At 43.1% G+C, this 47,652-nt stretch carries 42 protein-coding genes; 23 read left to right on the top strand and 19 right to left on the bottom strand.

Annotation, left to right across the window (positions count from 1 at the left end; translation table 11 throughout):
* Together MLE17_RS18155 and typA are read right to left on the bottom strand one after the other, a co-directional pair.
* On the bottom strand, positions 1-94 hold a 94-nt coding region (locus MLE17_RS18155; protein WP_243348999.1), incomplete at its 3' end, for a DUF4372 domain-containing protein.
* Positions 95-416: 322 nt separating this feature from the next.
* Entirely contained in the window at positions 417-2,216 is a 1,800-nt protein-coding gene (typA, locus tag MLE17_RS18150; protein ID WP_243350194.1) for a translational GTPase TypA, read from the bottom strand.
* 549 nt (positions 2,217-2,765) lie between these two features.
* On the opposite strand from typA, the gene MLE17_RS18145 reads away from it, so the two are divergent.
* The 11 genes from MLE17_RS18145 (at position 2,766) to MLE17_RS18095 (ending at position 14,913) form a co-directional block, all read left to right on the top strand.
* The gene (locus MLE17_RS18145; RefSeq protein WP_243350193.1) at positions 2,766-3,605 is read left to right on the top strand and encodes an ATP-binding cassette domain-containing protein; all 840 of its coding nucleotides are present in this window, start codon (positions 2,766-2,768) and stop codon (positions 3,603-3,605) included.
* A gap of 2 nt (positions 3,606-3,607) precedes the next feature.
* Positions 3,608-4,384, top strand: a complete 777-nt coding sequence (locus MLE17_RS18140; RefSeq protein WP_243350192.1) for a hypothetical protein — start codon at positions 3,608-3,610, stop codon at positions 4,382-4,384.
* A 55-nt stretch (positions 4,385-4,439) separates the two neighbouring features.
* Entirely contained in the window at positions 4,440-4,889 is a 450-nt protein-coding gene (locus tag MLE17_RS18135) for a hypothetical protein (protein ID WP_243350191.1), read from the top strand.
* A gap of 4 nt (positions 4,890-4,893) precedes the next feature.
* Positions 4,894-5,703: a hypothetical protein gene (locus tag MLE17_RS18130; RefSeq protein WP_243350190.1), complete on the top strand. Its 810-nt coding sequence runs from the start codon at positions 4,894-4,896 to the stop codon at positions 5,701-5,703.
* Complete coding sequence (locus tag MLE17_RS18125; protein ID WP_243350189.1) at positions 5,700-6,092, top strand: GntR family transcriptional regulator; 393 nt, start codon at positions 5,700-5,702, stop codon at positions 6,090-6,092. The genes MLE17_RS18130 and MLE17_RS18125 overlap by 4 nt, the downstream gene beginning before the upstream one ends.
* Positions 6,076-6,486 (top strand): hypothetical protein, encoded by a 411-nt coding sequence (locus tag MLE17_RS18120; protein WP_243350188.1) that lies wholly within the window; start codon positions 6,076-6,078, stop codon positions 6,484-6,486. Before MLE17_RS18125 ends, MLE17_RS18120 begins: the two co-directional genes overlap by 17 nt.
* Before the next feature lie 51 nt (positions 6,487-6,537).
* Complete coding sequence (locus MLE17_RS18115; RefSeq protein ID WP_243350187.1) at positions 6,538-6,675, top strand: hypothetical protein; 138 nt, start codon at positions 6,538-6,540, stop codon at positions 6,673-6,675.
* A gap of 246 nt (positions 6,676-6,921) precedes the next feature.
* Entirely contained in the window at positions 6,922-9,333 is a 2,412-nt protein-coding gene (locus tag MLE17_RS18110) for a TonB-dependent receptor domain-containing protein (protein WP_243350186.1), read from the top strand.
* Positions 9,334-9,532: 199 nt separating this feature from the next.
* A complete protein-coding gene (locus MLE17_RS18105; protein WP_243350185.1) occupies positions 9,533-11,743 on the top strand; it encodes a T9SS type A sorting domain-containing protein in 2,211 nt (736 codons plus the stop codon).
* A 196-nt stretch (positions 11,744-11,939) separates the two neighbouring features.
* Positions 11,940-12,725, top strand: a complete 786-nt coding sequence (locus MLE17_RS18100) for a GIN domain-containing protein (RefSeq protein WP_243350184.1) — start codon at positions 11,940-11,942, stop codon at positions 12,723-12,725.
* Between the two features lie 400 nt (positions 12,726-13,125).
* The gene (locus MLE17_RS18095; RefSeq protein WP_243350183.1) at positions 13,126-14,913 is read left to right on the top strand and encodes a hypothetical protein; all 1,788 of its coding nucleotides are present in this window, start codon (positions 13,126-13,128) and stop codon (positions 14,911-14,913) included.
* A 78-nt stretch (positions 14,914-14,991) separates the two neighbouring features.
* On the opposite strand, the gene miaB is transcribed toward MLE17_RS18095, so the two are convergent.
* From miaB to MLE17_RS18025, 14 genes are all read right to left on the bottom strand, one after another.
* A complete protein-coding gene (gene miaB, locus MLE17_RS18090) occupies positions 14,992-16,362 on the bottom strand; it encodes a tRNA (N6-isopentenyl adenosine(37)-C2)-methylthiotransferase MiaB (RefSeq protein ID WP_243350182.1) in 1,371 nt (456 codons plus the stop codon).
* A gap of 55 nt (positions 16,363-16,417) precedes the next feature.
* Positions 16,418-17,278: a lipoyl synthase gene (lipA, locus tag MLE17_RS18085; protein WP_243350181.1), complete on the bottom strand. Its 861-nt coding sequence runs from the start codon at positions 17,276-17,278 to the stop codon at positions 16,418-16,420.
* 758 nt (positions 17,279-18,036) lie between these two features.
* Positions 18,037-18,528: a GtrA family protein gene (locus tag MLE17_RS18080; RefSeq protein WP_243350180.1), complete on the bottom strand. Its 492-nt coding sequence runs from the start codon at positions 18,526-18,528 to the stop codon at positions 18,037-18,039.
* Between the two features lie 391 nt (positions 18,529-18,919).
* Positions 18,920-19,369, bottom strand: a complete 450-nt coding sequence (locus MLE17_RS18075; protein ID WP_243350179.1) for an OB-fold putative lipoprotein — start codon at positions 19,367-19,369, stop codon at positions 18,920-18,922.
* A gap of 28 nt (positions 19,370-19,397) precedes the next feature.
* Complete coding sequence (locus tag MLE17_RS18070) at positions 19,398-19,940, bottom strand: YceI family protein (RefSeq protein WP_243350178.1); 543 nt, start codon at positions 19,938-19,940, stop codon at positions 19,398-19,400.
* Between the two features lie 7 nt (positions 19,941-19,947).
* The gene (locus MLE17_RS18065) at positions 19,948-20,850 is read right to left on the bottom strand and encodes a DUF5777 family beta-barrel protein (protein WP_243350177.1); all 903 of its coding nucleotides are present in this window, start codon (positions 20,848-20,850) and stop codon (positions 19,948-19,950) included.
* Between the two features lie 25 nt (positions 20,851-20,875).
* The gene (locus MLE17_RS18060; protein ID WP_243350176.1) at positions 20,876-21,256 is read right to left on the bottom strand and encodes a hypothetical protein; all 381 of its coding nucleotides are present in this window, start codon (positions 21,254-21,256) and stop codon (positions 20,876-20,878) included.
* Positions 21,257-21,310: 54 nt separating this feature from the next.
* Positions 21,311-21,934 carry a T9SS type A sorting domain-containing protein gene (locus tag MLE17_RS18055; protein WP_243350175.1) on the bottom strand — a complete coding sequence of 208 codons (624 nt, stop codon included), beginning with the start codon at positions 21,932-21,934 and terminating at the stop codon, positions 21,311-21,313.
* 37 nt (positions 21,935-21,971) lie between these two features.
* Positions 21,972-22,292, bottom strand: a complete 321-nt coding sequence (locus MLE17_RS18050) for a cupredoxin family copper-binding protein (protein WP_243350174.1) — start codon at positions 22,290-22,292, stop codon at positions 21,972-21,974.
* A 743-nt stretch (positions 22,293-23,035) separates the two neighbouring features.
* Positions 23,036-26,425: an efflux RND transporter permease subunit gene (locus MLE17_RS18045; protein WP_243350173.1), complete on the bottom strand. Its 3,390-nt coding sequence runs from the start codon at positions 26,423-26,425 to the stop codon at positions 23,036-23,038.
* Positions 26,426-26,468: 43 nt separating this feature from the next.
* Positions 26,469-27,593, bottom strand: coding sequence for an efflux RND transporter periplasmic adaptor subunit (locus MLE17_RS18040; protein ID WP_243350172.1), 1,125 nt, complete (start codon positions 27,591-27,593; stop codon positions 26,469-26,471).
* 30 nt (positions 27,594-27,623) lie between these two features.
* Positions 27,624-28,910: a TolC family protein gene (locus MLE17_RS18035; protein WP_243350171.1), complete on the bottom strand. Its 1,287-nt coding sequence runs from the start codon at positions 28,908-28,910 to the stop codon at positions 27,624-27,626.
* Positions 28,911-29,047: 137 nt separating this feature from the next.
* On the bottom strand, positions 29,048-29,545 hold the full coding sequence (locus MLE17_RS18030; protein ID WP_243350170.1) for a 3'-5' exonuclease: 498 nt from the start codon (positions 29,543-29,545) through the stop codon (positions 29,048-29,050).
* A gap of 203 nt (positions 29,546-29,748) precedes the next feature.
* Positions 29,749-30,348 (bottom strand): superoxide dismutase, encoded by a 600-nt coding sequence (locus tag MLE17_RS18025; protein WP_410795641.1) that lies wholly within the window; start codon positions 30,346-30,348, stop codon positions 29,749-29,751.
* A 553-nt stretch (positions 30,349-30,901) separates the two neighbouring features.
* Here MLE17_RS18025 and MLE17_RS18020 point away from each other — a divergent pair.
* From MLE17_RS18020 to MLE17_RS18000, 5 genes are all read left to right on the top strand, one after another.
* On the top strand, positions 30,902-33,211 hold the full coding sequence (locus tag MLE17_RS18020; RefSeq protein ID WP_243350168.1) for an ATP-dependent helicase: 2,310 nt from the start codon (positions 30,902-30,904) through the stop codon (positions 33,209-33,211).
* A gap of 121 nt (positions 33,212-33,332) precedes the next feature.
* The gene (gene nspC / locus MLE17_RS18015; protein ID WP_243350167.1) at positions 33,333-34,463 is read left to right on the top strand and encodes a carboxynorspermidine decarboxylase; all 1,131 of its coding nucleotides are present in this window, start codon (positions 33,333-33,335) and stop codon (positions 34,461-34,463) included.
* 281 nt (positions 34,464-34,744) lie between these two features.
* The gene (locus MLE17_RS18010; RefSeq protein WP_243350166.1) at positions 34,745-36,754 is read left to right on the top strand and encodes a KUP/HAK/KT family potassium transporter; all 2,010 of its coding nucleotides are present in this window, start codon (positions 34,745-34,747) and stop codon (positions 36,752-36,754) included.
* 172 nt (positions 36,755-36,926) lie between these two features.
* On the top strand, positions 36,927-37,346 hold the full coding sequence (locus MLE17_RS18005; protein ID WP_243350165.1) for a Fur family transcriptional regulator: 420 nt from the start codon (positions 36,927-36,929) through the stop codon (positions 37,344-37,346).
* Between the two features lie 484 nt (positions 37,347-37,830).
* On the top strand, positions 37,831-39,366 hold the full coding sequence (locus MLE17_RS18000) for a DUF4301 family protein (protein WP_243350164.1): 1,536 nt from the start codon (positions 37,831-37,833) through the stop codon (positions 39,364-39,366).
* Positions 39,367-39,512: 146 nt separating this feature from the next.
* On the opposite strand, the gene rpsO is transcribed toward MLE17_RS18000, so the two are convergent.
* Positions 39,513-39,782: a 30S ribosomal protein S15 gene (gene rpsO, locus MLE17_RS17995; RefSeq protein WP_243350163.1), complete on the bottom strand. Its 270-nt coding sequence runs from the start codon at positions 39,780-39,782 to the stop codon at positions 39,513-39,515.
* Between the two features lie 142 nt (positions 39,783-39,924).
* Entirely contained in the window at positions 39,925-40,839 is a 915-nt protein-coding gene (gene xerD, locus MLE17_RS17990; protein WP_243350162.1) for a site-specific tyrosine recombinase XerD, read from the bottom strand.
* 98 nt (positions 40,840-40,937) lie between these two features.
* Here xerD and aroQ point away from each other — a divergent pair, with 98 nt between their 5' ends.
* The 7 genes from aroQ (at position 40,938) to MLE17_RS17955 (ending at position 46,514) form a co-directional block, all read left to right on the top strand.
* Positions 40,938-41,357: a type II 3-dehydroquinate dehydratase gene (aroQ, locus tag MLE17_RS17985; protein ID WP_243350161.1), complete on the top strand. Its 420-nt coding sequence runs from the start codon at positions 40,938-40,940 to the stop codon at positions 41,355-41,357.
* A gap of 116 nt (positions 41,358-41,473) precedes the next feature.
* The gene (pyk, locus tag MLE17_RS17980; RefSeq protein ID WP_243350160.1) at positions 41,474-42,937 is read left to right on the top strand and encodes a pyruvate kinase; all 1,464 of its coding nucleotides are present in this window, start codon (positions 41,474-41,476) and stop codon (positions 42,935-42,937) included.
* A gap of 18 nt (positions 42,938-42,955) precedes the next feature.
* Positions 42,956-43,591 carry an O-methyltransferase gene (locus MLE17_RS17975; RefSeq protein ID WP_243350159.1) on the top strand — a complete coding sequence of 212 codons (636 nt, stop codon included), beginning with the start codon at positions 42,956-42,958 and terminating at the stop codon, positions 43,589-43,591.
* Positions 43,592-43,737: 146 nt separating this feature from the next.
* Positions 43,738-44,118, top strand: coding sequence for a glycine cleavage system protein GcvH (gene gcvH, locus MLE17_RS17970; protein WP_243350158.1), 381 nt, complete (start codon positions 43,738-43,740; stop codon positions 44,116-44,118).
* A gap of 75 nt (positions 44,119-44,193) precedes the next feature.
* On the top strand, positions 44,194-44,700 hold the full coding sequence (gene purE, locus MLE17_RS17965; RefSeq protein WP_243350157.1) for a 5-(carboxyamino)imidazole ribonucleotide mutase: 507 nt from the start codon (positions 44,194-44,196) through the stop codon (positions 44,698-44,700).
* A gap of 155 nt (positions 44,701-44,855) precedes the next feature.
* A complete protein-coding gene (locus MLE17_RS17960) occupies positions 44,856-45,755 on the top strand; it encodes a DUF2156 domain-containing protein (RefSeq protein ID WP_243350156.1) in 900 nt (299 codons plus the stop codon).
* Between the two features lie 15 nt (positions 45,756-45,770).
* Entirely contained in the window at positions 45,771-46,514 is a 744-nt protein-coding gene (locus tag MLE17_RS17955) for a GNAT family N-acetyltransferase (protein ID WP_243350155.1), read from the top strand.
* On the opposite strand, the gene MLE17_RS17950 is transcribed toward MLE17_RS17955, so the two are convergent.
* On the bottom strand, positions 46,495-47,142 hold the full coding sequence (locus MLE17_RS17950; RefSeq protein ID WP_243350154.1) for a hypothetical protein: 648 nt from the start codon (positions 47,140-47,142) through the stop codon (positions 46,495-46,497). The two genes, MLE17_RS17955 and MLE17_RS17950, sit on opposite strands and share 20 nt — an antisense overlap.
* Positions 47,143-47,652 lie beyond the last annotated feature (510 nt).

Below are 47,652 nucleotides of genomic sequence, written 5' to 3'. Positions count from 1 at the left end.
ATTTGTCTCCATCAAATTTGGTGACAATGCGATTGAATTTACTTCGATTCAGAAACGAAACCAGTTGAGCAAAAACGTATTTGTCTTGATACATATGCAATCAGATTAATCTGATGCAAAACTAAAAATTCAAGTCCGTTCGCTCGCGAAATGCTTATAACCAACTAAATTTCAAATACTTCAAAGACCATTTTTAGATTTTAATGGGACAGTAATGTGTCGTTAAATAAAAAAGACGAGTTTGGATATAAAGAAGGAAACTAAGTTTTGACATTTCATGGATGAGGTGCTTTGTGGGCTTGAAGAATCATTGATAATATTTAACTAAACAAAAAAAGGCGAATCTTGTTCAGATTCGCCCTTCTCGTATCATAATAAAACACTCAGTGCCTTCGCACCTTTGCGTTCAATTCAAATTACTTCTTAGACATACGTTTACGCTCGTTCTCATCGAGGATGATCTTACGCAGACGGATGCTCTTCGGAGTCAACTCCACGTACTCATCTTCGCGGATGTATTCAAGAGCCTCTTCGAGAGAGAACTTGATCGCCGGGATGATACGAACTTTATCGTCAGAACCTGACGCACGCATGTTGGTCAGTTTCTTCGATTTGGTAACGTTAACCACGAGGTCGCCCTCTTTAGCGTGCTCACCTACCACCTGACCGGCATATACATCGTCCTGTGGATCGATGAAGAATTTACCGCGGTCTTGCAGTTTGTCGATAGAGTAAGCAAACGCGTTACCGGCATCCATAGAGATGATTGCGCCGTTGAGGCGTTTCTCGATATCGCCTTTCCACGGTTGGTATTCGAGGTAACGGTGTGCCATGATCGCTTCACCGGCAGAGAGTGTCAGTACTGTGTTACGCAGACCGATGATACCGCGTGAAGGTATGTTGAATTCGATGTTTACACGTTCGTTTTTGGTCTCCATCATCAGGAGTTCACCTTTGCGGCGAGTCACCACGTCGATCACTTTACTTGCCGATTCTTCGGGCAGGTTGATGGTTAACTGTTCGATAGGCTCGCATTTTTTGCCGTTGATCTCTTTGATGATTACCTGAGGCTGGCCTACCTGAAGTTCGTAGCCTTCGCGACGCATGGTTTCGATCAAAACCGACAAGTGGAGTACACCGCGACCGAATACAGTCCAGCAGTCAGCTTCCGGTGATTTCTCTACGCGGAGAGCCAGGTTTTTGTCCAACTCCTTCATCAGACGATCGTGGATGTGGCGTGAAGTCACCATTTTACCCTCTTTACCGAAGAAAGGAGAGTCGTTGATGGTAAACACCATAGACATCGTAGGTTCGTCGATAGCGATCGGATCAAGTGGTTCCGGTTCGTTGAAGTCAGCGATAGAGTCGCCGATTTCGAAACCTTCGATACCTACCAATGCACACAAGTCACCACATTTAACTTCCGGTACTTTCATACGCCCCAGTCCTTCAAATGTATGAAGCTCCTTGATGCGTGATTTTACGAAAGAGCCGTCTTTTTTACAAAGCATTACGTCCTGATTTTCTTTCAGGTTGCCACGGTGTACACGACCGATAGCGATACGACCCACATAGCTTGAGTAGTCAAGTGAGGTAATAAGCATCTGAGGCGTTCCTTCGCGATATACGGGAGCAGGAATATGTTCGATGATAGATTCAAGCAGGAAGGTGATGTCGCTTTCCTCTTTTTTCCAGTCGGCACCCATCCAGTTGTTCTTAGCTGAACCGTAGATGGTGTGGAAATCCAACTGCTCTTCGGTTGCGTCGAGGTTAAACATCAGGTCGAATACCATTTCGTGTACTTCGTCCGGGCGGCAGTTTGGTTTGTCCACCTTGTTGATCACCACGATAGGTTTCAATCCGATTTGCAATGCTTTTTGCAATACGAAACGAGTCTGAGGCATCGGGCCTTCGAAAGCGTCCACCAAAAGCAGACAGCCGTCAGCCATATTCAATACACGCTCTACCTCGCCACCGAAGTCGGCGTGGCCCGGAGTATCAATAATATTAATCTTGTGATCTTTATATTGGATGGAAACGTTTTTCGACAGAATGGTGATTCCGCGCTCACGTTCAAGGTCGTTGTTGTCAAGAATAAGCTCTCCTGAGTTCTGGTTTTCTCTGAAAAGGTGGCCAGCTGCCAGCATTTTATCAACCAATGTTGTTTTGCCGTGGTCAACGTGGGCAATAATCGCAATGTTTCTAATCTTTTGCATACCTACTGATTATGTGGATCACTCCACTTTTTAAATTAAGGCGCAAAGGTACGACAAAAAAACGGGAAAATCGCAGTCAATCAGTTACAAAGCGGTGAAATGGCGTTAAAACTATACCTCTGTTTTGTCCCTTTTTAATGGTATTTGGAGAATTCAAATTCCAACTTCCGGAGCCTGGACGATTTTGTGATTATAGGTTTAGATAAGGTTGGATATAGGTTTGTTATAGGTTGACTTTAGGTATATAAAGTAGAAATACAATGGCTATACTATGATAATACAATGATAAAATAGTCTTTATAAAGAGTATCATATCACTATTATATCTCTATGTTACTACTGTCATATGTCTATTAAAACTTAAAGTCAACCCAGACTAAACCTATATACAACACTAAGGGAAACTCTATTCAAAATCTTACTTGTGTAAACTGTTTTATTCGATTTGGGGTAATTGTGTAAAATAATTGGTTGAATGTTTGGTTGTTTTGATAAAATGTATTTCATTTGCAGTGTACTAATAAACTAATACACTAAAAACAGATAGCCATGATTCAATTGAAAGATCTGCAGTTTGCTTATTCACGTAAGAAGCCTCTTTTTGAGACGATTAATCTGGAATTGAAAGCAGGTAATATTTATGGTCTGCTGGGTAAAAACGGGGTGGGAAAGACAACGTTGCTCAACCTGATGTGTGGATTGCTTTTTCCAAAATCGGGCGAATGTATCGTAATGGGTTTAACACCTGCTAAACGGGAAGTGGCCTTCTTGCGAAACCTATTCTACGTGCCGGACGAGATTGCATTGCCTTCGATGAAGATGAAGGACTTTGTGCGGGTTAATAAGGTGTTTTATCCCAACTTTGATGAGGACTTGTTGAAAAACTGCCTTGATGAGTTTGAGCTGGATGAGAATGAAAACCTGGCAAAACTGTCGCACGGACAGAAGAAGAAGGCGTTTATCTCTTTTGCGCTGGCCTGTCAGACTCAACTGTTGCTTATGGATGAGCCGACCAACGGGCTGGATATTCCTTCCAAAAGTACCTTTCGCAAACTGATGGCATCGGTGGCGACAGAAGAGCGTTGCATCGTGATTTCTACCCACCAGGTGCGTGACCTGGAGAACCTGATTGATGCCGTGGTGATCATGAATAACCGCCGCGTGTTGCTCAACGGCACACTGGATCAAATTACGGAGAAACTGACTTTCCGCGAACTGGTGAAAGATGAAAAGGCGCTTTACGAAGAGTCGGGCCTCAAAGGCCGCTGGGGCGTGGTGGAAAATACCACCGGCGAATACAGCAAGGTGGATATGGAGATGCTCTTCAATGCAGTGGAGGGGAATAAGAAGGAGATTGAACGGATATTTGCGGAAAAACAGGAGGTGTGATTATGAATGAAATATTTAGTCTTCAGCGTTTTGGTGCGCTGTTTGTCCGTTATTGGGTGGAACGAAAGGTGGCTTTTCTGTTGTATGTCCTTTTGGCATTTGTGTTGTTGCTATGGGCTTTTATGTCGGGGCATAAGGAATTGAGAATACACCAGTATGAAAATGTGACGCGGTTTAGTGTCATCATTGGATACATGGCTTTTATGATATTGATGTTGAGCTTGGTGTTTAAAGAGTTTGTGGATTACAAAAGAGGGGTGTGGTTCATGTTGATTCCAGCTTCGAGGAACGAGAAGTTCGCTTTTCTTTGCGTGATGGGCTTGATGGTACCGACTGTCATCTATTTCGGGATGCTGTATTTTGTGGACTCTTTCACTTTCCATCAGTTTTATCCTGAGTCGGGTTATCTTCTTTTTGTTGAATCCTGTAAAGTAGATAAGCAGGCAATACTTACTGTGATCTTTTATCTCTTTGTTATTTTCCTGAGCTATTTCATGTTTAAAAAACATCAACTGCTCTATTCTATGTTGGTGAATATACTGGTTTTTACCTATGGTTTTGTGCTTTTGGACCAGTTTGTGGCGCATCAAATACTTCATCCACAGTTTTGGGGAACAACGCCTTTTGGGGAAATTAAGGTTAATGCCTTTTCTTCATTGGTTGATGAGGGGTTGATCTTTGGTTATCCGCTCTATTCGATACCTGTGGTTGTGTTCTTTTTCGTGGGAATGGTGTATGCTGCTAACCTGAAATTCAGGGAGAAGCAGTTGACGGTTTGATGTGAAATGATGTAGATAGAGCTTATTGCAATGAATTCAAATAGAGATTCAAGTTATGAAGAAAAGTAATATCGTGTTGGCATTGTTAGCCATCGTTTTTATAGCCGCGTATTCCGGTAATTTTTATTATCAAAAGTCGGTGTATGAACCTTGGCGAATGGCTTTTGAGAAATCTATCCGATTTAAGAAGGTGAAAGATAGTATCAGGGTGGTTTGTGTCGTGAATGCGCAGGAAAATATACACCAAAAAATTGAATTTGAAAAAGGTGACTGGATTTATGATTTTATCCTAATTGATAAATTTGATAGAGGGACGCACACATACGAAACATTAACTGCTTTTGGCAAAATGCACACGATTAAAGGCGATACATTATTGATTCCCGGAGAGGTATTTAAATCTCTTTCTTCAGATAGTGCAGGAGTGTTTCATCTGCGTTTGCCAAACCTTCAGGAGGTTTATTATAATGGAAAATCTATGAGTGTTAACGATAAATCGGAGTAATTTTATGGAATCAAATACATTCAGTTGGGAACGCGTATGGGCATTGCTCGTACGGTATTGGGAAGAACAACGCGGTAAGCTTTTTGCCGTGATGATGGCGGCTGCGGCGCTGATGTTCTTTGGGTTTAGTACAGCGGGAAAGCATAGCCTGGTAGTGCCGGTGCTTTTCAATGTGTTGGCCGTAGTATCGAAGATAGGGTTTACATTCTGTCTGCTCTATCACATTCATCTGGGCTTTGCGGTGATAAAGGAAAAGAAGTACTGTTCACGCTTTTTGCTGGTGCCGGCTACTTCGCAGGAGAAGTTTGTCTTTCTGCTGTTGAGCAGCGTGTTTATTCCGGCGCTATTTTATATAACGCTGTTTATCGCATTGGCCATTGCATTCCAGATGTTGTTTCATATTGAGTTTGTATCGTTTTTGGAGTATGCATTCTTTGTCACCAATAAATTGACTTTCGATGCCGGTCAACAGTTTTTAATGATGTATTCATCGTTGGTATTGTTGATTTTCGGGCAATTCCTGTTCAAGAAAAATGCCACAATCAAAACCCTGTTGTCGTTTATTGGATTGACATTGGTGTTAAGCAATATTGAAGAATTGATACTTTACCTGATTTTTCAACCGGCTAACTGCTCCATCAAGAGTGAGTTTTTGGGCGGACTCACACTGAAAGCCAATATGATGTCGGATGATATTGACCGCGGACTCTTCAGCAGCATCCCGCACATCTACAACATTGCGTTGTTTAGCTTTGTAACTGTGCTGGGCTATGTATGTTATTTGAGATTTAAAGAAAAACAGGTAAAAGTATGAGATTCAACGATACACAACCCATATTCCTCCAGATTGCCGACTGGGTCTGTGAGCGGATTCTGGCCCGCGACTGGAGTCCGGGGGATAGAATTCCCTCTGTACGTGATCTGGCGGTAGAGCTGGAGGTGAATCCCAACACCGTAATGCGTGCTTACGAACGGTTGCAGCAAAACGAGGTGATTTACAACAAGCGCGGGATTGGCTATTTCCTTTCGGAAGATGCTTATCCGGGTGTGTTGGCTATGCGTAAGACTGAGTTTTGCGAACAGGAGTTACCCCTGTTTTTCAAGAAATTATCACTTCTGAATATTTCCATTAAAGAGATTGAGGAGAAGTACAATCAGTTTCAAAACAGTTTAAATCAAGGTGAAAATGAAAAAGAGCAATAAGATACTGATTCTGTTGGCCATCATTGCCGGTGTTGCCTATTTTTCCAATATGGGATACCACATTTATAAATTGCGTAAGGTCTATCAGGATAAGGATATGAAAGCGCTGTTTAATAACTGGACCCAGTATATCAATGTGGTTTGCGTGACCAATCCCGACAGTATGATTCTTACGAAATTCAGGGTGGAACAGGGGATTAATTATTTCCGGATCAATACAGACCAGCAGGAGAAGGATTTTTACAAGAACATGGCCACACGCGAAGATACCTTGTTTGTTTCGGCCGAAACGGCATATATTCTTAACCGGAGAAACAACCAGCAGGAGTACTACATCGGTCTGCCAAATGTAAAGCAGCTTTACTGGAACGGAAAGCTGGTGCAAAGCTTCTAAAGTGCCTCCATTGCACTCTGGAGTGCTGATTGGGCACTCCCGACTGCCTCCGTGGCACTCAAGAGTGCTAAAAAGGCACTCCCGACCGCCGGATTGGCACTCCGGAGTGATAAGCCGGCACTCTGGACTGCCATCGGGGCACTCTGGAGTGCTGAATCAGCACTCCCGACTGCTAAGTTAGCACTCTGAAGTGCTAAATCGGCACTCTGGAGTGTTCCGCCAGCACTCTTGAGTGTTAATCCGACACTCCAGACTGCCAAATCATCACTTATTTGAGTTAGGATGATATATTTATTTTGAGTAGTATGTATTATTTCGCAAATAATTACGTTTTAATAGATGTTTGTATTTTGCGTTGTCATTTTTGAACGCATGAATTGAGATAGCTTACTTGAGAAAGGTTTAACATACACAATTAACACACTACCATTTAAAATGAAACAAAGAATTCTGTTGTTTCTGATGCTGATCGGCTGTGTAAGCCTTAGCGCGGAAAACAAGACTCCGGCGTATCAAATCACCGGACAGGCTGTGGAACAAAACAGCGGTAAAACCATCCCTTATGCCACGGTCACGCTACAGACCGACAGTGCTAAAACCATCAAAAAGATCAGTTGTGATGTCTCCGGTAAGTTTACCGTGCCGGTCAATGAAAAGCGGAAATACACCCTTATCCTCACAGCACTGGGGTATGCCGAAACAAAGGTGGCTGTAGAAGTCACCGAAACCAAAACAGAGGTGGGTAAAGTGAATATGGCCGAGGGGACGGTGATGAAGACTGTAACTATTGAGGCTCAAAAGCCGTTGGTGAAGGTCGATGTGGATAAAATCACCTACAGCATTGAAGCTGACCCCGACTCCAAAACCAACAACGGATTGGAGATGCTGCGTAAAGTTCCTCTTCTGGCGGTGGATGGCGATGAAAATATCACACTCAACGGACAATCCAATTATAAGGTTTTGGTCAATGGCAAAAGCTCCTCGATGATGTCGAAGAACTTCAAGGATGTGATCAAAAGTCTTCCTGCCAGTTCGATTAAGGATATCGAGGTGATTACAAACCCGTCTTCGAAATACGAAGCCGAAGGGGTAGGAGGAATCATCAACATCATCACGGTGAAAAAGACGCTGAACGGGTATAACGGTAGTGTGAGTACCGGATTTGATTCCCGCGGAAGCTTGAATGGTAGCGTTTACCTGACCACTAAGATCAACAAGTTCGGATTCTCGGCACGCTATTATGGAAATGGATATAAACAGCCTGGATCGTACGGGTTTAGTAACAGTACCAATTACAAGAGCGATCAGTATTATCAGTCCCTGTATGATTACAAAGGTACAAGCAACGGTTATTCAAATGGTTTTTCCGGTGAAGCCAGTTACGATATCGACTCGCTGAATCTGATCAGTATGTCGTTTTGGGGTCACCTGGGTGGAAATCAAAGTGATAACACCTCTACTGCTTTGATGACAAATACAGCCGGAGCTCTTACCCGGTATTATGAAAACTTATCGAACGGAAAATCAACGTATGGCTCTGTTTCGGCAAATATTGACTATCAGAAGACCTATAAGAAACCGGACAAATCACTTACATTTTCCTATAAAATCGATGCGAATCCGAATACTTCAAACTATACAAACCGGATAGATTCCTGTATCAACTATACGCCCTATAGTCAGAAATCGATTCGGGATGATTTGGGGCAGGAGCATACTTTACAGGTGGATTACTATGATCCACTCACTAAAATGCACCAGATCGAGTGTGGTTTAAAGGCTATTTTCAGGAATAACTCAAATAATTCGGATCAGTACCGGAACGATACATTGAGAGTGGATCAAAGCAATAAACTGAATTACGACCAATATATCGTGGGGGCTTATGCCGGATATGTTTTCAAATTGAAAAAATTCACCGCTAAATCAGGATTAAGACTGGAAAGAACCTGGAATTATGGAACTTCGACCTCTGATTCTGTCGTGAAATTTACAAACCGACTATTTAATCTGGTGCCTTATATCACGCTTTCCTATCAGATCAAACCGGGTAAAACGGTCAAGCTGTCTTATACCCAACGCTTGCAGCGACCAGGTGTCTGGTATCTCAATCCCTATGTCAACAATACCAATCCGCTTTATATCTCTTACGGTAATCCGCATCTGGTATCGGAAATATCCCATTCATTCGAGGCGGGTTACAGCATGTTTACCTCCAAGTTTAGTCTGAATACTTCACTGAATGCTTCCATAAACAACAATTCGATTGAGCGGGTTTCCACTATGGATAGCTCGGGAGTGACGACAACTATTTATAAGAATATCGGTCTTGACCAGAATTACAACTGGAACAGCTACCTATCTTACCGTTTGGGATCAAAATTCAGTTTGTACGGAAATGGTACATTCTCTTATGCCAAATATGAAGCCCGTTCGGGACAGAACCTGAAAAATGAAGGATTCGGATTCCGGGGCTCATTAGGCTTTAATGTATCGCTTTGGAAGAATGCTTCATTGAACGGAAATGGCGGATATTCTTCTCCTTATATTTACCTACAGGGAAAGTCATCGGGTTACAGTTATTCGAGCATAGGTCTTTCGCAGTATTTCCTAAAGCGTAAACTTTCGTTGAATATCTCCGTATCAGAGCCATTCCGGGAAAAACGTAAATATGAATCCAACTCCAAGGGGGATGGATATACTTCACATTCCGAAGGATATTACTATACACGTACTGCCCGTATTGGTATCTCCTATAACTTCGGAAAAATGGATGTTTCAGTCAAGAAAGCCAAGCGCGGTATCTCAAACGATGATGTAAAAAGTGGTGGCAGTAGCGGAAACTAAATTGCCCGAATGGCGCAAATTCAGCAAGCGTGATTGAATAAATGCAAAATAAAAAACCGGATTCAGCATCCAATCTGAATCCGGTTTTGTTATATATCTCAAGGGCAACTCTTTATCGGGTAGGGTTGAGCCATTTTCAGCCGGTGTGTCAGAGATAGTGTCGGGGAAAAATCGTAAGTTTGTTAGAAATATTCCATTTATGAAGAAGCGTTACCTTATTTTGCTCTATATCTTCCTGCTCAGTAGTCTGACAGGCTATGCCCAGTTGAGTCAGGGCGGCGATCCATTGCCTGCAAGTTTGCTTCGGAGTGCTGATGCCGGTTTATTTACCGAGATGGAGTCGTTTGATGTTCAGCAGATGTTGCGGGAAGACTCAGTCAACTCTAAACAGCGTGGTGCAGCCCGTTTCGCGAAGAAGTTTTTTACCGATTTGCGACCGGATAATGCCGGGGTCCGCTTTACATTGGCCGATGGCACAAAGGTGTGGCAATGCGGTATCCGTTCGAAGGGTGCCTATTCGATTAACCTGCTCTTTACCAGTTATCACGTTCCGGAAGGCGCAAAACTTTTCATCTATAACAGTGACCGGACTTCCAAAATCGGAGCTTTTACCGAGCAAAACAATAGTGAATTCTTCAAACTTCCTACTGCTCCTGTGTATGGCGATGAGATTATCGTTGAATATCAGGAGCCGGCAGATGTTGCCTTCAGCGGCCGTATTGCCATTGGTGAGGTAAATCACGATTACCGGGGGATGACCTTAAGGAGCCGTCCCGGGCAACTCATCTCTACTGCCACCTGTCACAAAGATGCCGCCTGCTATCCGGAATATTCCGATATCGCACAGGCTACTACATTGCTGATCATTAACGGAAATGAATATTGTACCGGCTGTCTGCTTAACAATGCAGAGGAGGACGGTACACCTTACCTGATTTCTGCGGCCCATTGCTTTTATCCCAAAAACGGAGCAACGTCCCAAATCCGTGCTCAGAATACGGTGATCTTCTTCAACTATCAGAATCCGTCCTGTTCCAATGTGGTTATTGGTCCGGAAGATTACAGTCTGGCATCGGCCAATCTCCTGATGTATGAGGAAAAACTTGATGTCGCACTGCTGAAACTGGTCGATACACCTCCCGTTTATTACCGACCCTATTATGCGGGCTGGAATGCGGGTACACCGGCAGCACCACCTTACGTTAGCCTGCATCACCCGATGAGTAAAACCAAGAAAGTCGCGATAGAGAATGATAATCTGATACAATCGACTTACACCGATGGCGAGTTAATCGCAGAGCCGGGAGTACACTGGCGTGTGCCATCCTGGGAAGTCGGTGTTACAGAAGCCGGTTCGTCAGGATCGCCATTGTTTGATTCCAATAAGCGTTTTCTGGGAGGATTGACCGGTGGTAGCTCTACCTGTAGTGATCCGACGAATGATTATTACTATTCCATACAAAAGAACTGGACCTATTACAGCGATTCGCTTCGTCAACTGAAGCATTGGCTTGATCCGAAGAATCGGGGAGTATTACAGGTCGGTGGATTAGACCCGTATGCAGCCAACAGTTGTTCCCGCCTGACGCACATCGGGATTTCGGAGCAAATGGGGGTCAGTTACCTGAAATCACCTGAAACAGGACCGGTATTCAGTAAAAACAGCCTATCCACCCAAGAGTGCGCCGAACGTTACATTACGGGAAAGAAAAACAGGATTTACGGGGTACATCTGGTGATTCCGACCTGGAAGTCCACGATGAACGGACAATTGGTGGTCAATCTCTATAGTGGTTACGAAACTCCGGATGCCCAACCCATTATTACAAAAACGGTACAGCTGAGTTACCTGAATCATGACGTGTCATCCGGTAATTTTTATTATGTGAATAAACCCACCACGGCTGCCTGTGATAATTTCATCCGCTTTGATAATCCGGTGGATGTCGATTATAGCTTTTTTGTAGGTTACAAAGTCAATTATTCATCGACCGATACCTTCAAGATTTACAATGTGCTGGATCGCAAGTCTCTTTTTAATTCGGCTTTCCTTCTGCAAAACAACCTGCAATGGACACCGGTTTCCTCTTTTGGAAGTGATCTGATGAATACGTCTTTATGGATTGACCCGATTGTGCATCTTGGCCTGACCCTTCCGGTTAAAGAAGATACGGTAGATTTCCTGCAGTCGGTTTATACCAGCTATAACCGGGCGATCAATTTCATAGGTCTGAGTAAAGTTAATACATACCAAATGAGACTTTACAACTCAATGGGGCAACTGGTCGATCAGAATAATAACTTTAATGCTCAAAGTTATATTGATGCAGGTGCGTTGCCTAACGGAGTGTATATCGTTTACCTCAGGAGCGATATGCAGTTGTACAGCAAGAAGATTTTGATCTATTAAAAGTCTGTTTAAATTTGGCTTTCTATCAAATAAAGGAAAACATCTGAAGTGTCTATTGGAATTCAGATGTTTTTCTGTTTATGGGTAAAAACAGATTCGCGAGATAATTTTTTGTATGTTCATTGCAACCAAATGTGCTTATGCTTACGTCTAATATATCAGTAATGAATATTCATCTCCTTAAAATTCAAACATCATGAAACGCATTTCAATTCACTTTCTGTTAATGGCTCTTGTCGCTACGTTGGCAAGCGCTTGCTCGTTTGCTTTTTCCAATAAGGTTAATGGTTCCGGTCATGTTACGCGCATCGGATATCGCGTTGAGTCTTTTAACAAGATAGATATCAGTACTGTACTGGATGTCGTAGTTATCCCCGGAAAAGAGGAAAAAGTGATCGTGGAGACCGATGATAACCTCCAGCAATATGTCATTGTTGAGAGTGGCGCAAATGCCCTCAATCTCAAAATGAAAGAGCATGTAAATATAGGCAAACGCACTGCCGGAAAAATCTACATTTACACAAAAGGAGTTGAGGTTATCAATAACAGTTCTGTCGGACGGCTCACTTCGCAGGATACTTTGAAGGCGAATACCTTCAGACTGGATAATAGTTCGGTGGGAACTACCGATTTGAAGATTAAAGCGCAAACCATTACGGTGAAGAACAGTGCTGTAGGCAGCACTTCTCTTTATCTGCAAAGTGAAAAACTGGATCTGGATAACAGTGCGGTAGGGAAAACAGAGCTGACCGGCAATTGCCCTCAGGCAACCATTAAAAACTCCAGCGTGGGAGCTTTTATGGCAGGCAACTTTATAACCCAGGTGCTGCATATCAACAACAGCGCAGTTGGCAAGACTGAAATCTATGCTGAAAAAGAGTTTTATATCGATAATAATGCAGTTGGCAAACTGGAAATATTTGGAAACGGAGTTATCAAACAGCTTAACGATAACGGCATTGAGAAGGTGAAGAAGCATTAGAGGGTATTTCATATCCAGAAAAACTAAGGCAGCCATTTGAATCTCTCAGAGGATTCAGGTGGCTGCTTTGTTTTTGTCCGGTTAGATAACTGAGCACTAGCAGAGGAATACAGCTTTGAACTGTTTGTATTGATTTATTAACATCAAAAATGCGACTAATAGTGTCATAATACAAAGTGTTGCATTTTGCCTAAAATCTAATTTTGTATTTATTATCAGTGTAGTATGTATTCTGTTCTGTGCTGTTTGTGCGAACAGTGTTTTTTTGCAGTCAACAACCTTAAGTCTTAAATAAACTCCTTAGTGAGAGTCATACCTATTACAATTCAATGAGAAAATAGAAATTGCTTTGACTTGAATTATTTCTCAATTAATAACTAACCATTTAATGATTTGTACCATGAAAAAAAACTTCTTTTTAAGAGCTATTACCGCACTTTTAGTCTGTTTTTGTTGCCTTGGCACAGCAAATGCTCAGTCTTCAGATGCTTTGTTTTATGTAGATTTTAAAACACTTCCGGGAGCATTTACCTCGGGGGATATTTACACGACCTCTTCTTCAGCCAGTCAGGAAAAAACAGTCAACAACATTGTATTTGGTAACGGTCCCAGCAAACAACGCATTAATATGAATATCGGCCAAAGTGCGAGCCAGTATGGCAGTGGTGCAACTTCGTATGTGTCAGAAACTGCAGATGATGATGGGGCTACTGCTGGTGCTTTTAGTTTTCTGGCTGTCGGCACAACAACTACTCCCGGCGGTGGATATATAATTACACCAGAAGTGCAGGGCCCATGCAAAATATCCGTATGGAATGCATCGGGAAGTACTTCTTCGCAACAGAAATTTGATGTCTATTTTATTGAAAATGGTGGAACTCCGGCTTTTCAAACGACTACCACAATCGTTGCAAATAAATTAATCAAGAAGAATACTTATAATTACACCGGAAACGGATTGTTGAAAGTTAAGTTTGTTTCTTCATCAGCAATATCAAGTGCGAATACCAACCTTTATTTCTATAATATTCTCATTGAATCTACCGCACCGGCAACCACACCAAGCCTTCAGCTTTTTTCGGGGGCCAATGCACAAACTGTTTATCCCAACCAGCCCATTTCTACAATTACATATAAATGGGGAGGCACTGCCAATGCAGCAGCTATAACCTGGACAGGTACAGCAAGTGGTTCAACCGCTCCAGATGGCATTACCGTGACAACAGATAACACTGCAAAGACGGTCACTGTCTCTGGCGCACCTTCTACTGCCGGAACTTATGAATATAGCGTTACAGCTACTGATGGAACAAATACAACAGCAGCTTTAACAGGCTCCATTACAGCTAAAACCACCACAAAAATCAAAATGGCCTACGTGACTACTGTGACTAACGGCGTTCCATCCACAACTGACCAACCTTTCCTGACGGCTTTGGCTACGGACTTTGATCTTAATTATATTTCATCCACTGCAACCGGTGTGGATTATTCATATTACGATGTGATTATGCAAAGTGCAGTTCCCAGTTCAGGAGATGCAGGGCTTGCCGAACTGAAAACCAAGTGCCTGGCAAAACCATTTGTCCAAATGAAGACTTTCCAGTATCAATCTTCAAGATGGAACTGGATGACTCCGGCTAATACAAGCCAAACGACGATCGTCGTTCCGGACGCAATGAAATCACACCCATTATTTAATGGGATCACATTTAGTGGCGATGCTTCTAATGAGGTAATATTGACAACTGCCACAACCGGCAATATGGCTGTAAAAGTCACAGCCTGGGTGGGTACTCCATCTCCTGCATCCCCAACAGTACTGGCTACTGTAAAAGGAGAAACGGATCCTGCATATTGTTATATGGAAGTTCCTGTTGGTACAACAATGAGCGGAATGACTGCTACAAACCAATACAAACACATGGTACTGGGATTAAGCGAGGCGGCCTGGGGCAGTCTGACAAACGATGCAATTACATTGGCGGTAAATGCTGCTAAGTATGTTGTGTCGGGTGTTAATGTTCCTACAAATGTTCAGTCTGCTACAGCCAAATCTGTTTTGTCAAAAGAGTACTATGATATTTTCGGAAGAAGAGTAACCTGTGAACCACAAGGTGTTTTGATTGAGAAGGTAATCTATTCTGACGGCTCTTCTGAATTTAAGAAAATACAGTTCAGCAAATAACTCACTACTGCACTATACAGAAAACCCTCCGAAACAACATCTGCGTTTCGGAGGGTTTTGTTTTTATTAAAATGTAGATTAGTCAATCAATTCACCAATCAGGGTAGCGGAGCTGGCTTCCAGGATTTTCACCTTTACGGTTTCGCCGATGTGACGTCCGTTTTTATTGAAAACCACCACCTTATTTTGAGAAGTGCGACCAAATAGCTGTTCACGTGAACGTTTGGAGAAACCTTCGACCAATACTTCAAACGTCTGGCCGATATCTCGTTTATTACTTTCATTAGAAAGTTGATTCTGCAATTCGATAATCTCCTGCAAACGTTTCACCTTCACTTCTTCCGAAACATTGTCTTCCAGATGTTTGGCAGCGTAAGTACCGGGACGTTCCGAATATTTAAACATAAATGCCGTGTCGAAACCGACTTCACGCATCAGAGAAAGCGTTTCCTGATGATCTTCTTCCGTTTCAGAGTGGAACCCACTGAATACGTCGGTTGTAATGCCCACTCCCGGAATAATACGCTTCATGGCAGCAATACGCTCCAGATACCATTCGCGGTCGTAACGGCGGTTCATCAGTTTCAGGATGCGGCTGCTTCCCGACTGAACAGGCAGGTGAATGTGTTTGCACAGGTTGGGATAATCAGCAATAGCCTGCAAGGTCTCGTCATTCATATCCTTCGGATGCGAAGTCGAGAAGCGGATGCGTATATCCGGAGCAGCTTCAGCTACCAGCTTGAGCAATGCGGTAAAGTCCACTATGCTGTCTTCTTTCTCATAACGGTATGAGTTTACATTCTGTCCCAGCAAGGTTACCTCTTTGAAGTTCTTCGCCTGAAGGTCTTTCAGTTCATTGAGAATACTTTCCGGGTCACGGCTACGCTCACGTCCGCGGGTGTAAGGTACTATGCAGTAGGAGCAGAAGTTGTTACAACCGCGCATAATCGAGATAAAGCCTGAGATGCGGTTGCCTCCGATACGGGACGGAATGATTTCACGATACGTCTCGTCAGTCGAAAGCTTCACGTTAATCACCTTTTCTCCTTTTTCCACAGCTCCCACCAGGTTAGGCAGGTCAAGGTAAGCATCGGGTCCAACGACCAGATTCACGTTGTGTTCGCTGATCAGCTCGTCCTTTACACGCTCAGCCATACAGCCCAATACTCCCACGACAAGATTCCTTTTTTTCTTGCGAAGGGAATTGAAGTAATGCAGACGTTGCACCACCTTCTGTTCGGCATTGTCACGAATAGAGCACGTGTTGACAAATACCGCATCGGCGTCGTCAAGCGATTCGGTTACCGTGTAGCCATCCATCTCCATGATTGAGGCTACTACTTCACTGTCGGCTACGTTCATTTGGCAGCCATAAGTTTCGATAAACAGTTTTTTTGATCCGTTTTCAGTCGCGGATTTAAAGTCCGTTCCTGCTTTTGTTTGATCCATTTGTTTGGTTTTAATAGTTGATATTTATATGAAGAGCTCATGAAGATTCTCACCCTCATTCCCTCATTCCCTCATTCCCTTTTTTATGAGCCATATACGAAGACCTCACTAACGGTCCGCTTACAACATGCGTAAAACCCATATCCAGCGCGATTTGTTTATACTCCGCAAATTTATCCGGATGAATATATGCCGATACAGGCAAATGTTTGCGGGTGGGTTGCAGGTATTGTCCCAACGTTATGCGGCGACAACCTGTGGCGTAGATTTCTGACAGAGCCTCTATGAGCTCTTCTTCCGTTTCACCCAATCCCAGCATCAAGCCCGTTTTGGCAGAAAACCCTTTTTCTGAAATGTATTTCAATACAGCCAGAGAGGTTTCATACTTTGCCGCACTACGCACTTCGGGTGTTAATCGACGTACAGTCTCCACATTATGCCCCACCACATCGGGATGTGCTGCCAGCACAATATCAATCAGCTTTGCTTCTCCCTGAAAATCGGGAATCAGGACTTCAATAGAGGTTTCCGGATTTCGCTTTCTGATTTGCAGTAATGTCTCCGCCCAGTGATTTGCCCCCATATCAGGCAGATCATCCCGATCCACTGATGTGATTACGGCATATTTCAGCTTCAACTGATTAACAGTCATGGCCACCCGTTGAGGTTCAGTAGCATCTAATGGCAATGGCTTTCCGGTCGCGGTATTGCAAAACTTGCAGGAACGGGTACAGATTTCTCCGGCAATCATCAACGTTGCAGTTCCCTGTCCCCAGCATTCCCCCAGGTTAGGACATCTTCCGCTGGTACAAATGGTATGTAATCCCTGACCTTCGATCAGATGTTTAGTTTGTGTAAACCGTTCGTTATCGCCCAGTTTAACCTTCAGCCATTCAGGTTTTCTGACTCGTTCCATTCAGATTGATTCTTTATGAGTTCGCAAAGATACTTAGAAACAAAGCATTTGCAGTTGGGGTTCATTATTTTTAGGAACCCGGCATAACCGGAAAGCAGCCAGGGGATGTCCGAAAAGTCAAGAAAGAAAGACTATACGTAAAATCACTGAGGCGCGAGGTGTTATATTCAATCATATCTTTCTTTCTGTTTTTCCGCCTTCGCGTTCGCTTTGGGCTTTTGTTTCGCTGAGGACAAGAGAAACATTGTGCAGAGAGTCAATGTGAGAATATCCATCTGTAGGCTTTGTCCTCATCCTTTGCTTTGAGAAGATGATCAACTCATTTTTTTCTTAACAGGAAAGGTATCATTACACGAAATTTCAACGTTAAGAAATAGTTGTCGCTGTTTTTATCAGCGTTATCGCTGGTTATTTAAGCGTAAGCGCTGATATAATCAGCGTTAACGATTAATATATCAGCGTAATAGTTGTTTTTTTAAGCGTTAGCGCTTGTTTTATGAGCGATTAGGTTTATTTATTCAGCCTATTCGCTCATTTATTAAGCGATAACGCTGATTTTATAAGCGATAAGGCTGGTTTTTTCAGCGTTGTTGTACAATTGAGAGGGATGAGCGAAAAGTCAAGGAAGATAAACTATACGCAAAATCGCAAAGACGCCAGGTGTTTATATTCAAATATCTCTTTCCTGACGTTTTGCGACTTCGCGTTCAATTAATACTTTTGGGACACGCCCTTTGAATATTTTCAGAATTAAAATCTCAGGCAATATTTCCGGCTACCTTGAATGAATAATACTTTTGCATGAAATAGCTATAGGTCACCACAACAACCGTGGTGAGCATTTTGGAAACGGTAGGGAAGAAGTGGCAGTATTCGACAAACAGTTTCAGGAAGATGTAATTCAGAAGAATAGAACCGCCGACTGTAATTCCGTATCGTAGGAGCTGAGTTCTCCCACGAAGCTCGGAGTCGCTAAACGTGATGAATTTCCCCAAAATGAATCCGGTCGTAAAGGTTATCGGGAAGACGAGCAAAAACGATGCAATGTGTGCGCTTATCGCAATGAAGCCCAGATGCAGAATCTTTTCTCCCAGCAAATAGTGGTAAAAAATGAAGTAAAGCAGAATATCAAAAGCGGAGTTTGCACCTCCGCAGGCTCCGTATCGAAATGTCTGAATGGAAATCAACCGTTGGAAAGGTTTGTAAAACCAGTCAATCAGCATGATCATCAAATCTCTAATCTTCTTCAAGCGAAATAGTTTTGAAAAATTTGAGTCAAATGTAATAGATTTATTCCGAGTCTACAAAACTTCTCATTCCCAGTTCATCTTTTTCAACAATCACCACTCAGATTCCTTACAATAAATAAAAATGCCCGGGAATGTGAAAAAAATTGCCGGAGGTTTTAGTTGAATTAAAGCATGATAGATTGAAAATCATACATGACTATTGGCAATAAGGATCTAGGCTCCCCGGAAGGTAAGACATTTGTCTTCAATCTACTTTAAATACTATGAGGTTGTAGACAACTGTCGGGATGGTACTTGAATTTATAGGAGGGGTTCGCCGGTTTTTTAGGTGAAGAGTGAAAATGAGGAGAGTCACTCTCACTTTGTATCTAATTCTATTTTAAGTGTGATGTTACATCAAGACACAATTGATAAGCGTAACTTCATCGGTAATATCCATATAACCGGTACATTCTCCTTTCACCGTGATACGGACTCCCTTCCTGAGTTTGCCGGCCTTCTCTTTGTCGATAAGCCGGATAGAGCAATTGATGCCGCCACTTAGCATGGGCAGGTCGTTCAGTACTAGGCTCACACCGCCTTGCCGGTCATGATTGATTTCTTTGATAATCCCTGATACCTGTATGACTTTTCCCTGATCCGCTGCTAAGTATTTCTGATTAGCGGCGGCTTCATTGGTTCTGAAATCATGATAAAGCTCTGTCGCTGTCAGTGTGTAATCAGCTTGCGCCGCTGCAATATTCCGATGGGGTTTATAGAACATATACAAAGCCACTCCAATGGCAGCAAGGAATAAAATGCCGGCCATAATGCCGATGTTTCTATATAGCTTTTTATTCATGGCAGATGTTTCGTTACTTGATTAAACTTCAGAAGTTCAGTTCTACATTTACCTCAATCGTTGATGCGATATTGCGGGAAAGGCGGTTCTCGATTTTGATGTCGTAATCCTTGGGCGAGACATTGAATTTGGAGATAACCGTGTATTTGCCGTCTTTCACTTCAATTGTTCCGTCTGCTTCAATCTTTCTGGTGACATTGTGGATAGTCAGATCTCCGGTAACGGTGGTTTTGTAGATTCCGTTCTTTTTGAAATTAAGCTCGGAAAGATTCTTCACCGAACCTGCAAAATGGGCTTTCGGGTATTTGGCCGATTCCACATAGTTTTCATTGAAATGCTCCTGCATCAGGGCTTTCTTAAATTCAAACGACATCATGGGAATACTTACCGCAATGCTGCCTTTGCTCAGGTCAATGATTGCCGCAGCCAGATGAGTGTGCGCGATAATATCTTCCAGTGGGGCATGCGAGTAAAACCAGATATGTCCGGTTTTTGTGATCAGTTTGTCCTGTGCCATCGTCATTGAGGTGAGCGCAAGAAGTGATATTAGTATTAAAGCAATTGTTTTCATTAGGTCTTTACTTTTGATTTTTCTTTCCTTTCAGGGCAAATACCCTCGAAATATTGAATCCCAGATGCAAGTCTCCCTTACTCCATTTTCCGGTAGTTTCCCCGATAAACGTTTTCTCAATCATACCCGTGGAATTGGATACAAGTAACTGGAATACATGGCCGCCCGTTTCTATATCAAAGCCGATGGAAAGGCAGTTCGTGGTATTCGGTTCCGGATTCAGTCGCGGGTAATATTCGGCGTTGAGTGACGTTCGGCGTGTAATCTTGTAACGGCCTGCCAGTCCTAATGCCCATACATCATTGTGATTGGCTTCTTTGGCAACAAGATTGCGGTGCAGCACTGTAGGTGAAACCTGTAAGGAAAACCTTTCGTTCCATTTACGGGCTATCAGTAATTGGTGCAAATAGGAAAACCGGGATGAGAAAAGGTTATTCCGGTCAGGGTTACTCCATTTGACACTTATGACGCTGGTCTCAAAAAGGTAAGATACTGAAACCGGCATATTTCGGACACCGGACGATTGGCGGAGCAGGCTGAATTTTGTAAGTCCTGAAAAGGTCTTTTCCACCGATGCCCGGCTGATACCGACCATTAACCAGTCTTTGATTCCGTATTCGAGATTGAGGCAGGTTGTGCCCTGATCAAGCCCGAATAATTCATACGCTCCCTGATTGATTAATCCGAACCGGTGTGAAACGCGAAAATCAAGCTGCCCTTCCTTCATCCTTTCAATCGAATGTCCGTTGATGACCCGGGTTGATTTAAACGTAGCGTAAGTATATGCCGTTTCGGGAGGTGTGATACTGTCGAGCGAGTTTAACAGGTTCTCCGGGGACTGTGACATCAGGTTTTGTCCACATAATAGTGCAACTAAGATAAGTGTAGCTTTGGTCAACGTGTTCTTCATAATAATAGCGATTAGTTGGTTTCAATCAGTTATTGGGAGCGCCGGCATCTATCCACACCTTGATAGCCTTAATCTTGCAGCTGTCCAGCATCGGACCGTTTTGCGGCATGGGCGGATATCCGCTTTGGTGCGAAACGGCACCGTAGATGTGATAGACATGAGACTTTACATCAGTATAGTTATCCAACGTTACCCCTCCGCCAAACGAAGCGGATACACTGTTCCCGTGACAACTGTAGCAGTTTCGCGAAAGAATGCCGCTTATCGTAGTGCTGTAGGTGACATTGTTTGCCTCGCATCCCGATGAGGTCGGTGGGTAAAGTTTCTCTTCGCTGTTGTAATAGCATCTTACAAATCCCAGACAGGCCACTACAAGAAATGTGGCTAACACGGTGCTTCTTTTCATCTTAATCTTTCAGGTTTTGTTTTCATTCAGGAAAATGGTGCTAAACGGATGCGCTTACCGCATTACAATCTTACGGATGTAATTCTTAGCACCTGTTGAAATCTGTACAAAATAGATTCCGGCCTGTACTTTGCCCGATAAGTCAAACGTTTTGGAGAAAGAGCCTTCCGCGATATTATTCTTAAATAATACAGAGACAAGACTTCCAGCTATATCAAAGAGTTTGATTTCAGTAATCTGGCTACTTGTTGACTGTAATTCCACCGTCAGAGCATCTGTTCCCGCGTTAATATAAATGGATAGTTCCGGTCCATATTTAGTGGTGACAACGCCGGATGCACTGGTAACGATTATCGTCCCTTTCATACCGATAACAGCGTGAGGCTCGCATACGTAATAGTGTGTGCCGACTGTCAGGGCCGATGCCGAAACCAAACCTCCTCCGTATGGAACTGTAAATCCTCCTGCAAGTGGTGAGTTTCCATTAGCATCCCACGTACTTTGACTGACTTCCAGTGCATTGTGGATTGAGGCCAGTACGAAGTTTATCTGATCACCCTGCGATATGGTGATGGTGGAGGGCGAGAAGGTATAACTGTTATTCGTGATGGTATAAGTGGTGCTATTTGCCCAAAGGACATAGCCTAACATAGCTATTGTTAATACAATCTTTTTCATAATGTATAGGTTTTAGGCTGGAGGAAATTGTATTTGATTATTTAACGATGATGGTTCCGGTCATACCACTGTGAATACTGCAATGGTACGGGAAAGTTCCTACTGTATTGAACTTGTAAGAAAATGTACCTCCGTTAGACAAATTACCACTATTGAAAATACTGGTGTTGCTTGTTACAGTATGGGTGACCGATTCCTTATTAGTCCAGGTAACAGTTGTTCCTTGAGTGACCGTCAGTGATGACGGATTAAAACTCATGCTCTGAATAAATACTTCATTTTGTCCCGGCTCGCTGCTTTTTGAACAAGCGCAAAGGAGCAAAATCAGAAAGACGGATATTAATAAATAGGTTTTCATAATACAATCAATTAAAGGTAGGTTTATTGGATGATTTGAAGAAAATGATAAATAATAGCCTATCTCAATAAGATGTAGTCAGGCTTTGGTGATAAACCTGATATACAAGCTTCAATCAGATCTATTTCCGGGGGCAATGGTAGAGAAAAGGAGACCCTCGTTTTCCCGGAATAGAATTATCATATACGGGTATCTATTAAAACAATAGGATTCGGGGAATGTTTAGGTGATTGCCATTGAACGTTAAAATCAACGCTTGTAAATCAGGTTGTTGTGTGGTTTGTGCCTTCTACGTTTTGCAAATATTGTACTTGCGGGAAGATGTGTGAACGAGTAATTCCCGTGCAAATTGATATTGAAAAGAAACAGAAGAATCGTCCGCAACCTTCTGGGTTTTCCAGACGGTCCGCGACAGTTGTCTACAACCTCCTAGAATTTCTAGTAGGTCCGTGACGACCGTCTACAAGAAACTAGAAAATATAGCGGGTTGTAGACGGTTTTGGAGCGAAATTGAGTTCGGAGAGGGAGATTCGCAAAAAGAATGAGAGATTAAGGGATGCTGAATACAAACAATTACTTAAGAAATGAGATTAACCAGTAAGGTGAGTAGATACGCTTTGTTTTGTTTTCTGGAAATATCGTTTCGTGACAAATATATCTCGTTATTGATCTGTTATGTACAAAACAAAATGCCCGGCAGTGCAAATACTACCGGGCAATTGAATCTTTAGCTGTGGGGTTCACTAAAAGAGCTTTCTCAGGAAGTTATCCCCGTGTTTGATTTTTATGATAAAACGTTTGAAGAGAATCTTCTGCGCATAAGTGATGTGATACATCACCGGTATCATAATCAGGGTGAGGAATGTTGCGAAACTCAATCCGTAAACAATGGTCCACGACAATGGTCCAAAGAAGGCGACATTATCACCACCCAGGAAGATATGAGGATTGCCGGTACGAAGCAACGAACCGAAGTTGATATTGAATCCGATTGCCAACGGTATCAATCCCAGAATAGTAGCGATAGCGGTCAGCAACACCGGAGTGATACGGGTCTTACCACCCTGAATCATCGCCTCACGCGGATGCAATCCTTCAGCAATCAATACATCGGTAAATTCTACCAACAGGATTCCGTTACGCACCACGATACCAGCCAGTGCCACAATACCCATACCGGTCATGATGATGGACATCGGATTTCCTGAAATCATAAACCCAAAGAATACTCCAATCAAACTGAAGATAACTTCAGAAATGATAATGATCGGTTTAGAAATAGAGTTGAACTGTGTGATCAGGATAAAGATAATCAGGCAGAGGGCCAGTCCCATGGCCAATCCCAGGAAGGAAGAGGATTCCTTCTGGTCTTCCTGTTCACCGGTGATCTTGATATCAATTCCGTCCGGTTTGGAGAAACGGGTCAGATCGTGTCGTATTGTTTCAAGTACTTCATTCGCCGTATATCCAGTGATCACATTGGCGTTGATGGTAATTACCCGTTTTACGTTGAGGCGGTTGATTCCTCCCACCGAATTCTGATAATTGATTGTGGCCAATGCTGAAAGCGGAATACTACGCAACTGTCCTGTATTCATATCCCGATAGGTAATGTGGGTGTTGATCAGTCGGTCAATGTTTTTGCGCTGGTCTTCAGAATAACGCAGGTTAATCGGATATTGGTCCTCTCCTTCGCGGTATTTAGAAGCTTCACCACCATAAACAGCGGTACGAAGCTCTCCACCAACCTGTCCGGTAGAGACACCTTCCATATTGGCTCGCATACGATCCAGATTGACAATGATTTCCGGCTTGGTACTTTCAAATTCGGTTTTGAACTTATCTGCACCTGGTATTTTCAGCGAATCAAGATATTGAATCAAATGATCGCTGGTTTTAATCAGGTCATTCAAATCATCCCCACTCACCTCGATGTTAATCGGCTTGCCGGTAGGAGGACCTCCCTGTTCTTTATCCACATTAATCTCTGCTCCCGGAATGCCTTTGACTGCTTTACGGATTTTCTCCATATAGTCGTTGGTATTTTGCCCGTGGCGTTCGCCAAATTCCACAAAGTTGACTGTCACTTTCGCTTTATGAGATACCTTGGTACCTGCATCAAACGGATTATCCGAAGCATTGAGCGCCACGTTGGTCAATACCGATTCCACAATCGGATTGTTGTTACCCAGTACCTTCATCACGCGGGTTTCCACTAAACGAGCCAGACTGTCTGTCACTTTCACATCGGTTCCCACCGGCATACGGATGTAGGTATTGACAGAGTTCGGCTGATTATCGGGGAATAAGACAACTTTTGGCGGGAAAATACCCATCAGGATAATTGTCAGGAAAAACAGGCCAACCAAACTCCACATCAAAATGCCGGGACGACGTTTTTGCAAAAGGAATCGCAACAGTTTCTCATACGCATTCAGCAGTTTCGGGATAAGATAATGCTGGAAATGGAGCAACACATTATAGCCAAACAGATTGTGCATCACAAAGCTGAATACGAAGACCAGCAACAGGTTGGCCGGCAAACGCAGATGAGCCAGATGGAATAAAATAGCGATTACCACAATCACTCCTGATATCAACCACATACGACTGCGCTGCATACCGTGGTGTTCCTCGTCGCGTTTCATAAACGTTACCGCAAAAACCGGATTGATGATATAAGCGACAAACAATGATGCAAACAGCGTGATAATAATGGTCACCGGAATGTAAACCATGAACTTGCCAATTACTCCCGGCCAGAAAGCCAACGGGAAGAAAGGGGCCAATGTTGTCAGTGTTCCTGAAAGAATCGGGATGAATACCTCGCCGGCAGCCAGTTTTGCCGCCTGTATGATCGTCATATTGCCCTGCATATAGATACGGTGGGTGTTTTCGATCACCACGATGGCATCGTCCACCACGATACCGAGAGCAAAGATGAAGGCAAACATCACCATCATGTTGAGGGTAAAATCAATTCCCGGAATAATAATCATCGCCAATGCCATCGAAAGCGGCACTGAAAGCCCGACGAAGAAGGCATTGGTTACCCCCATGAAGAACATCAGAACGATGATTACCAGCAGGAATCCGATGATGATGGTATTCTCCAGGTCAGCCACGGTGGTACGGGTATATTTACTCTGGTCTCCTGATACCACAACGCTGATGTCTTTGGGGAATTTCTCTTTTTGGAGTTTCTCCAGGATTACTTTAATCTTGTCGGAAGCATCCAGTAGGTTTTGTCCACTCTTTTTGATAACGTTGAGGGCCAACACGTTTTTGCCGTTCATGTAGGCGTAGCTGTCCTGGTCTTTGAATCCCTCTTTAACTTCAGCCACATCTTTCAGATAAACCAATCCGCCACCTGATGCTTTTATCACCAGATTCTTCAATGTTTCGATATCCTTAAATTCACCTACCACACGGATACTGCGGCTCATTCCCTGCTGGGCAATAGAACCTCCGGAGATGGTCATATTTTCATATTTAATGGCGCTGCTGACATCGTTAAAGGTCAGGTTAAAGGACTGCATCTTGTACATATCGAGATTCACCTGTACCTCTTTCTCCAATCCCCCCACAATATCTACACGGGTAATCTCCGGAAGTTCCTCTATGCGGTCTTTGGCCTCATCTGCATATTTTTTCAACTGGTCAAGGGTATAATCCCCCGACAGGTTAATGGTCTGGATAGGCATTTGGGAAAGGTCAATCTCAATCACCTGAGGCTCCTGGGTGAGGTCGGTAGGCAAATCCTTCTTGGTTTTATCTACCGCATCTTTTACCTTTTGCTTGGCATCTGCCTGGTCTATGTTGGTCTGGAACTCAACGATGATAGAACTAACATCTTGCAGCGATTTACTCTCGATTTTTTTGACGCCATTGATTGATTTCAGGTTCTTTTCCAACGGACGGGTCACGAGGTTCTCCATATCCTGAGGAGAAGTACCGGCATAGATTGTATTTACGATGATCTGGGGGATTACAATCTCCGGGAACTGTTCCCGGGCAATGCGATTATAGCTTACCGCACCAAAGATCATCAGGATAAGCACCAGCACGTAGATGCTGGTCTTATTGTCGATGGACCAACTGGTCGGTTTGAAATTTTTTAGTTTCTTGTCCATGTGTATCTGGTTATACGTTTGACGATTTACGTGAACCGATTTTTTATTCTTTTACTTTAGCGCCTTCACTCAGGCCCAACTGACCAACAGTTACGATTGCATCCCCGGCATTCAATCCGGAAACGACCTCCATCAATCCGTTATAAGTCATACCCGGAGTAATGTAGCGTTTATGGGCTGTTTTGATTTTACCACCATCGTTCAATACATATAGATATGCGCCTTTGGCATCATTCTGTACAAGGCTTACAGGCACCACATAGGCCGATTTGTTTTTGTAGTCGATAATGCGCAATACTGCAATCATATTGGCTTTCAGGTTCGCGAGTTTAGATGGCAGGCGAACTTCCACTTTGAATGAACGGTTGGTCGGGTTGATGTATTTGCTGGCAGTAGAGATCGTTGTTTTTAATTCAGTTTTCAGGTCCGGGAACCAGATAGAAACCGAATCACCGGCACTGATACTTTTGTTGTATGCTTCAGCTACATCAGCCACTATTTTGTTGGACGAGAAATTAATCACGGTCGCCACAGGCATTGCAGGTGACGCCGCCATCCCGACTTTCAATGGAAGGTCTTCAATCGTGCCACTGATAGGCGATTTGATGGTCTGGTAGCCCAGCTGTTCTTTAATAGCAGCCAGGCCGCTTTCGAGTGCTTCTTTTTGGGTTTTTGCTTGCAGGTATTGTACTTCTGATCCGATCTTTTGTTCCCACAGATTCTTTTGACGTTCATAAAGGTCACAAGCCAGTTTGTATTGAGTCTCGGTCTGCTTCATGCTTTTACGCAGAGCCTTATCATCCAGACGGGCAATCACCTGGCCTTTGCCCACTTTGCTTCCCATTTTTACCAGGACCTGAGTAACCACGCCCTGACCTTCCGGATAAACCTTCACATTTTCCTCACCATCAAGAGCCCCCTGTATTTCAATCGAGTGAGAGAAATAACGGGGAGAAACAACTTCTGTTTTCACCAAGACGCCGTCATCCACTTTCGTTGAGTCTTTGCCATCGGTGGCAATCTCTTTCTCCAGTTGGGCAATTTCTTCTGTAAGCGCCTGTTGCTCTTTCTTAAGCTTAATCAGTTTCTTGTTTTTGTCCTGCGAACAGGCGGCCAGCATCATAACGGCCAGTATTACAGCGGATATTTTTTTCAAATAGGTTGTCATATCGTATTTGTTTTGCATTTCGTTGATTTGTTATTGAGCTAATTTCTCCAATTCCACTTTTGCATTCAGCAAATTGAGCACAGCGTTGTAATAATCGCCCACCGACTTCAGGTACTGGCTCTGCACCTGTGTCAAATCAAGGCTCGATGAGACTCCGGCTTTGTACTTTACCATGGTCTTTTCGTAGATTTTATTACTGATTTCAGTACTTTTCTGCTGGTTCAAGAAGGTGTTGTAAGCCGTTTCGTAACTCAGTTTTTGTGACTGGTATTTAAGCGATAAGCCCTCTTTGAGTTGTTCTTTGCTGTTTTGGACTTTTTCCAGCTCCAGTTTAGCCTGTTTTACTTTCATGGAGCGACTTCCACTGGTCAGGATAGGGAGTGATAGCGAAACCCCCAGTACATCCTTGGGTTGAAAATCGAGAATCGGTGTCTTTTGTTTTTCCTGATGTTGGTAAAATCCGGCAATGGTAGGCAGATAGCCCGTTTGCTCACGTTTCAGCATCAACTTTTGTGCAGCCACCTGATTCTCCATCATCTTAAAATCAATATTCTGACCAGGATTAAATTCGGTATTGGCAATTGGATTTATTCCTGTAATGACATTATCCAACTTATCGGTCAACAACAACTGTTCCGACATATTCATGCCCATCAGGTACTTAAGCTGATTGTGAACTGTCTTCATTTGTCCTTCAAGAGCAATGGCCAGATTGTTTACGGTCGTCTGATTTACCCGCAGTTGATCTACATCCGTTTCCTCAATAAAGCCACCTTTGTGCATTTGCTCCATTTGGTTGAGCATTTGCTCCATGACCGTCTGGTTTTTACGGACAATATTCAGATTTTCGGCTAATATCAGGGCTAAATAGTAGGTGCTCTCGACAGATGCTCCAATCTCAATATTATTTTTAGTTAGCGCCTGTTCGGAGATTGCCTTATAGACTTTGGATGCCTGAAGGCCTACCAGATATTCGCCACTGAAAATGAGTTGTGATACCTGGAGGGTGAAAACTGTATTATCTCCAAATGTAACAGGGATTTTGGTATCTCCCATAGGGAAGGATGGAACTTTGAATATGTGCTGGTAATCAGCTTTTCCGGTAACCTGAGGCAATCCGATTGCCGTGGTCTCAAACACCTTCTTTTTCGCAATAGTCACATCCAGTCGGGCATTCTGAAGGGTTTTATTGTAAGCCAGTGCAATCCGCTTTGCTTCATCCAATGACAGCGACTTCTCCTGTGCCCAAAGAGATGGAGCGAAAAGCAGGGCCGACAAAAACCATACTATGACACTCTTTCTTTTGTTTAAACTCATACTTTTTCCATTGTTTTTATGTGATTAAAAATGATTTCCCAAGACAAATATCATTATTGATATGTCAATAACAGCATCCAAGTCGATGAAGTCCTGAAAATAAGAGATAAAATACTGTCATTAAGAGATTAACAGTCTTATCCGGCACGTTCAAGCATCAGCATAATCATTGCTGCTGCGCGTGCGTCGCTAAGGGCATCGTGGTGATTAAGCGGAATATCCAGAAATTCAGCCACGGTATTTAGTCTATGATTAGGTAGGTTGGGGAGTTTCTTCTTTGCCAGTTTAACGGTACAGGCTGATTGTGGCAGACGGCAGGCAATATCGGCATATTCCAGACAACGCTTCAGTACATTCATGTCGAATCCTGCATTGTGAGCTACGATGGTATCTGCATTTTCAATATATGAAACGATTTTGTGCCAGATGTCTTCAAAACGCGGGGCATTCATCACCTGTTGAGGTGTAATGCCGTGTACCGCAATGTTGTATCTTGAAAACCAATCGGTATAAGGCTTGAGCAGGTATGATACTTCATGAATGATGCGACTGTTTTCCACAACAATCAGTCCGATGGAGCAGGCACTCGCGGGGTTGCTGTTAGCCGTTTCAAAGTCAATGGCTGTAAAGTTCATTTTCAAAGTACTATTTATATAGAACAAAGGAAGATATTTTCCGGCAAACAAAATAGCACTTTTTAGAAATTAGCTCCGTAAATGGTTACAAAATGAATATTCTATATTGATTTGATAGAAAAACAAAACCCTGTCATCACGACAGGGTTTGCTATCTAACCAATAAAACTAAAAACTCATATTATGTACAACTTATTTTTATCTTAGTAACGTGTGCCGACCACATCCCAGTCAATCTTGTCCCACAAAGCAGCGAGGTGGTCAGGGCGACGGTTTTGGTAATCGAGATAATAAGCGTGCTCCCATACGTCGAATGTCAGGATAGGAGTGAGGCCTTTGGTCATCGGGTTACCGGCGTTTCCTTCTTTTACGATTTCCAGTTTACCTTCTTTGTTTTTTACCAGCCATGCCCAGCCTGAACCGAACAGGGTCACACCAGCTTGTACAAACTCTTTCTTGAAATTGTCAAATGAGCCGAAAGCAGCGTCAATCGCAGCAGCCAAAGCGCCTTTAGGAGCACCTCCTCCGTTTGGTGAGAATGAGGTAAAATAGAATGTATGATTCCAGATTTGCGCTGCATTGTTGAAAATAGGACCATCTGATTCTTTGACAATGGTTTCCAGATCAGAATTTTCAAACTTAGTTCCCGGAATCAGATTGTTCAGATTTGTAACATAAGCCTGATGGTGTTTTCCGTAGTGGAACTCAATAGTTTTCTGACTGATAACCGGTTCTAATGCATTTGCTGCATAAGGTAATTGTGGCAATTCGAATTTCATAACTGTTATTTTTTTGATTTTGATTTAGAATAATGGACTCGCCCAAAATGCGAGCCTTTGTTTAGACTTTCTTTAAAACAAGGTCGTCTCAAATGTGTTCAATTCAAACTTTATTTATTGAGATTTTTTCAGAAATACATTTCCAAGGTTGGGAATCTCAGCCTGAGTATCCGGACAGGCTTTCCCAACGTTGGGAAACCTTGCCCGGGGGCTGGGCGAACTTTCTCAATGCTGGGATTCTTACCCGAGGCTTCAGGGGGACTTTCCCAACCTTGGGAAAGCTTCTTAATCATTGGATATATAGCGTCCGACGCGTCGGAATCTTCCCCCAGCGTACAGGCAAGGATTCCGATGAGCCGGAAAACCCGCCCTGCCCTCCCACATGCTTTCCGACGCGTCGGAAAGTCTCTTTTTGCCCAAAAACAAAGAATCCGACGTGTCGGAATCGTTCCCCAGCTCGTGGTGGAACTTTCCGACGCGTCGGACGCACCAAACTAATCCAGAGTGGCAAGTGGCACTCCCACGGCATTACTGCTATCTCTGATAAAATCACTACTTTTGCAAAAAAGAAACTGCCGTGGTCGATTTTATCAAGGAACTCAATGAAAGTCAACAGCAAGCCGTGCTGCATAACGACTCTGCCTCACTGGTCATTGCCGGTGCCGGATCGGGCAAGACGCGCGTGCTTACCTATAAGATAGCCTACCTGCTTCAGTCGGGCTATCCCGCTTACTCTATTCTTGCCCTGACCTTTACCAATAAGGCTGCCCGCGAGATGAAAGAGCGTATTGCCCGTATAGTAGGGCATAGGGAGGCTGCCCGCTTGTGGATGGGGACTTTTCACTCCATTTTTTCACGCATTTTGCGCAGGGAAGCGGAGTACATCGGCTTTACCTCTAATTTTACCATATACGATACGGCGGATTCCAAGAGTCTCATCAAAGACATCATCAAAGAGTTGGGATTGGACGAAAAAGTCTATAAACCGGCCACTGTGCAGGGGCGCATCTCCAATGCCAAAAACTGTCTGATAACTCCCGGTATGTACTCTGCCAATCGTGACTTGATGGAAGATGATTTCAAAATGAAAATGCCGCAGATTCGGGACATCTACCGCATCTATGCCATCCGTTGCAAGAAGGCCGATGCAATGGACTTCGACGATTTACTGCTCTATACCAATATCCTGTTCCGCGATTTCCCCGATGTTTTGGCGAAATACCAGGTACAGTTCCAATACATTCTGGTGGATGAGTACCAGGATACCAACTTTGCCCAGCACCTGATTGTGAAACAGCTTTCGGGAAGTCATGGTCGTGTGTGTGCTGTGGGTGACGATGCGCAAAGTATCTACTCCTTCCGCGGAGCAAATATTGACAATATCCTGAATTTTAAACAGAATTTTCCCGGTTGTCAGATTTTCAAACTGGAACAGAATTATCGCTCTACCCAAACCATTGTAGATGCCGCCAACAGCCTGATTAAGAAAAACCGGGCTCAAATCCGCAAGAATGTTTTTTCGGAAAATGAGCGCGGGGAGAAGATTCAGGTGATAAGCGCCTATTCCGATTTTGAAGAGGGCTATATGGTGGCGGGCAAATTGCTCGAAATGCGTATGCGCAAACACGATGCTTACAGCCAGTTTGCCATCCTGTATCGTACCAATGCGCAATCGCGTATCCTTGAAGAGGCGCTTCGCAAACGAAATATACCCTACCGGATTTACGGCGGACTGTCTTTTTATCAACGTCAGGAGATTAAGGATGTCATTGCCTATTTCCGCATGATTGTAAATCCGAACGATGAAGAGGCGCTCAAACGCATCATCAACCGTCCGGCACGCGGCATCGGGGAGACGACTTTGACCAAACTGAAATCAGCAGCCATCTCCCAAAGTGTCAGCATGTGGACGGTGCTGAACGACCCGTTGGCATTTGGCCTGAATGTGAATAGCGGAACAGCCCGCAAGTTGCAATTTTTTCGCGAACTTATACAGGGATTTGTCAATGATATGGAGGAGGTTTCCGCCTTCGACTTGGCTGATTCGGTCATTAAAAAGACCGGTCTGCTTACCGAAATGTATGCCGACCGTACACCGGAAAGCCTAAGTAAACAGGAGAATATCCAGGAACTTCTGAACGGTATTCAGGAATTCTGTCTCAACAAACAGGAAGAGGGTATTGAACAGGCCGGATTGGTCGATTTTCTTTCTGAAATTTCACTTGCGACCGACCAGGATACGGATAAAGAGGCCGAACAGGAGCGCGTAACCATGATGACCATTCACGCGGCAAAAGGATTGGAGTTCAAAAACGTCTTTGTGGTGGGTATGGAAGAAGACCTTTTCCCCAGCATGTTTGCCAAAGAAAGCGAAAAGAGTTTGGAGGAAGAACGTCGCCTTTTCTATGTGGCTATTACCCGTGCGGGAGAAAACTGTACGCTGTCATTTGCCAAATCCCGTTTCCGCAACGGCCAATCGCAGATGACCTCGCCCAGCCGCTTCCTTAAAGATATCGATGCGGAATATCTGGATATGCCTTCGGATAACCGTTTGGCTGATTCAGTAAGGGAAAGGGCTTCTAACTTTAACCGGAATAATTTTTCAGGACGGGGCGTGTCGGAAAGAGCAACGGCCTCTCCCTATACACAAAATAGCTTTCCCCCCAAAGCCCAACCGACCAGTCAACCGGATATCCCCAATAATCCATACCAGACCCAATCGGCGGAGAAGGTGGCTGCCGGCCAGACTATCCGGCATGAGCGCTTTGGTGTCGGGAAAATTACCAAATGTGAAGGTTCTGGTGATGACCGGAAGATTTTTGTCAGCTTCGAGCATTCGGGCGACCGCGTGTTGCTGCTGAAATATGCGAAGTTCACGATATTATAAAATTCATGTTGCACACAGATAACACTGATGCAACGCAACACAGATTTATATATCTGTGAAAATCGATTCAAATCCGTGTCATCTGTGTGCCATTTTACTATAAATGACAACCTCTACGAAAATGATTGACATCAATAAAATTCCTTCTCCCTGCTACGTGCTCGAAGAAGACCTGTTGCGCCGTAACCTGGCGCTTATTAAGCGAGTAAAAGACGAAGCAGGTGTGGATATTATCCTTGCCTTCAAAGCTTTCGCCAACTGGAAGGCGTTTCCGATTATCCGGGAGTATATACCTTATTCTACTGCCAGCTCGGTGTTTGAGGCTCAACTGGCATTTGAGGAGATGAAGACTCCGGCGCATACTTTCTCACCGGCCTATACGGATGAGAACTTCCCTACTTTCCTGAAACACAGTTCGCACATCACCTTCAATTCATTGAGCCAGTTTGAGCATTTCTATCCTGAGACAAAAGGAAAAGTATCTTGCGGAATCCGTGTCAATCCCGAATATTCATCGGTAGATACAGACCTTTACAATCCCTGTGCACCGGGTTCGCGTCTGGGAGTTGTAGCAGACCAAATCGGCAAAGAGCTGCCAGATGGTATCGAAGGGCTGCATTTCCATACACTTTGTGAATCCAACTCATTTGATTTGGAAAAAACACTGTTGAAAGTGGAGGAGAAATTTGGTCACCTTTTACCTAAAGTTAAATGGTTGAATATGGGCGGTGGCCACCTGATGACCCGCAAAGGCTACAATGTGGAGCACCTGATTCTGTTGTTGCGCTCATTTAAAGGGAAATATCCTAATCTTCAACTAATATTGGAACCAGGTAGCGCATTTCTTTGGCAGACCGGATTTCTGTTGTCAACCGTTGTTGATATCGTGGAAAACAAAGGTATCAAGACGGCCATTCTTGATGTTTCATTTGCCTGCCACATGCCTGATTGTCTCGAGATGCCATACAAACCGGCTATTCGCAACGCCACAGATGAAGTAGAAGGAAAGCCCACTTATCGTATGGGTGGAAACTCCTGCCTGAGCGGCGATTTCGTTGGCAGTTGGTCTTTTGAAGAGGAGCTCAAAATAGGCGACCGTATAATTTTCGAAGATATGATTCACTACACTACGGTCAAAACGACCATGTTCAACGGTATTTCGCACCCGGCAATGGCTATCCTTCACAGTAACGGGAATTTGGAGGTGCATCGCGAATTTACCTATGACGATTACAAACACAGAATGGCCTAGTTTGCTGTTATTCCACAAAATATAATTCCCAGAAGAGACGCACGGCCGTGCGTCTCTTCGCGTTAACAATCCCGATTACCTCCGTAAATACAGCGCCTCCAATCATAATCCCGTGTTACATAGGCGATTTCGTTCTTTGTACCAAAATATTTCCTACCTTTGCGCACTTTTTTCCCTGAAAAAGAGAGATATGTCTAACTAAAATGCAGATCCGGACAAGAATTCTCATCAACTGTGAAGCTATTTGAGAACAACTCTTTACCGTTTGCTAATTTGAAATTATGAACCATAACCCTTCAGCCGGAACCTCCTCAAAAGTAACGTTGGCCGGTCTGCTCATAACCCTGGGCATTGTTTATGGAGATGTCGGTACTTCTCCATTGTACACCGTTCGCGCAATCCTAAACGGCGCATCAGTCATCAACGAATCCTTCGTATTAGGTGCTATCTCCTGTGTTTTCTGGACACTGACCCTGCAAACCACCGTCAAGTACATCATCATCACGCTTCGGGCAGACAACAAAGGCGAAGGGGGAATTTTGTCTCTTTTTGCATTATTGAAAATGAGGAAAAGCTGGGTCTATTTAATAGCCATCATTGGCGGTTGCGCTTTGCTGGCTGATGGAATTATCACTCCGGCCATTACCGTTACTTCTGCAATAGAAGGACTTCGATTATTTAATCCGGATATTCCGGTCGTTACAGTAGTATTGATTATTCTCAGTGTTCTGTTTGCTATCCAGCAATTTGGAACCAATTTCCTGGGAAAATCGTTCGGACCCATGATGTTTTTCTGGTTCTCTATGCTCGGCGTATTGGGGATTTCACAAATCATCTATTTCCCTGAGGTATTGAAAGCCATCAATCCCTATTATGCCATAAAGCTTTTAGCTGAATATCCGAACGGGTTTGTGTTGCTGGGTGCAGTATTCCTGTGTACCACAGGTGCCGAAGCGCTATATTCCGACCTGGGACACTGTGGGATTTCCAATATCCGGGTCTCCTGGATTTTTGTAAAATCCTGTCTTTTGCTCAACTATTTCGGTCAGGGTGCGTGGGTCATTACACATGCCAATCAGATTACCGAAAATGTAAATCCGTTTTACGCTACCATGCCTCAATGGTTTGTTATGCCGGGGGTATTTATCGCTACAGCAGCGGCTATTATAGCCAGTCAGGCATTGATTAGTGGCTCATACACCATCATCAGTGAAGCTATCTCTCTGAATTTCTTTCCTAAAGTACGTATTCAATACCCCACGACCATTAAAGGACAGATGTATATTCCTTTGATAAATACAGTTCTATACCTCGGCTGTTGCTTTGTGGTCTTGTATTTCCGGGAATCATCGGGGATGGAAGCGGCCTACGGCCTTTCGATCACCATCGCGATGCTGATGACCTCTATCCTGCTGATGTTCTATCTGCGCAGTCGCGTTTCTCCTTACCTTCAGGCTTTAATCGGAATTACCTTCTTTACTATAGAATTATCATTCCTGGCTGCCAATATGACCAAATTCAGTAAAGGCGGTTGGATTTCGGTAATGATTGCAGGTGTTTTTGTGCTGATTATGTACATCTGGCACAAAGGTCGCCGCATCAAAAACAGTTTCATCACTTTCGTGAAAATAGCAGATTATCTGCCGGTTATCGAAGCAATATCTAAGGACCAGACCATTCCTAAATTTGCTACGAACCTGGTTTATATCACTCATGCAAACTATACGACTGAAATTGAAAATAAGATACTCTATTCGATCCTGCGTAAACAACCGAAACGCGCTGATGTCTATTGGTTGCTCCACGTAGATATTGTGGATGCCCCCCATACGACCGAATATGAAGTTCATCCGCTGATTCCGGGAACATTGATCCGTATTGACCTCCGTCTCGGATTTAAGGTACCAACCAAGGTAAACCTCTATTTCCATAAAATCATTCGTGACCTGATGGCGGACCAGCAAGTGGATATGGTTAGCCATTATCCTTCGCTCAATGCTTATAACGTGCTGAGTGATTTTCGTTACATCGTGATTGACCGTGTGCCCAATAAAGACTACGATTTCGAGAATTTCCAGCAATTTATTATGAATATGTACTTTCGTATTCGTAAGATTGGGCTCTCAGATGTGAAAAACCTGGGGCTTGATGCCACTAACGTTAGGGTTGAATCGGTACCTCTGTTGGCTAACTCAGAGATATTCGAAAGAGACGCTCATGCGGACAATACAGCACCCAATACAAGGAAAATAAAACCGAATGAACTGAAGTTTATTAAGGTGGTCAAATAAAAAATCAGCAGAAAGAGAACAGATTCACAAATCTTTTACTATCTTAGAGCCAGCATAAACGTTCTATTGTGTAACGTTAAGGCGCAATTCTTTACAGTTAATTATTGACCCGTGACTAAACTATTTTAAGTCACTCTTGTTTTATAATTAAGAATTAATCTAAAGCGCGTTCATGAATGAACTTAATACCTATAGGGAAAAGATAGTAAACTCAGGATTAAAAGTAACTAATCAGCGGGTTTTGATACTATCAATTCTGGAACACATTTCACATCCCAGTGCAGATGATATTCTGCAGGAATTCAGGAATAGAAACCGGAATGTATCCATAGGTACAGTTTACAATACGCTTGAAGCTTTCGTTGAAAAGAGATTAATTCGGAAGCTGGAGACTGAAGGAGGGGTTGTCCGATATGAATTGTCACCAGACAGTCACTTCCATCTCTACTCCAGGGAAGATGAAAGAGTGGAAGATTATTTTGATGACGAGCTTTTGAACCTTATCCATAAATACATTGAAGAAAAAGGAATTAAAAACTTCTCTGTTGATGAGATTCGGCTCCAATTCATAGGTTCATTTACAGATAAATAAACGGCACATCTTACGTGATGACTCATTTATAAGACAACCATTTTGTAAGGTGTGTTTGGTACAGCATAACTTTCCCGGGAGACCGGGCGAAGGTTATTCAAGCTTTAAAAGCCGCTTCTTGAAGCGAAACGCTTTGGGGCTAACCTTCCGATAGGTTAACATATATGCTGCGTTTTTTGCTCAATGCTTTAAGTCGTAGCATTATGTGAGGAAATCCGGTCAGAGCCTGCTTTGTGAAAATCGGACTTTGAACGGACCCGGGCTGCAATTCCGCCGGGTAATCCCCGACGGAAATTAAAAAGCAGCTCTCTTTGTTTCATAATAATTGTCATTGTGTGGTTAATGGGCAACCGTCCGCGAGGGCGGTTGCTTTTTTTTGTGCATCACCGTTATTTCACAATCTATTTTAATCTGCTTATCAGGAAAAATCGTATTTTTGCTAATATCACCCGAAGAAGTATTTAAACACAAAAATCACAATGATATGCTAACCGAAAAAGATCTTGAACAACTTAAAAAACGAGGAATTTCTGAAGCTCAGATTGAAGAGCAACTCAAATGTTTTGCAACAGGATTCCCATATCTTGAACTGCAGGCTGCTGCATCACTGGAAAAAGGTGTTTTAGGAGTCGACATTGAAGCGGCCACCGCTTTTGCAGCTACCTGGGAGCAATACCTGGAAGGCGATAACTCCATTCTGAAATTTGTGCCGGCATCAGGAGCTGCCAGCCGTATGTTTAAAAATCTCTTCGAATTTATCGATGCCGATTACAATGAACCAACCACGGCTTTCGAGAAAGACTTTTTCGCCCACATTGAATATTTTGCATTTTATGCTGACCTGAATACTGTATGCCAGAAATCTTTAGGCAAAGATGTCAAAGCTCTGATTGAAGTAGGAAACTATAAAGGTATCGTGAGCTTGTTGCTCAATAGCGATGGGCTGAACTACGGAAATCTACCTAAAGGATTGTTGAAGTTCCACAATTATACAGACGGAGCGCGCACTCCTATGGAAGAGCACCTGGTGGAAGGAGCTCTTTATGCAGCGAATAATTCAGGGAATGTTAAAGTGCATTTTACCGTTTCGCCAGAACACAGAGCTTTGTTCGAAGCTCTCCTTGCGAAAGAAAAAGGCGATTACGAACAAAAGTTCGATGTGAAATATGATGTTTCTTTCTCTGAGCAGAAAGCATCGACCGACACCGTTGCTGCCGATTCTGAGAACCAGCCTTTCCGTGATAAAGGTGAGTTACTGTTCCGTCCTGGTGGTCACGGGGCTTTGATTGAAAATCTAAACGATATCGATGCCGATATTATTTTCGTCAAAAATATAGACAACGTTGTTCCTGATAATTTTAAAGAGGCAACTATTCTTTATAAAAAGGTGCTTGCGGGGGTGTTGGTTTCTACTCAAACCAAGATTCATGAATACCTCAATCTGCTGGAAAGCGGCAAATACAGTCAGGATGAATTGATTGATATCGTTTACTTCCTGCAAAATGAGCTTTGTACCAAAAATCCTGTCATGAAGGAGCTGGAGGATTCAGAGTTGGCTCTGTATCTGAAGCATAAACTGAATCGTCCGATTCGTGTATGTGGTATGGTGCGTAACGTAGGAGAGCCTGGTGGAGGGCCGTTTATTGCTAAAAACAGCGACGGCACCTGGTCATTGCAGATTCTTGAAAGTTCACAAATTGACATGACCGATGCGGCTAAAGTGGAGATGTTTGAAAATTCGACCCACTTCAATCCGGTCGACTTGGTTTGTGCGGTGAAAGACTACAAAGGCAATAAGTTTGACCTGACTCAATATGTGGATAAGCAGACCGGCTTCATTTCCCTGAAATCAAAAAGCGGCAAAGAGCTTAAGGCGCTTGAACTGCCCGGATTATGGAACGGTGCCATGTCTGACTGGAACACCATATTTGTGGAAGTTCCTATCGAAACCTTCAATCCTGTAAAAACAGTAAACGACCTGTTGCGTAAAGAGCATCAGGGTACGACCTCTAATCACTGATTCGAGTAAGCTATTCGATAAAACGGCCTCATTCGTAAGAATGAGGCCGTTTTCATATCCGGCCTGTCTTGTCGAAGGTGTAAGAAATAAAAAAAAGCCGTCCCAAACGAATGGAACGGCTTTTGTAGCTTCGGCGAAGCAATTTCTTACTTTCTGATGCCAAGTTCTTTGATGATAGCACGGTATCTTTCGATATCACAGTCTTTCAGGTAATCGAGCAAACGACGACGTTTACCTACCAACATTTTCAGAGCGCGCTCTGTGCTATAATCTTTGTGATTTGACTTCAGGTGTTGAGTCAAATGAGAGATACGGTATGAAAATAATGCTATCTGCGCTTCAGGTGAGCCAGTATCAGTATTAGACTTTCCGTACTTCTCGAAGATTTCTTCTTTTTTTTCTGCACTTAAGTACATGTTCTTTCGTTTTATATGTTTGAAAAAATGTGGTGCAAAGATAAGGCTTTCTTTTTGAATGACAATAGGTTTGGTTGTATTTTTCATTCAAAGACCAGTTGGGGTTTGGAAAAATACTTCTGGAAATAGCCCCGGAAGACGTTTAGTCAGGCTTTTTATACTTTATATTTCTTGGGTGATGTTCCAGTATTTCCCGGCGTAACCTCTCCCGGTCAATGTGAGTGTAAATTTCGGTTGTGGTAATTCGTTCGTGCCCCAGCATTTGCTGGATGACGCGAAGGTTGGCTCCTCCTTCGAGCAGGTGGGTGGCAAAAGAGTGCCGGAAAGTGTGTGGACTTACCTTTTTTTTGATCCCCGTTTCGGCAAGCAACTCCTTGATGATGTAAAAGATCATCACTCGGGAGAGCTTTTGTCCTCGGCGGTTGAGAAAGACGGCGTCTTCATGCCCTTTTTTTATCGGGGCTTTGTGGCGATCAAGGAAATAGAGCTGTATTTCGTGCAGGGCAGTCTCCGAAATCGGGACAAGTCGTTGTTTGTTCCCTTTACCCAAAACCCGGATAAAGCGTTCGTCGGGGTAAATGTCACTGATGTTGAGGTTTACCAGCTCCGAGACACGCAGTCCACAACTGTAGAGCAGTTCGAGTATGGCCCGGTTACGCTGTCCCTCAGGTTTGGAGCGGTCTATGTACGAAATCAGTAGGTCTATCTCTTCTATGCTCAGTACATCGGGGATTTTTAATCCGATTTTGGGTGATTCGAGTAATTCGCAGGGTGAAGCTTCAACGTAACCGTCCAATAACAGGAAATTGTAGAACGATTTAATCCCGGAAATTATGCGTGCCTGAGATCGTGGGCAGATGCCTACATCGTGCAGTTGCGCTACAAATTGGTGAAGGTCGTCAAGTGTCACATCCGTGACCGTTTTCTCTTCCGTCTCCACAAATTGAGCCAGTTTTTCGAGATCGTCGAGGTAAGCTTCGATAGAATTTTTACTCAACGATTTTTCCAATTGCAGGTAGGTAACGTATTTTTTTACAACAGATTGGTTGTCCTTCATGTTTTTTTGACTACTTTTGCGCTAAAATTACAGGAACAGCATGACAAAGATACTGAAATGCTGCTTTCCCTCCTCTAAAAAAGATAATTTCATCTTTTATGAAGATACAGATAATCAATGGCCCTAACTTGAATCTGTTGGGCAAAAGAGAGCCTTCCATTTACGGAAACAGCTCATTCGAATCGTATCTCGAACAACTAAAAACTAAATATCAGGATTGCGAATTTTTTTATTATCAGTCAAATATCGAAGGAGAAATGATTGATAAAATTCATGAAGTCGGTTTTGACTTTGACGCGATCATAATGAATGCCGGAGCATATACGCATACTTCCATCGCATTGCACGATGCTATTAAAGCGGTTAAAACGCCTGTAATTGAAGTGCATATTTCTAATATACATCAGCGCGAATCGTTTCGCCATGTATCGATGATCGCACCGGCCTGTAAAGGCAGTATCCTGGGATTCGGAATGGATTCATACCGGTTAGCTGTCGAAGCTGCATTGCAGTTTTAAGTATTTAGGTAAAAGGTTTTCAATATTCAGAAAGCACTGCTGATGTGTATTCTAACGTATTACTTAAAATGTAAAACGTATAACGAAATCGTTATCTCATAAAACAATATATATTTATGTCGAAACACACCAAAATCGTTGCTACCATCTCTGATATGAGATGTGACGTGGAATTTATCAAAGAACTCTACGAAAGTGGAATGAACGTAGTGCGCATGAACTCAGCTCACATGAATGAGGAAGGCTTTGCACGCGTAGTAAACAATACCCGTGCGGTATCTAAAAATATCGGTATCCTGATGGATACAAAAGGTCCTGAAGTAAGAACTACTAAAATTGACGGTAGTGATAAAATCAAATTTGAAACAGGTGACATCATCTCTTTCATTGGCGATCCAGCTGTACTGACTACTAAAGAATGTGTAGCTGTATCTTACAAAAACTTCGTTAAAGACCTTAATGTTGGTTGTAAAGTATTGATCGACGATGGAGAGATCGAATTTACTATCATCGAGAAGAAAGAAGACAAACTGATTGCTCAGGCTGAAAACAGTGGTGAACTGGGAAGCCGCAAAAGTGTGAACATCCCTGGTGTACGCATCAGTCTTCCTTCATTAACTCCACGTGACCTTGAAGTAATTGACCTGGCTATCAAGCACAACGTTGACTTCATTGCTCACTCATTCGTACGTAACCGTCAGGACGTATTGGATATCCAAGGTATCCTCAACGCTCACCAAAGCCCAATCAAAATCATCGCTAAGATCGAAAATCAGGAAGGTGTTGATAACATCGACGAAATCCTTGAAGTAGCTTACGGTGTGATGGTTGCTCGTGGTGACCTCGGTATCGAAGTTCCACAGGAGAAAATCCCTGGAATTCAGCGTCTGTTGATCAAAAAATGTGTTCAGGCTAAAAAACCGGTTATCGTAGCAACTCAAATGCTTCACACGATGATCAAAAACCCACGCCCGACACGTGCAGAGGTTACTGACATCGCGAATGCAATCTATTACCGCACTGACGCAGTGATGTTGAGTGGTGAAACTGCTTATGGAGATTATCCTGTAGAAGCAGTAAAAACTATGGCTGCTATCGCAGAAGAGGCTGAAAAAACAAAAATGCCTGAAAACGATATTCCTGTAGATTCTAAAGAAAACACGACTATCGCTACTTACCTTGCTGAAAAAGCGGTAAAAGCAACTCGTCGTCTGCCTATTTCTGCAATCCTTACAGATAGCTTTACAGGCGGAACTGCTCGTTACGTAGCATCTTTCCGTGGCAAAGCTCCTGTTTACGCATTCTGCTACAAAGAAGGTACTATCCGTCACCTGGCTCTTTCTTATGGTGTATTCCCTATCCACCTGGATGTTGACACCAATGCTCGTGACTACTTCTTCGAAGGAATGAAAATTCTGTTGAAAGATGGTAAAATCAAAACTTCTGATACAGTTGCATTCTTAGGCGGAAGTTTCGGTCAGGGTAGCGGTACTTCTTACCTTGAAATCAACGAAGTAGGTAAAATCATGCCTAACGCAGCAGATTATGTTTTGCCAAACTTCGTAGAAGAGCAAAAATAATAAACTGAGATAACATCAATGACAGACGCGGTCGAGCAGTATATTCTGGATCATATTGATCCCGAAGGAGCACATTTGCAACGATTAAATCGTGATGCACATGTCAATCTGCTTCGACCGCGTATGCTTTCCGGCCATTTGCAGGGGCGATTTCTGAAAATGCTTTGCCGGATGATTAACCCTACTTACATTCTCGAACTCGGCACTTATGCCGGTTACTCTGCGCTCTGCCTGGCAGAGTCCCTTCCCGAAAACGGAGAACTTCACACCATAGAAATCGATGATGAGCTTGAAGATTTTATTCGCAAGCACATCGACGCCTCCGAATTCGGTTCCAAAATACATCTTCACATTGGCGATACATTTGATATCGTTCCCCAAATTGACCGGACTTTTGATCTGGTTTTCATTGATGCCGATAAACGCAGTTACTGCGAATATTTTGATTTGGTTTTTGATAAAGTATGTCCTGGCGGTTTTATTATTGCTGACAATACGCTTTGGGATGGCAAAGTGCTGGATGTCCCGGCGGCTAATGATGCGCAGACCATCGGCATTCTAAATTTCAATGAAAAAATAGCATCTGATCCCAGAGTTGAAAAAATTATTTTACCTTTGAGAGACGGAATTACGTTGATTTACAAGAAAGCGTGATTCTTTGATTTGAAGATTAGATGATTTGAGAATTTGAAAATGAGAGATCAGGTATTTGTCAAATTCATTCGTCATCATATGTCTTAATTTTCAGATTTGCTAATCCTCAAATTCTCCATTTGCCTTAACTCTTAAATCAACATACAATGAATTTTCCGTTAGAATTAAAGTACTCCAATGATCACGAATGGATTCGTGTGGAAGGGGATCAGGCATGGGTCGGTATCTCCGATTATGCGCAACATGAATTGGGCGAGATTGTCTATGTCGATGTTCAGACGGTAGGTGAATCGCTGACAGCAAACGAAGTATTTGGAACTATTGAGGCTGTGAAAACCGTTTCGGATATGTTCCTTCCTGTATCGGGAGAGGTGCTAGAGCTGAATCCGGCCCTGGAAGACCAGCCAGAATTGGTTAACAGTGACCCGTATGGCGAAGGATGGATTGTGAAGATTACGGTAAAGGATATTGACGAACTGGATAATCTGCTTACAGCTGAAGAATATAAGCAGCTTATTGCTAAATAATATGTGGATACTCCGGAGGTGAGTATCGGATGAAGATTTTTCTATAATTCGTAACCCAAAACCAGAAACAAAAAAATGAAACCCGTTATCAGTATTATTATGGGAAGTACTTCTGATCTGTCGGTAATGTCAAAGGCAGCGGAGCTTCTGAATGATTTTGAGATTCCATTTGAAATAAATGCACTTTCAGCTCACCGTACTCCGGCAGAGGTTGAAGTTTTTGCAAAAGGTGCACAAGAGAGAGGTATTAAGGTAATTATTGCGGCAGCCGGTATGGCAGCTCACCTTCCGGGTGTAATCGCGTCAATGACAACACTTCCTGTTATTGGAGTGCCTATCAAGGCAACTTTAGACGGTATGGATGCATTGCTCGCCATCGTGCAAATGCCTCCGGGAATTCCAGTAGCTACTGTTGGAATCGACGGTTCATTAAACGCGGCTATCCTGGCGGTTCAGATGATTTCAACTGGTGACGAAGTGCTTCAGGAAAAACTGGCATTGTACAAAGAGGGCTTGAAAAAGAAAATTGTTAAAGCAAACGAAGAGCTCAAACAGGTGCACTACAAATTCAAGACAAACTAATAGCAAGGCCTTCGGGGAATTTCCCGAAGGCTTTTTATTTGCCCAAATATAAATAGGAGTGAGGCTCCGTTAATTCACGTGAATAAAGGAGATCGAATGGCTCAGAATTAAATATTAATGGCTAAGTTTGTTGTGTTATTTAGAATAAGTCTATTATGGTAATATTTCGTCCGGTCACCATAGACGATAGAGATAAGATCCAGCGCTATACAAAAGGAAAGGGAAGCCGCCTCCTGAACTATAGTTTTGAAGTGCTTTTTTTATGGAGAGATGTATGTGATTTTGAAATTGCCGAGAAGGATGGATTTCTATTGATAAAGACTTTTCACCATAACCGGCACTACTTTTTATTTCCTTTAGGTGAGGGGAATTTGAAGCAAATCATTCTCGATCTGGTTGATTATGCCCGTTCACGTTGTGCCTCTTTTCAGATGTTTCAGATTCTACCGGAGCAAAAGGAGCGAATTGAGAGACTTTTCCCCGGCAGTTTTTCTTTTGAACCTACCCGAGATGAATTTGAGTACTTATTCGAAAGTGAAAAGCTGATTACTTTACAGGGAAAAGCTTTGCAGCCGAAGCGAAATCATATCAATGCATTCGAAAAACAATATGACTGGTCATTTGAAGAGATAACGCTTTCCAATATGGTCGATGCATTGATGTTTAGTCACCAATGGGATATGGAAATGGATGTTCCTCTGGATAGTCCGTTGAATATGGAGATACAGGCTTCAATGATTGCATTCGAAGCTTATTTTTGCCTTGGCTTGGATGGCGGAATCCTTCGTGCAAACGGAGAAGTGGTTGCAATGTCTCTGGGATGTCCGATTGCTGAAGATACTTATTTGGTTCTCTTTGAAAAGGCAGATAATAAAGTTCGGGGCGCTTATCCGATGATTAACCGTGAGTTTGCCCGTCGTTTTTGCTCAGAATTCCGTTATATAAACAGAGCTGAGGATAATGGTGATGAAGGTTTGCGCAAAGCCAAACTTTCCTACCATCCTGACGTTTTGCAGGAGGTTTTCCGTATGACTTTAATTAATAAAAGCAACTGATTTACGCTGCGTTTTATGGTGATTCGAAATGCTATTCCCAACGATTATGAGAGTCTGAAAGCGCTTTGGCTGGTTGCTTTCAGTGATGAAGAATCCTATATTGAAAGTTTTCTTCGTAACAAATGGATGGGAGACAACTGTCTGGTTGTTGAAGAAGAGGGGCGATTAGTTTCTATGCTTTTCCTTTTGCATGCCGAGATCATCACCGATGGAAAGCATTCTCCCGCATGGTATATTTATGCATGTGCTACGGCTACAGATTTTCGGGGAATGGGTTTTATGAAAATGTTGCTAGACGAAGCTTATCGGGAAGCCGTTTCGCAATCCGTATTTGCATTGTTGTTAGTTCCGGCATCGGATGATTTATTCCGATATTATGAGAAAGCCAGTTTTCACCGATTGTATAAAAAGCCGCTTTCAACCAACGAAAATTTGAATTATAACAACTATACCCAGATATCAGGGCCTCAAATAGACCGAATTCTGGTGCGACGCGATACAATTCTTAACCGCGAACTGGATGTGTGTTGGGACTTAGAGCATCTGATCTTTGCTACAGGAGGGGCCGTAAGTTCGTATTTGACTAAAGACGGTTATCTGATTGAAGAGGTATATAATAATGAAAGGCGAATTATAGAGCAACTCCCCGAAATGCTTGAAGCAATAAGTGATGAAGATTATGCTATGATCCGGTTTTGCGAATCCTATGATTTAAGTAAGCTTGGCCATTTACCTTATTTTAATCTTGCGTTGGACTAAGGTATTCGAATCTATAATATTTTACTCCTTTGTCAGATGTATTTACCTTTACTTTCAGCGGTGTACTTTTGCCGATTTTGCTAAATGAGGTAAGGTTGTAAGAGGCGAAAGTATTAACCATATAGCCGTCTGCATCTCCGTTCTTTGAGTGCCGGAGTTCCAGATAAAGTGTGTCATTGGCCGCTTTTGTGTAATAGAAAAGAGAAATACCGTGTTGTTTGTTGTTGTATTCAAACCCCAGTCTGAAGTTTAGCCAGTCCCCACTTTGCCAGACACTCTCTATATATAATGGGTCATCGCTCAAATTAGAGGTAAGCGGTTTAATTGTAGCTGTATTTATGCTTGATACCGAGTTCGTATTAATAGAAAAAGAACTGGCTCCGATTTTCTCCTCGATATTATAATTAAGTAAAACCCTGCTGCCGGTCGTGTATTTCGACGCGACCGAAGTCTGAGGCAATAGCTTGTCCAGATTGTCAAGTCTGAAAAAACGAATATTGCTGGAATCTTCTATGGTGGCCAGATCCAATCGAAAATCCCCCAATCCGTAATCAATATCCTCCTTCTTACATGAAACCAAAACTGCAAAAAAGCCAATAACTACGAAAAGAATTCCTCGGGTTCTCATTTTAATCCTGTTTGAGCTTACAAATATAATGATTTAAGCTTATTTTTAGGGCACGACCCTCGTATCCTCGGGTCGGGCTATGCGCTTCAAGTCCTCGCTCGCGCACTCGCTGCGGGCTTTCCGCTGCTATCCCTCGCGCAGGAGTTACCTTCAGAATCTCCGAAACCCCACCAAACCTCCAACTTATCCAAAGTCCGAAACTTTAGATAAGTTTCTCTCCACAAAATATCCCCCAATCAGCAATCAAGCCTCTGAAACACCTCCATCAGTCAACAAAACACCCCCTCTGAAAAATAGAAATTCATCCCGGTTTCAGCATGATTTTCATTTTCTGCCATTCCCTCAATCCTTCATTCCCTCAATCCCTATACTTACCCTCAGTGGGTTATGTTCTTTAACAGAAAAAAGGCGTCGTATAATTTGGAGCGAATAGATAAACCGACTACTTTTGCACTCGCTAAACAGGAAGGGCAGCGGCCCAACGAAGATTGCTTGAGACTTTTGGAAATA

Origin of the sequence: Parabacteroides sp. FAFU027, from assembly GCF_022808675.1 — a bacterium.
Taxonomy (GTDB): domain Bacteria; phylum Bacteroidota; class Bacteroidia; order Bacteroidales; family UBA7332; genus CAXXIC01.
Note: the sequence above shows the minus strand (reverse complement) of the source record. Positions and strands in the feature narration are given on the sequence as shown.

Bases quoted from the DNA above. Each gene is read 5' to 3' on its own strand.
- typA (WP_243350194.1), bottom strand. From the start codon at position 2,216: ATGCAAAAGATTAGAAACATTGCGATTATTGCCCACGTTGACCACGGC.
- MLE17_RS18145 (WP_243350193.1), top strand. From the start codon at position 2,766: ATGATTCAATTGAAAGATCTGCAGTTTGCTTATTCACGTAAGAAGCCT.
- MLE17_RS18140 (WP_243350192.1), top strand. From the start codon at position 3,608: ATGAATGAAATATTTAGTCTTCAGCGTTTTGGTGCGCTGTTTGTCCGT.
- MLE17_RS18135 (WP_243350191.1), top strand. From the start codon at position 4,440: ATGAAGAAAAGTAATATCGTGTTGGCATTGTTAGCCATCGTTTTTATA.
- MLE17_RS18130 (WP_243350190.1), top strand. From the start codon at position 4,894: ATGGAATCAAATACATTCAGTTGGGAACGCGTATGGGCATTGCTCGTA.
- MLE17_RS18125 (WP_243350189.1), top strand. From the start codon at position 5,700: ATGAGATTCAACGATACACAACCCATATTCCTCCAGATTGCCGACTGG.
- MLE17_RS18120 (WP_243350188.1), top strand. From the start codon at position 6,076: ATGAAAAAGAGCAATAAGATACTGATTCTGTTGGCCATCATTGCCGGT.
- MLE17_RS18110 (WP_243350186.1), top strand. From the start codon at position 6,922: ATGAAACAAAGAATTCTGTTGTTTCTGATGCTGATCGGCTGTGTAAGC.
- MLE17_RS18105 (WP_243350185.1), top strand. From the start codon at position 9,533: ATGAAGAAGCGTTACCTTATTTTGCTCTATATCTTCCTGCTCAGTAGT.
- MLE17_RS18100 (WP_243350184.1), top strand. From the start codon at position 11,940: ATGAAACGCATTTCAATTCACTTTCTGTTAATGGCTCTTGTCGCTACG.
- MLE17_RS18095 (WP_243350183.1), top strand. From the start codon at position 13,126: ATGAAAAAAAACTTCTTTTTAAGAGCTATTACCGCACTTTTAGTCTGT.
- miaB (WP_243350182.1), bottom strand. From the start codon at position 16,362: ATGGATCAAACAAAAGCAGGAACGGACTTTAAATCCGCGACTGAAAAC.
- lipA (WP_243350181.1), bottom strand. From the start codon at position 17,278: ATGGAACGAGTCAGAAAACCTGAATGGCTGAAGGTTAAACTGGGCGAT.
- MLE17_RS18075 (WP_243350179.1), bottom strand. From the start codon at position 19,369: ATGAATAAAAAGCTATATAGAAACATCGGCATTATGGCCGGCATTTTA.
- MLE17_RS18070 (WP_243350178.1), bottom strand. From the start codon at position 19,940: ATGAAAACAATTGCTTTAATACTAATATCACTTCTTGCGCTCACCTCA.
- MLE17_RS18065 (WP_243350177.1), bottom strand. From the start codon at position 20,850: ATGAAGAACACGTTGACCAAAGCTACACTTATCTTAGTTGCACTATTA.
- MLE17_RS18060 (WP_243350176.1), bottom strand. From the start codon at position 21,256: ATGAAAAGAAGCACCGTGTTAGCCACATTTCTTGTAGTGGCCTGTCTG.
- MLE17_RS18055 (WP_243350175.1), bottom strand. From the start codon at position 21,934: ATGAAAAAGATTGTATTAACAATAGCTATGTTAGGCTATGTCCTTTGG.
- MLE17_RS18050 (WP_243350174.1), bottom strand. From the start codon at position 22,292: ATGAAAACCTATTTATTAATATCCGTCTTTCTGATTTTGCTCCTTTGC.
- MLE17_RS18045 (WP_243350173.1), bottom strand. From the start codon at position 26,425: ATGGACAAGAAACTAAAAAATTTCAAACCGACCAGTTGGTCCATCGAC.
- MLE17_RS18040 (WP_243350172.1), bottom strand. From the start codon at position 27,593: ATGACAACCTATTTGAAAAAAATATCCGCTGTAATACTGGCCGTTATG.
- MLE17_RS18035 (WP_243350171.1), bottom strand. From the start codon at position 28,910: ATGAGTTTAAACAAAAGAAAGAGTGTCATAGTATGGTTTTTGTCGGCC.
- MLE17_RS18030 (WP_243350170.1), bottom strand. From the start codon at position 29,545: ATGAACTTTACAGCCATTGACTTTGAAACGGCTAACAGCAACCCCGCG.
- nspC (WP_243350167.1), top strand. From the start codon at position 33,333: ATGATTGACATCAATAAAATTCCTTCTCCCTGCTACGTGCTCGAAGAA.
- MLE17_RS18010 (WP_243350166.1), top strand. From the start codon at position 34,745: ATGAACCATAACCCTTCAGCCGGAACCTCCTCAAAAGTAACGTTGGCC.
- MLE17_RS18005 (WP_243350165.1), top strand. From the start codon at position 36,927: ATGAATGAACTTAATACCTATAGGGAAAAGATAGTAAACTCAGGATTA.
- MLE17_RS18000 (WP_243350164.1), top strand. From the start codon at position 37,831: ATGCTAACCGAAAAAGATCTTGAACAACTTAAAAAACGAGGAATTTCT.
- rpsO (WP_243350163.1), bottom strand. From the start codon at position 39,782: ATGTACTTAAGTGCAGAAAAAAAAGAAGAAATCTTCGAGAAGTACGGA.
- xerD (WP_243350162.1), bottom strand. From the start codon at position 40,839: ATGAAGGACAACCAATCTGTTGTAAAAAAATACGTTACCTACCTGCAA.
- aroQ (WP_243350161.1), top strand. From the start codon at position 40,938: ATGAAGATACAGATAATCAATGGCCCTAACTTGAATCTGTTGGGCAAA.
- pyk (WP_243350160.1), top strand. From the start codon at position 41,474: ATGTCGAAACACACCAAAATCGTTGCTACCATCTCTGATATGAGATGT.
- MLE17_RS17975 (WP_243350159.1), top strand. From the start codon at position 42,956: ATGACAGACGCGGTCGAGCAGTATATTCTGGATCATATTGATCCCGAA.
- gcvH (WP_243350158.1), top strand. From the start codon at position 43,738: ATGAATTTTCCGTTAGAATTAAAGTACTCCAATGATCACGAATGGATT.
- purE (WP_243350157.1), top strand. From the start codon at position 44,194: ATGAAACCCGTTATCAGTATTATTATGGGAAGTACTTCTGATCTGTCG.
- MLE17_RS17960 (WP_243350156.1), top strand. From the start codon at position 44,856: ATGGTAATATTTCGTCCGGTCACCATAGACGATAGAGATAAGATCCAG.
- MLE17_RS17955 (WP_243350155.1), top strand. From the start codon at position 45,771: ATGGTGATTCGAAATGCTATTCCCAACGATTATGAGAGTCTGAAAGCG.
- MLE17_RS17950 (WP_243350154.1), bottom strand. From the start codon at position 47,142: ATGAGAACCCGAGGAATTCTTTTCGTAGTTATTGGCTTTTTTGCAGTT.